At 71.7% G+C, this 57671-nt stretch carries 48 protein-coding genes and 2 tRNA genes (1 of these 50 running past the window's edge); 22 read left to right on the top strand and 28 right to left on the bottom strand.

Annotated elements, in window-relative coordinates; all coding sequences use genetic code 11:
- The first annotated feature begins 317 nt into the window (after positions 1-317).
- Genes argH through GA0070213_RS11745 form a run of 4 tightly spaced genes read left to right on the top strand, consistent with a single transcriptional unit; the run spans position 318 to position 4878 of the window.
- On the top strand, positions 318-1868 hold the full coding sequence (argH, locus tag GA0070213_RS11760; protein ID WP_175441302.1) for an argininosuccinate lyase: 1551 nt from the start codon (positions 318-320) through the stop codon (positions 1866-1868).
- Positions 1868-3049, top strand: coding sequence for an argininosuccinate synthase (locus tag GA0070213_RS11755; protein ID WP_091061902.1), 1182 nt, complete (start codon positions 1868-1870; stop codon positions 3047-3049). Before argH ends, GA0070213_RS11755 begins: the two co-directional genes overlap by 1 nt.
- Positions 3050-3069: 20 nt before the next feature.
- On the top strand, positions 3070-4017 hold the full coding sequence (locus tag GA0070213_RS11750; RefSeq protein ID WP_091061901.1) for a methionyl-tRNA formyltransferase: 948 nt from the start codon (positions 3070-3072) through the stop codon (positions 4015-4017).
- A gap of 15 nt (positions 4018-4032) precedes the next feature.
- Positions 4033-4878, top strand: a complete 846-nt coding sequence (locus GA0070213_RS11745; protein WP_091061899.1) for a DMT family transporter — start codon at positions 4033-4035, stop codon at positions 4876-4878.
- A gap of 51 nt (positions 4879-4929) precedes the next feature.
- Here the strand turns inward: GA0070213_RS11745 and argJ are convergent, their stop codons facing one another.
- From argJ to gyrB, 7 genes are all read right to left on the bottom strand, one after another.
- Positions 4930-6081 carry a bifunctional glutamate N-acetyltransferase/amino-acid acetyltransferase ArgJ gene (argJ, locus tag GA0070213_RS11740; protein WP_091061897.1) on the bottom strand — a complete coding sequence of 384 codons (1152 nt, stop codon included), beginning with the start codon at positions 6079-6081 and terminating at the stop codon, positions 4930-4932.
- Between the two features lie 88 nt (positions 6082-6169).
- Positions 6170-6245 (bottom strand) — tRNA-Ala (locus GA0070213_RS11735).
- Between the two features lie 31 nt (positions 6246-6276).
- Positions 6277-6405, bottom strand: a complete 129-nt coding sequence (locus tag GA0070213_RS31850) for a DLW-39 family protein (protein WP_013283222.1) — start codon at positions 6403-6405, stop codon at positions 6277-6279.
- A gap of 43 nt (positions 6406-6448) precedes the next feature.
- Positions 6449-6522: transfer RNA gene (locus GA0070213_RS11730), tRNA-Ile, on the bottom strand.
- A gap of 145 nt (positions 6523-6667) precedes the next feature.
- Entirely contained in the window at positions 6668-7591 is a 924-nt protein-coding gene (locus tag GA0070213_RS11725; protein WP_091061895.1) for a DUF3566 domain-containing protein, read from the bottom strand.
- A 3-nt stretch (positions 7592-7594) separates the two neighbouring features.
- Entirely contained in the window at positions 7595-10114 is a 2520-nt protein-coding gene (gene gyrA / locus GA0070213_RS11720; protein ID WP_091061894.1) for a DNA gyrase subunit A, read from the bottom strand.
- A 130-nt stretch (positions 10115-10244) separates the two neighbouring features.
- On the bottom strand, positions 10245-12191 hold the full coding sequence (gene gyrB / locus GA0070213_RS11715) for a DNA topoisomerase (ATP-hydrolyzing) subunit B (RefSeq protein ID WP_091061893.1): 1947 nt from the start codon (positions 12189-12191) through the stop codon (positions 10245-10247).
- A gap of 546 nt (positions 12192-12737) precedes the next feature.
- Here gyrB and GA0070213_RS11710 point away from each other — a divergent pair.
- The gene (locus tag GA0070213_RS11710) at positions 12738-13292 is read left to right on the top strand and encodes a hypothetical protein (RefSeq protein WP_091061892.1); all 555 of its coding nucleotides are present in this window, start codon (positions 12738-12740) and stop codon (positions 13290-13292) included.
- A 7-nt stretch (positions 13293-13299) separates the two neighbouring features.
- On the opposite strand, the gene GA0070213_RS11705 is transcribed toward GA0070213_RS11710, so the two are convergent.
- From GA0070213_RS11705 to dnaA, 5 genes are all read right to left on the bottom strand, one after another.
- On the bottom strand, positions 13300-13983 hold the full coding sequence (locus GA0070213_RS11705; protein ID WP_091061891.1) for a DciA family protein: 684 nt from the start codon (positions 13981-13983) through the stop codon (positions 13300-13302).
- Positions 13973-15106, bottom strand: coding sequence for a DNA replication/repair protein RecF (gene recF / locus GA0070213_RS11700; protein WP_091061890.1), 1134 nt, complete (start codon positions 15104-15106; stop codon positions 13973-13975). Before recF ends, GA0070213_RS11705 begins: the two co-directional genes overlap by 11 nt.
- 16 nt (positions 15107-15122) lie before the next feature.
- Positions 15123-15995: a phosphogluconate dehydrogenase (NAD(+)-dependent, decarboxylating) gene (gnd, locus tag GA0070213_RS11695; RefSeq protein ID WP_091061888.1), complete on the bottom strand. Its 873-nt coding sequence runs from the start codon at positions 15993-15995 to the stop codon at positions 15123-15125.
- Between the two features lie 41 nt (positions 15996-16036).
- Positions 16037-17170, bottom strand: a complete 1134-nt coding sequence (gene dnaN, locus GA0070213_RS11690) for a DNA polymerase III subunit beta (protein WP_091061886.1) — start codon at positions 17168-17170, stop codon at positions 16037-16039.
- A 795-nt stretch (positions 17171-17965) separates the two neighbouring features.
- The gene (gene dnaA, locus GA0070213_RS11685) at positions 17966-19789 is read right to left on the bottom strand and encodes a chromosomal replication initiator protein DnaA (protein WP_091061884.1); all 1824 of its coding nucleotides are present in this window, start codon (positions 19787-19789) and stop codon (positions 17966-17968) included.
- 552 nt (positions 19790-20341) lie between these two features.
- Here dnaA and rpmH point away from each other — a divergent pair.
- The 10 genes from rpmH (at position 20342) to GA0070213_RS11635 (ending at position 29296) form a co-directional block, all read left to right on the top strand.
- Positions 20342-20479: a 50S ribosomal protein L34 gene (gene rpmH, locus GA0070213_RS11680; RefSeq protein ID WP_091061882.1), complete on the top strand. Its 138-nt coding sequence runs from the start codon at positions 20342-20344 to the stop codon at positions 20477-20479.
- Positions 20480-20513: 34 nt separating this feature from the next.
- Positions 20514-20930: a ribonuclease P protein component gene (gene rnpA / locus GA0070213_RS11675; RefSeq protein ID WP_091061880.1), complete on the top strand. Its 417-nt coding sequence runs from the start codon at positions 20514-20516 to the stop codon at positions 20928-20930.
- 41 nt (positions 20931-20971) lie between these two features.
- Positions 20972-21211, top strand: a complete 240-nt coding sequence (gene yidD, locus GA0070213_RS11670; protein ID WP_217628610.1) for a membrane protein insertion efficiency factor YidD — start codon at positions 20972-20974, stop codon at positions 21209-21211.
- 3 nt (positions 21212-21214) lie between these two features.
- Positions 21215-22204 carry a membrane protein insertase YidC gene (gene yidC, locus GA0070213_RS11665; protein WP_091061875.1) on the top strand — a complete coding sequence of 330 codons (990 nt, stop codon included), beginning with the start codon at positions 21215-21217 and terminating at the stop codon, positions 22202-22204.
- Between the two features lie 214 nt (positions 22205-22418).
- The gene (locus GA0070213_RS11660; RefSeq protein WP_091061873.1) at positions 22419-22994 is read left to right on the top strand and encodes a Jag family protein; all 576 of its coding nucleotides are present in this window, start codon (positions 22419-22421) and stop codon (positions 22992-22994) included.
- A gap of 398 nt (positions 22995-23392) precedes the next feature.
- Positions 23393-24142: a 16S rRNA (guanine(527)-N(7))-methyltransferase RsmG gene (gene rsmG, locus GA0070213_RS11655; RefSeq protein WP_175441322.1), complete on the top strand. Its 750-nt coding sequence runs from the start codon at positions 23393-23395 to the stop codon at positions 24140-24142.
- 246 nt (positions 24143-24388) lie between these two features.
- On the top strand, positions 24389-25729 hold the full coding sequence (locus tag GA0070213_RS32530; RefSeq protein ID WP_091061869.1) for a ParA family protein: 1341 nt from the start codon (positions 24389-24391) through the stop codon (positions 25727-25729).
- 27 nt (positions 25730-25756) lie between these two features.
- Positions 25757-26794, top strand: coding sequence for a ParB/RepB/Spo0J family partition protein (locus tag GA0070213_RS11645; protein ID WP_091061867.1), 1038 nt, complete (start codon positions 25757-25759; stop codon positions 26792-26794).
- A 300-nt stretch (positions 26795-27094) separates the two neighbouring features.
- On the top strand, positions 27095-27367 hold the full coding sequence (locus GA0070213_RS11640) for a DUF397 domain-containing protein (protein WP_091062391.1): 273 nt from the start codon (positions 27095-27097) through the stop codon (positions 27365-27367).
- Between the two features lie 948 nt (positions 27368-28315).
- Complete coding sequence (locus tag GA0070213_RS11635) at positions 28316-29296, top strand: ICP22 family protein (protein ID WP_091061865.1); 981 nt, start codon at positions 28316-28318, stop codon at positions 29294-29296.
- A 1-nt stretch (position 29297) separates the two neighbouring features.
- Here GA0070213_RS11635 and GA0070213_RS11630 read toward each other — a convergent pair whose 3' ends face one another.
- Both GA0070213_RS11630 and GA0070213_RS11625 read right to left on the bottom strand, forming a co-directional pair.
- On the bottom strand, positions 29298-30299 hold the full coding sequence (locus GA0070213_RS11630; RefSeq protein ID WP_091061863.1) for a D-alanine--D-alanine ligase family protein: 1002 nt from the start codon (positions 30297-30299) through the stop codon (positions 29298-29300).
- Positions 30300-30306: 7 nt separating this feature from the next.
- Positions 30307-31620 (bottom strand): aminotransferase-like domain-containing protein, encoded by a 1314-nt coding sequence (locus tag GA0070213_RS11625; protein ID WP_091061861.1) that lies wholly within the window; start codon positions 31618-31620, stop codon positions 30307-30309.
- A 292-nt stretch (positions 31621-31912) separates the two neighbouring features.
- Here GA0070213_RS11625 and GA0070213_RS11620 point away from each other — a divergent pair, with 292 nt between their 5' ends.
- Positions 31913-32578 carry a GNAT family N-acetyltransferase gene (locus GA0070213_RS11620; RefSeq protein WP_091061860.1) on the top strand — a complete coding sequence of 222 codons (666 nt, stop codon included), beginning with the start codon at positions 31913-31915 and terminating at the stop codon, positions 32576-32578.
- Between the two features lie 8 nt (positions 32579-32586).
- Here the strand turns inward: GA0070213_RS11620 and GA0070213_RS11615 are convergent, their stop codons facing one another.
- The 7 genes from GA0070213_RS11615 to murJ all read right to left on the bottom strand — a co-directional run bounded on the left by GA0070213_RS11615 (position 32587) and on the right by murJ (position 40689).
- A complete protein-coding gene (locus tag GA0070213_RS11615) occupies positions 32587-33747 on the bottom strand; it encodes an N-acetylmuramoyl-L-alanine amidase (RefSeq protein ID WP_091061858.1) in 1161 nt (386 codons plus the stop codon).
- A 166-nt stretch (positions 33748-33913) separates the two neighbouring features.
- Positions 33914-34237, bottom strand: a complete 324-nt coding sequence (trxA, locus tag GA0070213_RS11610) for a thioredoxin (RefSeq protein ID WP_091061856.1) — start codon at positions 34235-34237, stop codon at positions 33914-33916.
- Positions 34238-34265: 28 nt separating this feature from the next.
- A complete protein-coding gene (gene trxB / locus GA0070213_RS11605; protein WP_091061854.1) occupies positions 34266-35219 on the bottom strand; it encodes a thioredoxin-disulfide reductase in 954 nt (317 codons plus the stop codon).
- A 143-nt stretch (positions 35220-35362) separates the two neighbouring features.
- Complete coding sequence (locus GA0070213_RS11600; protein ID WP_091061853.1) at positions 35363-36346, bottom strand: hypothetical protein; 984 nt, start codon at positions 36344-36346, stop codon at positions 35363-35365.
- A complete protein-coding gene (sigM, locus tag GA0070213_RS11595; protein ID WP_091062389.1) occupies positions 36343-37071 on the bottom strand; it encodes an RNA polymerase sigma factor SigM in 729 nt (242 codons plus the stop codon). The genes GA0070213_RS11600 and sigM overlap by 4 nt, the downstream gene beginning before the upstream one ends.
- A 43-nt stretch (positions 37072-37114) precedes the next feature.
- Positions 37115-38737, bottom strand: coding sequence for a protein kinase family protein (locus GA0070213_RS11590; RefSeq protein ID WP_091061851.1), 1623 nt, complete (start codon positions 38735-38737; stop codon positions 37115-37117).
- Positions 38738-39108: 371 nt separating this feature from the next.
- Positions 39109-40689, bottom strand: coding sequence for a murein biosynthesis integral membrane protein MurJ (gene murJ / locus GA0070213_RS11585; RefSeq protein ID WP_425412818.1), 1581 nt, complete (start codon positions 40687-40689; stop codon positions 39109-39111).
- Positions 40690-40990: 301 nt separating this feature from the next.
- Here murJ and GA0070213_RS11580 point away from each other — a divergent pair, with 301 nt between their 5' ends.
- Entirely contained in the window at positions 40991-42454 is a 1464-nt protein-coding gene (locus tag GA0070213_RS11580; protein WP_091061847.1) for a CCA tRNA nucleotidyltransferase, read from the top strand.
- Positions 42455-42639: 185 nt separating this feature from the next.
- Positions 42640-44679 carry a S8 family serine peptidase gene (locus tag GA0070213_RS11575; protein ID WP_091061845.1) on the top strand — a complete coding sequence of 680 codons (2040 nt, stop codon included), beginning with the start codon at positions 42640-42642 and terminating at the stop codon, positions 44677-44679.
- 63 nt (positions 44680-44742) lie between these two features.
- Here the strand turns inward: GA0070213_RS11575 and GA0070213_RS11570 are convergent, their stop codons facing one another.
- Genes GA0070213_RS11570 through GA0070213_RS11555 form a run of 4 tightly spaced genes read right to left on the bottom strand, consistent with a single transcriptional unit; the run spans position 44743 to position 48453 of the window.
- Entirely contained in the window at positions 44743-46248 is a 1506-nt protein-coding gene (locus tag GA0070213_RS11570; protein ID WP_091061843.1) for a flotillin family protein, read from the bottom strand.
- Between the two features lie 24 nt (positions 46249-46272).
- A complete protein-coding gene (locus tag GA0070213_RS11565) occupies positions 46273-46815 on the bottom strand; it encodes a hypothetical protein (protein WP_091061840.1) in 543 nt (180 codons plus the stop codon).
- A gap of 31 nt (positions 46816-46846) precedes the next feature.
- On the bottom strand, positions 46847-47947 hold the full coding sequence (locus GA0070213_RS11560; RefSeq protein WP_091061838.1) for a TolB-like translocation protein: 1101 nt from the start codon (positions 47945-47947) through the stop codon (positions 46847-46849).
- Positions 47944-48453, bottom strand: coding sequence for a SigE family RNA polymerase sigma factor (locus GA0070213_RS11555; protein ID WP_245716359.1), 510 nt, complete (start codon positions 48451-48453; stop codon positions 47944-47946). The genes GA0070213_RS11560 and GA0070213_RS11555 overlap by 4 nt, the downstream gene beginning before the upstream one ends.
- Before the next feature lie 67 nt (positions 48454-48520).
- Here GA0070213_RS11555 and GA0070213_RS11550 point away from each other — a divergent pair, with 67 nt between their 5' ends.
- Positions 48521-49000, top strand: a complete 480-nt coding sequence (locus tag GA0070213_RS11550) for a methylated-DNA--[protein]-cysteine S-methyltransferase (protein WP_091061834.1) — start codon at positions 48521-48523, stop codon at positions 48998-49000.
- A gap of 66 nt (positions 49001-49066) precedes the next feature.
- On the opposite strand, the gene GA0070213_RS11545 is transcribed toward GA0070213_RS11550, so the two are convergent.
- Together GA0070213_RS11545 and GA0070213_RS11540 are read right to left on the bottom strand one after the other, a co-directional pair.
- On the bottom strand, positions 49067-50146 hold the full coding sequence (locus GA0070213_RS11545; protein WP_091061832.1) for an inositol-3-phosphate synthase: 1080 nt from the start codon (positions 50144-50146) through the stop codon (positions 49067-49069).
- 23 nt (positions 50147-50169) lie between these two features.
- Positions 50170-50808, bottom strand: coding sequence for a PadR family transcriptional regulator (locus GA0070213_RS11540; RefSeq protein WP_091062388.1), 639 nt, complete (start codon positions 50806-50808; stop codon positions 50170-50172).
- Between the two features lie 176 nt (positions 50809-50984).
- Between GA0070213_RS11540 and GA0070213_RS11535 the strand changes: the two genes are divergently transcribed.
- The 3 genes from GA0070213_RS11535 (at position 50985) to GA0070213_RS11525 (ending at position 56127) form a co-directional block, all read left to right on the top strand.
- A complete protein-coding gene (locus tag GA0070213_RS11535; protein WP_091061830.1) occupies positions 50985-51431 on the top strand; it encodes a DUF5318 domain-containing protein in 447 nt (148 codons plus the stop codon).
- A 194-nt stretch (positions 51432-51625) separates the two neighbouring features.
- On the top strand, positions 51626-54445 hold the full coding sequence (locus GA0070213_RS11530) for a transglycosylase domain-containing protein (RefSeq protein ID WP_091061828.1): 2820 nt from the start codon (positions 51626-51628) through the stop codon (positions 54443-54445).
- A gap of 122 nt (positions 54446-54567) precedes the next feature.
- On the top strand, positions 54568-56127 hold the full coding sequence (locus tag GA0070213_RS11525) for a glycosyltransferase family 87 protein (RefSeq protein ID WP_091061826.1): 1560 nt from the start codon (positions 54568-54570) through the stop codon (positions 56125-56127).
- A gap of 58 nt (positions 56128-56185) precedes the next feature.
- Here GA0070213_RS11525 and GA0070213_RS11520 read toward each other — a convergent pair whose 3' ends face one another.
- Positions 56186-57671, bottom strand: the 3' portion of a protein-coding gene (locus GA0070213_RS11520) for a hypothetical protein (RefSeq protein WP_245716358.1). 815 nt of this gene lie beyond the right edge of the window; the window shows 1486 of its 2301 coding nt (coding positions 816-2301); the start codon falls outside the window, past its right edge — the gene reads right to left on this strand; the stop codon is at positions 56186-56188.

The raw sequence follows: 57671 nt of genomic DNA, 5'->3' as shown, positions 1-57671 counted from the left end.
AGGAGGCCGACCCTGACGTCGGCGGCGGAGGGCACAAGCGCGACACACGGGGTGTTGATGCGAAAGAACCTGCGCGGCAGTCGCGGCATGAACTCTGATCGACATCGGGCATCACCACTCCCGCATCCTCCCAGGATGTGGGAGCTCAACGATGTGCACCATTATTTCGTGGCTGTCTGACTTCCACCGAAAAGCCGCCGCTCTCCTTTTCCGGCTCCCTTCCGTGCGGAATCCGCACGGAATCGATGACGCCTGCGCAAAAACAATCCTCACTCGGTCCTGACCATGGCCGGAAACGGCCGGAGAGGCAACAGGAAATGACACAGAAGCTCTGGGGCGGTCGCTTCGCCGAGGACATCACCCCCGAGGTGCTGGACTACACCCTCACCGTCGACATCGACGTGCGGTTGGTCCCCCACGATCTCTGGCAGAACGTCGCCCACGTGCTGCTGCTCGCCCGGCAGGGCATCGTGCCCGAGGAGGCGGCACGATCCCTCGTGGAGACGCTGTCGAGCCTGGACCGGCAACACCACGACGGCACCCTCACGCTCCGGCCCGAGTACGAGGACGTGCACCTCAACATCGAACAGATGGTGATCGAGAAGCTCGGCCTGGACGTCGGCGGGCGGATGCACACCGCGCGGTCCCGCAACGACCAGGTCTCCACCGACGCGCGCATGTACCTGCGCGAGGTGCTGCTGGAGGCGGTGACCGCCAACCTCGACCTGATCGACCTGCTCGCCGCGATCGACGACGAGGACCTGGCCACCGTCCTGCCCGGCTACACCCACAGCCAGGCCGCGCAACCGGTCAGCGTGGCCTTCTGGCGCACCGCCCATGCCAGCGCCCTGCTGCGCGACGTACGGCGACTCCGGGACACCTTCGACCGGGTCAACGAGTCGCCGCTGGGCGCCTGTGCACTGGCCGGCACCTCGTTCGACCTCGCCCGGGACGCCGTGGCCCGACTGCTCGGCTTCGACCGGGTGCTCACCCACGCCCTCGACGCGACCAGCGCCCGCGACCACATGATCGAGGCGGCGGCCGCCTTCGCCCTCGGCGGCAACAACCTCTCCCGGATGGCCGAGGAGATCGTCATGTGGAGCGGCCACGAATATCGGCTCTGCGAGGTCGGTGACGCCTTCACCACCGGCAGCTCCATCATGCCGCAGAAGAAGAATCCGGTGGTCGCGGAGCTGGTGCGGGGCCGGGCCGGGCGGACCGCCGGGGTCCTGGTGCAGCTGCTCACCGCGGTCAAGGGCGTCACGCTCGGATACAGCTGCGACCTCCAGGAGGACAAACCCTTCCTCTGGCAGAGCATCGACACGTACCTGTCCGCTCTCCGCATCGTCGAGGCGCAGACCCGGACGCTGCGCTTCGACCCGCAGCGCGGCGAGGAGCTGTGCTGGGACAACTTCTCGACCGCCACCGAGCTGGCCAACCACCTGGTGTCCGACGTCGGGCTGTCGTTCCGCGAATCCCACCACGTGGCCGGCCGGGTGGTCGGCCAGCTGATCGGCCGGGGCGCCACCCTGCGCGACGTGGAGCTGGTGGCCCAGCTCGTCGCCGAGGAGGGGCACCCCGTGCCCGTCCCCGTACTGCGGGACCTTCTGGCGCCGAGGAACGCCGTCAACGGCTACACCAGCGCCGGCGGCACCTCCGCGGACAGCGTCCGTGGCGTCGCCGAGGAGATCCGGGAGGGCGCGGCCGGTCACCGCGCCTGGGCCGGCGCCCGTCGGGACGCGATCGCCGCCGCCCGGAGCGCGACCTTCCGCTGCGCCGCGGAGGTGGCGGCCGGCGCACCGCTGGACAAGGCGCTCGCCGCCACCCTCGACGGCGCCCTCGCCGCCCAGACCGACAGGGAGCAGTGATGAAGATCGTTCTGGCCTACTCCGGTGGCCTCGACACCTCGGTGGCACTGCACTGGCTGCGCGATCGGTACGACGCGGAGGTGATCGCCTTCTGCGCCGACATCGGCCAGTTGGAGTCCGTCCCCGACGTGCGGGACCGCGCCCTGCGCACCGGTGCCTCGGCGGTCCACGCCGAACCGCTGACCGACCGGTTCCTGGCCGACTTCGCGCTGCCCGCCCTCCAGGCGCACGCCCGGTACGAGAACAAGTACCTGTTGGCCGCCCCGCTGTCGCGGCCCCTGATCGCGCAGCGCATGGTCGAACTCGCCCACGAGGTGGGTGCCGACGCGGTCGCGCACGGCGCCACCGGCAAGGGCAACGACCAGGTCCGCTTCTTCACCAGCGTGACCGCGCTCGATCCGACGCTGAAGGTGCTGGCACCGGTCATCGACTGGGAACTCGGCAGCCGGGACGACGAGCTGGCGTACGCCGACAAGCACGGGATCCCCGTGCCGGTCGGCAAGGAGAAGCCGTACAGCATCGACACCAACGTCTGGGGCACCAGCATCGAGTGCGGGGAGCTCGACGACATCACGCTGCCGCCGCCCGTGGAGGCCTGGCAGCTGACCCGTGACCCCCGCGACGCGCCGGACGAGCCCGCCCGGGTCCGCATCGGGTTCGTCGAGGGTGTCCCGGTCAGCCTGGACGGTGTCGAGCTGCGGCTCGCGGACCTGGTCCGGCAGCTCAACGACCTGGCCGCGCCGCACGGTGTCGGCCGGATCGACATCACCGAGAGCCGCATCGTGGGCTTCAAGACCCGGGGCATCTACGAGGCACCCGCGGCGACCGTGCTGATGACCGCGCACGCCGAGTTGGAGTCGCTCGTGCTCGACCGGGAGACGCTGCACCAGAAGCAGGGCCTCGCGCTGCGCTACGCCGAGCTCGTCTACTACGGCTACTGGTTCAGCGACCTGCGCCGCGCGTTGGACGCCTTCGTCGCGACCCTGCAGCCGGCGGTGACCGGCGAGGTGGTCCTCGACCTCTACAAGGGCGGTTGCACCGTGGTCAGCCGCGAGTCGCCGCACTCCCGCTACAACCGGGGCCTGGCCACGTACGAAGCCGGGGACGAGTTCGACCACCGGGCGGGCGCCGCGTTCGCGTACGTGTGGTCGCTGCCCCTCACCGGTGGCCGGACGGCCTGACGACAGGAACGGAGAAGCACATGCGAGTGGTCTTCATGGGTTACCAGACCTGGGGACACCGGGTCCTGCAAGCGCTGCTGAACTCGCGGCACGAGGTCGTCCAGGTGATCACCCACCCGGAGAGCGACCACGCGTACGAGACCATCTGGAGCGACTCCGTCGCGGATCTCGCGACGGAACGACAACTGCCCCTCCTGGTCCGCAGGTACGCCAACGACGACGAGGTCGTCGAACGGATGGACGAGCTGGCTGCGGACATCATCGTCTCGTCCGACTGGCGCACCTGGCTGTCGTCCCGGGTCTACGGCCTGGCCCGACACGGCGCGATCAACATCCACGACGCCCTGCTGCCCCGGTACGGTGGTTTCGCCCCGCTGAACTGGGCGGTGCTGAACGGCGAGCGCGAGGTGGGGGTCACCGTCCACTTCATGAACGACGAGTTCGACCTCGGGGACATCGTGCTGCAGCAGCGCGTGCCGGTTCGCGAGAAGGACACCGTCACCGACCTGTTCGCGCGGACCATCGAGATCTTCCCCGAGATCACCCTGGCCGCCCTCGACCTCATCGAGGGTGGAACCACCACCTGGATCCGGCAGGATCCGAGCGAGGCGACCTTCTTCCACAAGCGGTCCGTCGAGGACAGTCGCATCAACTGGTACTGGCCGGCCGACCGGCTGGCCAACCTGGTACGCGCACAGAGCGATCCCTACCCGAACGCCTTCGCGTACCACGGCGACACGCGGCTACGGGTGACCTCCGCCTCGGTCTCGCGCAAGAGATACGGCGGTACGCCCGGCCGGATCTTCTGCCCCGAGGGTGAGGGAGTCGTGGTGGTCTGCGGGCCGGAGGCGCACAGCGGACGCGACCACGGCCTCGTGATCGAGCGGGTGCGCACCGAGGACGGGACGGAGGTCCCGGCACGCGCCTACTTCCGCACCATGGGGGGCTACCTGACCTCCCACCCCTGAAGGCGAGGGTAACCGTTGTTCAGCATTCTCCTGTCCCTGGCCTCGGCCACGGTGCTCGGGTCCGCCGACTTCGTCGGCGGTATCGCGACCAAACGCGCGGCCGCGGTCACGGTGGTGCTGTGGTCCAACGCCGCGGGGCTGCTCACCGCGGTCCTGTTCGTCGGGCTGGTCGGCGGTGCCGGCTTCGGCACCGGCGACCTGGTCTGGGGGGCGCTGGCGGGGCTGGCCGGCAGCGTCGGCGCCATGCTGCTCTACCACTCGCTGGCGCACGGGACGATGAGCGTGGTGGCGCCGACCACCGCGGCGATGGCCGCGATCCTGCCCGTGCTGGTCGGGGTGGGCACCGGCGAGACCGTGTCGACGACGGCGGCGGTCGGGCTGGCCTGCGGGATCGTGGCCATCCCGTGCGTGTCGGTGGCTCCGGCCGAGGAGGGTTCCCGCCGTCGGCCGGCTCTGCGCACCGTGGCCGGCGCCCTGGCGGCGGGCGCCGGCTTCGGGCTCTTCTTCGTGCTGCTGTCCCGCACCGGGGACACGTCGGGGCTGTGGCCGCTGGTGGCCGCCCGGTGCGCCTCGCTCGCCATGCTGGCGGTCCTCTGGCCGGTCGGCCGCTGGCCGGCCCGGCTGTCCCGACCGACCGCCGGACTCGCCCTGCTCTCCGGCGCGCTCGACATGTTCTCCAGCGTGCTCTACCTGGTGGCGGTCCGCGAGGGCTACCTCTCGGTGGCGGGCCTGCTGGCCTCGCTCTATCCGATCAGCACGCTGGTGCTGGCCCGGGTGGTGCTGCGCGAGCGGGCCACGCGCGTGCAGTGGGCGGGCGTCGGCCTGGCACTGGCCGGCATCTTCCTGCTGGCGGCGCGCTGACCGCAGCACGGTGCCGGGGTGGTTCCCACGGAGGGTGCCACCCCGGCCGCGTCAGGTGGTGTAGTCGGCGTTGATCCGGATGTATCCCTCGGTCAGGTCGCAGCCGTAGACGGTGAACGCGCCGGCGGCGATCCCCAGGTCCACCTCGATCACCACGTCGTCGCCGCGCAGGTGCTCCTGCAACCGCCGCAACGTCTCGTCCGTCGCCGGGGCGGGGAAGACCTCCAGGCCGCCGAAGCCGATCCGCACCCGGTCCGGCCGGATGTCGTCGTCCTCCTCGCACTTGCCCACCGCCATCGCCACCCGCCCCCAGTTCGGGTCGGCACCGTGCACGGCGGTCTTCACCAGCGGTGAGTTCACCACCGTCTTACCGACCCGCTTGGCCTGGTCGTCGTCGCGGGCACCGGTCACCCGGACCTCGATCAGCTTGCTGGCACCCTCGCCGTCGCGCGCCACCATCCGCACCAGGTCGAGGGCGCAGCTGTGCAGCGACTCCGCGAACCCGTCGAGGTCGACCGGCCCGGCGAGCCCGTTGGCGAAGACGGCCGCGGTGTCGCTCGTGGAGGTGTCGGTGTCGATGCTCACCGCGTTGAAGGTGCGGTCGATGACCGCGCGGAACACCCGGTCCAGGTCCGCCGGGGCGATCTCGGCGTCGGTGCAGAAGAAGGTCAACAGCGTGGCCATGTTGGGTTCGATCATGCCGACGCCCTTGGCGACTCCCACGACGGTGGCCGCGCCGCACCGCGAGCGCGACACCTTCGGGTGGGTGTCGGTCGTCATCATCGCCGCGGCGATCCGGTCGAAGTCCGCCGGCGGGAACGGCCCGCGCAGGCCGGCGAGGCGCGCCCGCACCCGGGGCATCGGGTACTGCCGTCCGATCACCCCGGTCGACGCGATCAACAGGTCGTCCGGATCCAACCCCGACGCCCGGGCGGTCATCGCCCGGACCTCGCGGGCGTTCGCCATGCCCTCGTCGCCGGTGGCGACGTTGGCGTTACGGGCGAGCACCACCACGCCACGGGCCGACGACGTACGCGCCGAGCGGCTGAGCGTCACGCTGGGACCGGCGAAGCGGGACCGGGTGAAGACCGCCGAGCTGACCGAGGGCACTTCCGAGATCAGCGCGGCGAAGTCGTCGCCCTCGTCCTTGAGCCCCGCGTTGCCGACGAACGCACGGAAACCCCGGGGGGCGATGGTGTCCACGTGATGACTCTCCCTGATCGACCACGAGCGGCATGAACATACCGCGGGTCACAGGAATATGCGGCCTGGTGTCCACTATGCGATCGGTTGGTGGAGCCCAGGGGACTCGAACCCCTAACCCCTGCCTTGCAAAGGCAGTGCTCTGCCAGTTGAGCTAGGGCCCCGTGCCGGGCGGAAACCGCCCGGGTGTCAGGCTCAGCGCAGGTCGGGCGCGGTGGTGGCCTCGTGCCACAGGGCACGCTCGTCGTTCGAGGCCTTGACCTTCTTGGCCACCACGGCGGCGACGCCGACGATGCCGGCAAGGATCAGGAGCTTCTTGAACATGGGCTTGACCCCTCGCGCTCGACTGGCGTCGGACGATGTGCGGTGGGGCTAGCTGGAATCGAACCAGCGACCTCAGAGTTATCAGCTCTGCGCTCTAACCGACTGAGCTATAGCCCCGCGTAGCGACGAGCAAGGTTAACCCATCGCCGCCAGCGCGCCCAAATCGGGGGGCCCGTGGCGGAAACACCTGCCGACATCACGAACCTACCCGGACGCGAGACGCCGGGGCGACCGCTTTACGCGGCGCCCCGGCGTCGTCGGATCAGTCCCGCTCGGCGAGCGTCAGCTCGATCCCGCCGACCAGGTCGGCGCAGACGTTGTAGACGAACGCGCTCAGCGTGGCCAGCGCGGTGAACAGCACGACGTTGACCAGGCCGATCAGCGCCGACGTCAGGATCACGCCCTTGGCCGTGACGCGGAAGCCCCCACCGCCGCCCTGGCCGCCGCCGGCGTTCACCAGGTCGGTCAGGCTGTCGTTGACGCTCTTGAACACACCCATCGCGTCGAGCGCGAGGTAGAGCACCGAGGTGGCGACCACCACCACGATGAAGAGCACCACGGAGACCGCGAACGCGAACTTCATCACGGACCAGGGGTCGATCCGCTTCAGGTTCAGCCGGGCCCGGCGCGGTCCGCGGGACGCGGCCGAGCTGACCGAGGTACGCGCGGCGCGTACCGCCTCACCCACCCGCGCCGCGCCGACGGCCGCCGCGCCGCCGATGCCCGGCGGCAGGCCGCCACCGTTGGCGGGGCGGCCCTGGGCGGCGCCGGGGCCGGCCGGGCGGGCGGCCTCGGGTGTCGCCTTCGGGGCGGTGCCCAGGCCGGCGCCGATGCGCGGCTGTGTGCCGGTCGTCCCGGTGGACGGGCGCGCGGACGCGGTCGCCTTGGTCGGCGGTGCGCTCGTGGCGGGCTTCGCCGCGACCGGAGCCGCCAGGCCGTCGGCCGAGGTCGGCGCGTCGATCTTGGTCTCGGTCGACTCACGGGACCCGGAGTCCTCGCCCGGCTTGTCGGGAGGCGGGGCCATGCCGGGGGCCCGGGTGAACTTCGGGGCAGGCGCGTCGGCGGGGACCGTGGCCCGGCCCACGGCCGCGCGGCCGGTAGCTGGTGTACCGCCCTGCGCGGCCTCCTCCTCGACCGGGGTGGCCGAGGTCCCCTTGTTCCCCGACTTCGCCTGTGTCTCCGTCATCAACTAGTCCTGTTCGTCAGGCTCGTCGGCATTGCGAGCAATCGCCACGATAGTCACGCCGTCCGGGAGGTCCATCAGCTTGACCCCCATTGTGTTCCGGTCACGCGTACGGCGTACAGGCTTCACCGGAGTCCGGATGACGCCGCCGTTGCTCGTGATGGCGAACAGCTCGTCCTCCGGATCGATCACGGCCGCGCCGACCAGACCACCGCGTCGCTCGGTGATCTTCGCAGTCAACACGCCCTTACCTCCCCGGCCCTGGACCGGGTATTCCTCGATCGGGGTGCGTTTCGCGTATCCCCCGTTCGTCGCGACCAGGACGTCCAGACCCTCCCGGACGACCTCGACGGCGAGCAACTCGTCCTCTCCGCTGAAGCGCATGCCGATCACCCCCGAGGTGGCCCGGCCCATCGGACGCAGCGCCTCGTCGGTGGCGTTGAAGCGGATCGCCTGCGCGTTCTTCGACACCAGCAACAGGTCGTCCTCCGGCGCCACCAGGACCGCACCGACCAGCTCGTCCTCATCGCGCAGGTTGACCGCGATGATGCCGCCGGAACGGTTGGAGTCGAACTCCTCAAGCCGCGTCTTCTTCACCAGGCCGTTCTTCGTGGCCAGTACCAGGTAGGGCGCCACCTGGTAGTTCGGAATTTCGATGATCTGCGCGATCTGCTCGTCCGGTTGGAACGCGAGCAGGTTGGCCACGTGCTGGCCCTTGGCCACCCTACTGGCCTCGGGAAGCTCGTACGCCTTCGCCCGGTAGACCCGACCCTTGTTCGTGAAGAACAGGATCCAGTCGTGGGTAGAGCATACGAAGAAGTGGCTCACGATGTCGTCCTGCCGGAGCGTCGCCCCGCTCACGCCCTTGCCGCCACGACGCTGCGACCGGTAGAGGTCGGCCTTCGTCCGCTTCGCGTACCCGGTGCGGGTGATCGTCACGACCACGTCCTCGCGGGCGATGAGGTCCTCCATCGAGACCTCGCCGTCGAACGGGATGATCTTGGTGCGCCGGTCGTCGCCCCACTTCGCGACGATCTCACCCAGCTCGTCGGAGACGATCTTCCGCTGCCGCTCCGGCTTGGCCAGGATGTCCTTGAGGTCGGCGATCTCCACCTCGAGCTTGGCCAGGTCGTCCAGGATCCGCTGCCGCTCCAGCGCGGCCAGCCGGCGCAGCTGCATGTCGAGGATCGCGGTCGCCTGGACCTCGTCGATCTCCAGCAGCCGGATCAGACCCTGCCGCGCGTCCTCCACCGTGGGCGAACGCCGGATCAGCGCGATGACCTCGTCGAGCGCGTCCAGGGCCTTGGACAGGCCGCGCAGGATGTGCGCCCGCTCCTCCGCCTTGCGCAGCCGGAACGCGGTCCGCCGGCGGATCACCTCGATCTGGTGCTCGACGTAGTAGCGGATGAACTGCGCCAGGTTGAGCGTGCGCGGCACCCCGTCGACGAGCGCCAGCATGTTGGCGCCGAACGTCTCCTGGAGCTGGGTGTGCTTGTAGAGGTTGTTCAGCACCACCTTGGCGACCGCGTCGCGCTTGAGCACGAGCACGATCCGCATGCCGGTACGCCCGGAGGACTCGTCCCGGATGTCGGCGATGCCGGCGAGCTTGCCCTCCTTGATCAGCTCGGCGATCCGCTCGGCGAGGTTGTCCGGGTTGACCTGGTAGGGCAGCTCGCTGACCACCAGCGCCGGCCGGCCCCGCTTGTCCTCCTCCACCTCGACCACCGCGCGCATCCGGATCGAGCCCCGCCCGGTCCGGTACGCGTCCTGGATGGCCTGCTGCCCGACGATCAGGCCGTAGGTCGGGAAGTCCGGACCCTTGACGATCTCCAGCAGGGCTTCGAGGGTGGTGGACTCGTCGGCCTCCGGGTGCTCCAGGCACCACTGCACCGCCGCGCCGATCTCGCGCAGGTTGTGCGGCGGAATCTTGGTGGCCATGCCGACCGCGATGCCCTCGGAGCCGTTGATCAGCAGGTTCGGGATCCGCGACGGCAGAATGGTGGGCTCCTTGGCCCGGCCGTCGTAGTTGTCCTGCAGGTCGACGGTGTCCTCGTCGATGTCCCGCAGCATCTCCATGGCCAGCGGGTCGAGCTTGCACTCGGTGTAGCGCATCGCGGCGGCCGGGTCGTTTCCGGGCGAGCCGAAGTTGCCGTTGCCGTCGACCAGCGGGTAGCGCAGCGACCACTGCTGCGCCATCCGGACCAGCGCGTCGTAGATGGCCGAGTCGCCGTGCGGGTGGAACTGGCCCATCACGTCGCCGACGACGCGGGAGCACTTCACGTACCCGCGGTCCGGCCGGTAGCCGGAGTCGAACATGGCGTAGAGGATCTTGCGGTGGACCGGCTTGAGCCCGTCCCGGACGTCCGGCAGGGCCCGCCCGACGATGACGCTCATCGCGTAGTCGAGGTACGAGCGCTGCATCTCGACCTCGAGGCCGACCGGCTCGATCCGGTCGTGCTGGACGACCGCGGCCAGTGTCTCCGGGGTCTCCGGCTCGTTCGGGGTGGACTCGGGAGTATCGGTCACTGTTAACCCTTATCAGACTCAGAGTCGTGATCTAGCTGTGGATAACGGCTGTGGAAAGCGGCCGGACTGTGGATAACTCTGTGGACCGCCGGGCCGGCCGGTGGATCGCCGGCCGGCCCGGGCGCGGCCGTCAGATGTCCAGGAACCGCACGTCCTTGGCGTTGCGCTGGATGAACGACCGACGGGCCTCGACGTCCTCACCCATCAGGACGCTGAACAGCTCGTCGGCGGTCGCGGCGTCGTCCAGCGTCACCTGGCGCAGCGTGCGGGTGGCCGGGTTCATCGTGGTCTCCCAGAGCTCGGGATAGTTCATCTCGCCGAGACCCTTGAACCGCTGGATGTCGTCCGGCCGGGCGTTGGCCTTCTTCTGCTGGCGCAGCGCGATGAGGCCGTCCCGCTCCCGGTCCGAGTACGCGTACTGGGCGTCGTCGCCCTTCTTGTTCCACTTGATCTTGTAGAGCGGCGGGGCGGCCAAGTAGACGTGCCCCAGCTCGACCAGCGGCCGCATGAAGCGGAACAGCAGGGTAAGCAGCAGCGTCTGGATGTGCTGGCCGTCCACGTCGGCGTCGGCCATCAGCACGATCTTGTGGTAGCGCAGCTTCTCGATGTCGAAGTCGTCGTGGATGCCGGTGCCGAGCGCGGTGATCAGCGCCTGCACCTCGTTGTTCTTCAACACCCGGTCGATCCGGGCCTTCTCCACGTTGAGGATCTTGCCGCGGATCGGCAGGATCGCCTGCACCCGCGGGTCGCGGCCCTGCTTGGCCGAGCCGCCGGCCGAGTCGCCCTCGACGATGAAGACCTCGGACTCGCGCGGGTCGGTGGACTGGCAGTCGGCCAGCTTGCCCGGCATCGAGCCGGACTCCAGCAGCGACTTGCGTCGGGCCAGCTTGCGCGCCTGCTGGGCGGCGATCCGGGCGCGGGCCGCCTGGGAAGCCTTGGTAATGATGATCTTCGCCTCGGCCGGGTTGCGGTCGAACCAGTCGACCAGCCGGTCGTTGCAGACCCGCTGGACGAAGCTCTTGACCGGGGTGTTGCCCAGCTTGGTCTTGGTCTGGCCCTCGAACTGCGGCTCGGTCAGCTTGACCGAGATGATCGCGGCCAGGCCCTCACGGATGTCCTCGCCGGAGAGCTTCTCGTCGCCCTTGAGCAGCTTCTTCTCCGTGCCGTAGCGGTTGACCACACTGGTCAACGCAGACCGGAAGCCCTCCTCGTGAGTGCCGCCCTCGTGGGTGTTGATGGTGTTGGCGAAGGTGTAGACCGACTCGCCGTAGGACTCGTTCCACTGCATGGCGATCTCGACCGCCATGCCCTCCTCCTCGGCGTCGAACTGGACCACCGTCTTGTGGATCGGGTTCTTCGAGGCGTTCAGGTGCCGGACGAAGTCGGCGATGCCGTCCTCGTAGAGGAAGGTCACCTCCCGCACCTTGCCCTCCTCGCCCTCCGGGACCCGCTCGTCGAGCAGATGGATCCGCAGGCCGCGGTTGAGGAAGGCCATCTCCTGGAGGCGCCGGTAGATGGTCTGGAAGTCGAACTCGACAGTTTCGAAGATGTCCGGGTCGGGCCAGAAGGAGACCGCGGAGCCGGTGCGGTCGGTCGACTCGCCCTTCTCCAGCGGGGTCGGCTTGGAGTAGGTGTACCGCTGCCGCCAGACGAAGCCGGCCTTGTGGATCTCCACGGCCATCCGGGTGGAGAGGGCGTTCACCACGGAAACGCCGACGCCGTGCAGACCACCGGAGACCGCGTACGACTTGCTGTCGAACTTGCCGCCGGCGTGCAGCACGGTCAGCGCGACCTCGACCCCCGGCTTCTTCAGCTTGGGGTGCAGGTCGACCGGGAAGCCTCGGCCGTTGTCGGTGACCCGGACGCCGCCGTCGGCCAGCAGCACCACGTCGATGGTGTCGCAGTAGCCGGCCATCGCCTCGTCCACCGCGTTGTCCACGACCTCCTGCACCAGGTGGTGCAGGCCGCGCTCGCCGGTGGAGCCGATGTACATACCGGGCCGCTTGCGGACCGCCTCGAGCCCCTCGAGGACGGTGATCGACTCTGCGCCGTACTCCTGCTTGTCCTGCGCTGCCACGCTCGGCCACTTTCTCGCACCGGCCGCGCGTGGGCGCGGGGCGCGGGTTCGGCGGACAGGACGCGACGTCGGCGTGCACGGGCCGCCCCCGGGATCACCAGGTCACGGATCGTGTGCGCCGGGCGCCGCGGTTGCCCGCGGATCGCGATCGGCTCGGACCCGATGCGGGACTATGATCAAGGGCCCTGGGGGCCCATGTCCGTCGCTCCGTGCCGGGTCTTTCGTCTCGCCTCCAATCTTACTGTGCGCAGCCGACCAAACCGCCACTCGGCACCCCCTTGGGGGCGGCTGAGAATGCCGTAGCCGGGCGAACCTCGCTGCCCGCGACTCCCCCTACACGCCAGCGACGCCGTGCCGCGCCACCGGCCCCCGTGAGCGGTGGACGTCCCCGGCCCATGATCGGCGGTCACCGTGGCCGGGGGTCGCGGTGGAACGCGACGTGCCGTACCTTTTGCGGCGCCGCCGTTGCGGTCTTGATCTTTCGCGCCCGGACCGGGGACCATCGGCGGAGATGGTCCGACAGACGCTTGGTGAGAGGTGACGCAGATGGGGCTGGACAACGTCGCGGTGCACTGGCCGCGTACCGGCCGCTTCTACGACCCGGTCGCGCCGGCCGAGTTCGTGGACTTCGGCGAGATCGTGGACGTGCCACGCATCTCCGCCCCGACCGCCGCGCTCGCCGAGCTGATCGCGAAGACCGGCACCGTGCGGGCGACCGCCTACACCGAGCTGGTCGACCTGATCCTCGGGCTGGAGAATGTGCTCTACGCCACGGAGAACGCGGCCGAGGACGAGGACCCGGTGATCGACCCGGACGGCTGCTCCTGGATCGCCGAGGGCGTGGAGAAGTTCGTCGCCCGGCACCGGCCCTACGGCGAGACGGTCACGTTCGAGTCGGTCAGCGAGGTGCTGCGCGCGCTGCTCGGTGACGGGCGGCTGGCCGAGCAGCAGCTCCGCTGGCTGGACACCCGGCTGGACAAGCTGCGCGACGACAGCGGCGACCCGCCGCAGTGGAACTTCACCTGCGCCGAGCTGAGCGTGCTGGCCGCGTTCTACCGGCGCTGCGCGGAACGCGGCTTCGCCGTCTACGCGGACGTGTGACGCCCGCTCAGCCGTAGGTGTCGCGCGGGCCGCGCCCGCGTACCCGTCGGGGGCCGCGCGACCACGACGGCGCGGCCGGGCCGTGGATGTGCAGCTTGCGCACCACGTTGTGGCCGACCTCGCTGGCGATCTGCTTGAGCAGCGAGCCGGCCAACAGCCGCAGCTGGGTGGCCCACGCCGTCGACCGGGCCTCCACGGTCAGCTCGCCGTTCTCCAGCTTCACCGGGCGGCTGTGCTGGGCGACGTCCGGGCCGACCACCTTCTCCCAGGCGCCGAAGACGGTCGCCTCGGCCGCCGGCTGCTGCCAGCCCCGCGCCTTGACCAGCCTGTCGAGCACCGCGCCGAGCGGCTGCGGGTCGCGCGGGTCCGGGCCCGGGCCGGAGTAGCCGCGCAGCCGCTTCTCGCCGTCGCCCCGGACCGCGCTGCGCCGCCGGCTGCCGGCCGCGGCCTGACGCTTGGCCTTCGCCGCGTCGAGCACCGCCCGGGCCAGCTCCGGCCCGGCCGAACCCTCCGGCGCCACGTCCGGCTCGCCGGCCGCGGGCTTTCCCGGGGTACGCGGCGCGGCCCGCTCGCCGCCCGCCGGCTTCCCGGGGGTACGCGGCGCGGGCTCGCCCCGTGCGGCGGCCGTCCCGCCGTCGCGTCCCGGCCCCAGCCGCGCCGGCGGGAGCCGCACCTCGTCGTCATCCGGCACGCCGTACCGTCCCCTCGCCGACCGTGTAGCGGGTGCCCCGCAGCGTCGCCGGCACGTCGTCGTCCACCGCGCAGGTCACCAGGAGCTGGCCGGCGCCACCGACCAGCTCGGCCAGGCGTTCCCGCCGACCGGCGTCCAGCTCGGCGAAGACGTCGTCCAGCACCAGCACCGGCTCGATCCCGTCGGCGCGCAGCAGGTCGTACCCGGCCAGCCGCAACGCCAGCGCGTACGACCAGGACTCGCCGTGGCTGGCGTACCCCTTGGCGGGCAGCGGACCGAGGGTGAGCGCCAGGTCGTCGCGGTGCGGGCCGACCAGCGTGGTGCCGCGTTCGATCTCGGCACTGCGGTTCGCGGTGAGCGCGGCGGCCAGCGCCTCCGCCAGCGCCGCCCGGTCGGTGGTCGACTCGGGCAGGTCGACCGAGGGCCGGTAGGTGATGCCGGCCGCGCCCCGACCGGCCGCCACCGCGTCGTACGCCTTCGCCACGTGCGGGGTGAGCGCGGCGACCAGCTCCAGCCGGCCGGCGAGCAGGTCGGCCCCGTGCTGCGCCAGGTGGGCGTCCCAGACCGCGAGGGTGGACAGGTCACCGCCGCGCGAGCCGCCGGTCTTGCGGGCGAGGTACGAGGTGCGCAGCAGCGCGTTGCGTTGCTTGACGACGCGCTCGTAGTCGGCGCGGACGCCGGCGTAGCGGGGTTGGCGGCTGACCAGCAGGTCGTCCAGGTAGCGGCGGCGTTCCGCCGGGTCGCCGCGGACGAGTTCCAGGTCCTCCGGCGCGAAGAGCACCAGCCGCAGCGCACCGAGCACGTCCCGGGCGCGGCGGGCCGGGGATCGGCCGAGCCGGGCCCGGTTGGCCTTGCCCGGGACGATCTCCAGCTCGACGAGCAGTTCCCGGCCCTCGTGCACCACGGCGCAGCGGATCACCGCCGAGGTGGCGCCCATCCGGACCAGCGGGGCGTCCGTGGCGACCCGGTGCGAATCCAGGGTCGCCACGTAGCCCAACGCCTCGACCAGGTTGGTCTTGCCGACGCCGTTGGCGCCGACCAGCACGTTCGGGCCGGGCTCCAGGTCGACGCCGACCCGCTCGTAGGAGCGGAAGTCGACGAGTTCGAGCCGGCGGACGTACACAGGTTGTGGATACCGGTCAGCGCTTGTGGACGGCGTGACCGCCGAACTGCTGACGCAGCGCGGCGACGGCCTTCAGGGCGGGTGATTCGTCCTGCCGGGAGGCGAACCGGGCGAACAGCGCGGCGGTGATCACGTTGAGCGGCACGGCGAGCCGGACCGCCTCGTCGACCGTCCACCGGCCCTCGCCGGTGTCCTCGGTGTAGTCGCTCAGCTCGGCCAGCTCCGGGTCCTCGTCGAGCGCCCGGTCGAGCAGGTCGAGCAACCAGGACTGGACGACCGTGCCCTTGCGCCAGGACTTGACCACACCGGGGACGTTCGTCACGAGTTCGGACGCCGAGAGAAGCTCGAAGCCCTCGGCGTAGGCGTGCATCAGGCCGTACTCGATGCCGTTGTGCACCATCTTGGCGTAGTGACCGGCACCGACCGGGCCGGCGTGCACGAAGCCGAACTCGCCCTCGGGCCGGAGCGCGTCGAAGATCGGCATGAGCCGGTCGACGTGCTGCTGAGCGCCACCGACCATCAGCCCGTAGCCGTTCTGCCGGCCCCAGACGCCACCGGAGACGCCGACGTCGACGTAGCCGATGCCGTGCTCGTTGAGCCGCTCGGCGCGCGGGGCGTCGTCGCTGAAGCGGGAGTTTCCGCCGTCGATGACGATGTCGCCCTCGCCGAGCACGCCGGCGAGCTCGTCAATGGTGGCGTCGGTGACGCCGGCGGGCACCATGACCCAGACCGCGCGGGGCGCGTCGAGCTTCTCGGCCAGCTCCGCGAGGCTCGCGGCGTCGCTGAGGTCCGGGTTGCGGTCGTAGCCGACCACCTCGTGCCCGGCGGCGCGCAGTCGTTCGCGCATGTTGCCGCCCATCCGGCCGAGTCCTACCAGGCCGAGCTGCATGTGCTGCTACCTCCGTACGTCAAGGGTGGTGCTGCCTGCGATCAGCGGGAGACGCGGATCGGCATGATGAGGTACCGGTACCCCGGAATGACCTCGCCATCCTCGCCGGCCGGAGAAAGGACCGCGGGCTTGAAGGCGTCGACGAAGCGCAGCAGGGCGAACTGGGCGCCCAGGTTGGTCAGGCCGTCGATCAGATACTGCGGGTTGAAGCCGATGGTGAGCGGGTCACCGCTGAAGGTGGCGTCCATGGCCTCGCTGGCCCGGGCCTCCTCGGTGCCGCCGGCCTCCACCACGAGGCCGTCGGAGCTGAAGCTGAGCAGCACCGGGGTGGTGCGCTCGGCGACCAGCGCCACCCGCTTGACCACCTCGATGAGGGTGGCGACCGCGACCCGGGCCTCGGCGTTGTGGTCGGCCGGGAACAGCGAACGCACCGGCGGGTAGTTGGCGCCGTCGAGCAGTCGGCTGGTGGTCCGGCGGGTGCCGCCGGAGAAGCCGATCATGCCCTCGCCGGCGCCACCGGAGGAGAGCGCCATGGTCACGTGGCCGCCGAGCGGGCCGAGCGCCTTGGCGGTGTCGTTGAGCGTGCGGGCCGGCACCAGCGCGTTGAGGCTGATCTCCGGGTCGTCCGGGTTCCACTCCATCTCCCGCAGCGCGAGACGGTAGCGGTCGGTGGCGAGCATGGCCATGGTGCTGCCGGACAGCTCGATCCGGACGCCGGTCATCATCGGCAGCGTCTCGTCGCGGCCGGCGGCCACGGCGACCTGGGCCACGGCGGCGGCGAAGGCGGCGGCGTCGACGGTGCCGGCGCTCTCCGGCATCTCCGGGAGGGTCGGGTAGTCCTCCACCGGCATGGTGGGCAGGGTGAACCGGGCGCTGCCGCAGACCAGCTCCAGGTGCGCGCCGACGGCGGCGATGTCCACCGGCTTCGCCGGCAGCGCCTTGGTGATCTCGGCGAGCAGCCGACCGGAGACCAGGGCCGCGCCGTCCGCGTCACCCTGCACCTCGACGGTCACCTGGCTGGAGACCTCGTAGTCGAAGCCGGAGACCTGGAGGTTGCCGTCGGTCACCCGGAGCATCACCCCGGCCAGCACCGGCACGGAGGGTCGGTTGGGCAGGCTCTTGGCGGTCCACGCGACCGCCTCGGCGAGCGCGTCGCGCTCCACTCGGAACTTCATCAATGCCTCCGCGTCGACGTCAGCGACAACTCTCTCATGCCGACCGCTGCCACCCGCCCCGCCCGACCGTGCGGGTACCCCTCGCACCTTAGGGCGCGAGGGCATCGGCTGTGCGCCCGACCCCGTTGCATCCAGGTGCCCGGGCGACTGCCGACGGCAGTGCTTCGGCCCGATCCACAGGAAGTCCAACGGTGATGATTGGTTTTTGTTGTTTAGAAGAGATAACTCATCGTCTTCATCGCACCTGTGCAAACTGTGGAGAACCCGCGTTCGCCCAGGTCAGACAGGTTATCCACCGGTGGTTTCGCTGTGGAGAACCAGGGGTACAACTCGTGCCCCGGTCCACAGCCGCCGTCGGCCGCCGGGTTTTCCACCGCTGTCCACCGGTTGTCCACCGGTTATCCACGGGGTTTCTCCCCAGTGCTGTGGACGGCGCGGACGACGTCGGTCACCGTCGTCCCCAGAACCTTCAACAGGCTGCCCACAGGCGGACCGTCGTCGGTGGACAACGCGGGCGTTGTCCCCAGGCGTCCACAGGCTCGTCCCCAGGACTTGTCCACAGTCTGTGGGTAACCGGCCAAGTGCAGACGGTGTTTATCCACCGCCTGTGACACAGGGGGTGTGGACAACGGGCACGAGTTGTGGACAAGCACGACACCGATCCTGCGCCCTGCACCGGGTCGAGGGTCAACCGAAGGCGTCCGCAGCCCGTCGCCGGCTCCGCCCGAGACGAAGAAACCCGGCCGGAGGCGTCCGGCCGGGCCTGTCGAGACGGGGTACGGGGAGACGAGCGTCTCAGGTGTTCTGCTTGATCCGGTTCGTCAGCTCGGCGATCTGGTTGTAGAGCGAGCGCCGTTCCGCCATCTGCTGACGGATCTTGCGGTCGGCGTGCATCACCGTGGTGTGGTCGCGACCGCCGAACGCCTGCCCGATCCGGGGCAGCGACAGGTCGGTCAGCTCACGGCACAGGTACATGGCCACCTGGCGGGCGTTGACCAGCACCCGGGACCGGGAGTGGCCGCGCAGGTCCTCCAGGCTCACCCCGAAGTACTCGGAGGTCGAGGCCATGATCTGGTCGGCGTTGATCTCCGGGCCGGCGCCGTCCGGCATGAAGTCCCGCAGCACCTCCTCGGCCAGCGACAGCTCGACCGAGGAACGGGTGAGGCTGGCGAACGCGGTGACCCGGATCAGCGCGCCCTCGAGTTCCCGGATCGAGTTCGACACCCGGGAGGCGATGAACTCCAGCACGTCCGGCGGGGCGTACATCCGCTCCTGCGCCGCCTTCTTCTGCAGGATCGCGATCCGGGTCTCCAGGTCCGGCGGCTGGATGTCGGCCAGCAGCCCCCACTCGAACCGGGTGCGCATCCGGTCCTCCAGCGTGGCGAGCTGGCGCGGCGACCGGTCGGAGGTGATCACGATCTGCTTGTTGGCGTTGTGCAGGGTGTTGAAGGTGTGGAAGAACTCCTCCTGGGTCCGCTCCCGGTTCTCCAGGAACTGGATGTCGTCGATCAGGAGGATGTCCACGTCCCGGTACCGGCGCTGGAACGCGCTGGTCTTGTCGTCGCGCAGCGAGTTGATGAAGTCGTTGGTGAACTCCTCGGTCGAGACGTACCGGACCGAGCGGGCGTTGCCCAGCGTGGTGGCGTAGTGCCCGATGGCGTGCAACAGGTGGGTCTTGCCCAACCCGGAGTGGCCGTAGATGAACAGCGGGTTGTACGCCTTGGCCGGCGACTCGGCCACCGCCACGCTCGCCGCGTGGGCGAAGCGGTTGGACGAGCCGATGACGAACGTCTCGAACATGTACTTCGGGTTGAGCCGGTTGCCGCCGCTCTCCGTGCCGCCGGGCAGTCGACGGTCGCCCTGGCCGCCGGGACGGTGGTGGTCGAGCCCGCCCCGACCGGGGCCGTTGTCCGTCGCGCCGTCGCGGGGCAGGCCACGCAGGGGCGGGGCGTCGACCGGGCCGGGCGCCTCCCGGTAGCGCGGCTCGTAGCCGCCGGCGGCGGGGGCGGGTTGCCCGGCGCCGGGGCGCTCGTCGAAGGCGCGACGCTCGGGGGCGGCGCGGAGCGGCTCGGTGAAGGCGGCCCCGAAGAGCGTGTCCTGACCGTCCCGGCCGGCCGGGATCAGGTGCGGCCGCCCGCCGTCGGTGTTCCGCTGTCGCGGGGCGGGCTCCTCCGCCCCGTGCTCCGGTCGCGGCTCGGCGGGGTACCCCGGTTCGGGCCGGGGGGCGGGGAACGCCGGCGGGGCCGGCGCCGGGCCGATCCGGTCGAACCCCGGCAGCAGGTCGGCCGGGCCGTTCGGCTCGGCCGACGGTTCCGGGTTGGCGCGGTAGACCGTGCCGGCCGGTCGGCCGGCCGGGTCCTCCGCGACGCGCACGGTGACGGCCACCTGGATGTCGCGGCCGAGCCGGCGGCTCAACGCCTCGGTGATGGCCGGGCGGAGCCGGGACTCGATCACGTCCCGGGTGAAGGCGTCCGGTACGGAGAGCAGTGCGGTGTCCTCGACGATCGCCCGCAGGCGGGTGAGGCGCAGGTACGCCCGTTGCTGGGCGGAGATGATCTCGTCGGCGAGTTCCTCGGTGGCCGCCGCCCACACCGCGGCAAGGTCTGTCGCTCCGGTCACGTCGTGCCACCCCCCTCGCCTGATCCTCACGCCCGCCCGGACGGCTGACCGGTCGTCATCCACAAGTTATCCACAGCCTGTGTGTACCGACCGATTGTGGCCGCCCACCGGACGCGGGTCGGACCTGCCCCCTGGATTCGTGGAGGCGCTGAAGCGGGTTCACCGTGCCGAACGATTCAACAGCTTGTCCGGTCTTGCCGGTCGGCGACAAACCCGGACCCCCGACGCCGACCGCAATCGCGCACGCTAACAGCGGGGACCCCACGCCATCAACCGTCGACACCCACCCGGCGTTGACGACATCAGTGAAATCGGCCCCTTCGGTCGCCGTTTCCGCGCAGGTCGGGGGCCGGAGTGTGAGGTTTGACGGTCATTGCGCCCCTGCGTAGGCTGGAGCGGATGCTCTCTCGCCCTCTGCTAGGGTGATAGATGCTCGCTGCCCGTGGCCTTGCCGGGGCAGCGTCGATCGGAGGTCACCGTCGAGGTGATCTGGACCAGCACAGGACCCCGGGCGATCCGCCGCGCGGGGCGTACCACAACGGAGAGCCTGACGTGAGCAAGCGCACCTACCAGCCGAACAACCGCCGGCGCGCGAAGACCCACGGCTTCCGGCTGCGCATGCGCACCCGTGCCGGCCGCGCCATCCTTTCGACCCGTCGCGCCAAGGGCCGCACCCGCCTGGCGGCCTGAGGCCGTCCGGTCCGGTACGGGAACGTGGGCAGTCGTGCTGGCCGCCGCACAGCGACTGCGGCGCAGTAGCGACTTCGCCGCAGCGGTTCGCGGTGGCCGTCGCGTCGGCCGCGGTGCCGTCGTGGTCCACCTGACGCTCCCGGAGCCGACCGGCGCCGATGCCGTGACACCCTCGCCGGAGCCGGCGCGGAGCAGAGGTGCGGAGAACTCCGCACCTCGCCGCGCCGGCTTCGTCGTGTCCAAGGCCGTCGGCGGCGCCGTGGTCCGCAACACGGTGCGCCGCCGGCTCCGGCACCTGGTCCGGGAGCGTCTGGCCGAGCTGCCCGCCGGCGCCACCCTGGTCGTACGCGCCCTGCCGCCGGCCGCCGACGCGACGTACGCGCGGCTCGGGGCCGATCTGGACGCCGCCCTGAGCGCCGCACGGGCCCCCCGGGGTCGGCGGTCGCGATGAGCGGCGGGACCGCGACTCCGTCGCCGACTACCGGTGCCCGCATGCTGCTGGCACCCATCATCGCGTACCGTCGGTGGATAAGTCCGGCGCTGCCGGCCCGCTGCCGGTTCTACCCGTCGTGCAGTGCCTACGCCGTGGAGGCGGTGTCCCGGCACGGTGCGTCGCGGGGGGCCTGGCTGACGGTCCGGCGGCTGTCGCGCTGCCACCCCTTTCACCCAGGTGGACACGACCCGGTGCCGGAGCCGGGCGGTCGCCGCCGTGCCGACGTGACTGGAGCCTGAGAATTGAGTCTCGACTGGATCTACTACGCGATCTCGTGGATCCTGCTGACCTGGCACTCGGCCTGGGACGCCATCGGGGTGCCGGTCGGCGCGGTCATCGGCACCAACTGGGCCTGGATCCTCGCCATCATCTTCCTGGTGGTGACGGTCCGGGTGATCCTCTTCCCGGTCTTCGTCAAGCAGATCAAGTCCCAGCGGGCCATGCAGGCGCTCCAGCCGAAGGTGAAGGAACTCCAGGAGAAGCACAAGGGTGACCGGGAGACTCTCCAGAAGGAGATGATGGAGCTCTACCGGAAGGAAAAGGCCAACCCGCTGATGGGCTGCCTTCCGATGTTCCTCCAGATCCCCGTCTTCCTGGGCCTGTTCCACACGCTCAAGCGACTCAACCCGGAGAACGGCGGCAAGACCCTCTACGGCTGGACGGTCGACCAGTTCAACAGCGCCTCCAGCGCGAAGCTCTTCACCGCCCCCATCTCCGGGCGGTTCGGCTCCACCGCTGCCGACCTGGCCCCGCTGGGTGCGAACACCGGCACGGTGAAGGTGATCGCCGGCGTCCTGGTGCTCATCATGATCGCCACCACCTACCTGACCAGCCGGCAGATGATCCTCAAGACCGGCTGGGCGGAGGACCCGCAGCAGCGCATGGTGCAGCGCCTGATGCTCTACGGCATCCCGGTCTCGCTGCTGGTCTCCGGCTCGATCTTCCCGATCGGTGTGATCATCTACTGGGTCACCAACAACCTCTTCACGCTCGGCCAGCAGCAGTGGGTGCTGCGGAAGTTCCCGCCGCTGGTGCCGCCGAAGAAGGCCACCACGACCACCGGCGGCAAGAGCCCGGTGCAGCCGGCCAAGACCGGCCTGCTCGGCCGCAAGACCGCCCAGCCCGTCGCCAAGGCGCCGGCCGCCGCGCCGAAGGTGGCCGGTCCGAAGCCGGGCGCCAAGCCGGTCAACCCGAAGAAGGCCGGCAACCGCCCCGCCAAGCGACAGGGCTAGAGCACCCGGGCCACCGCCGTGACCGGCGGTGGCCCGTCCGGTCCCGAGCTGCCCCGAGGAGTAGGCGCCGGGCCGGAACCGCCGCGCACCGCGCGGTCACGGGCGAGACTGGCCCGTACGGACGTGCCCGAGAGGCATCCGGCGAACCTCCCGCCGGCTCCCGGGAGACCAACGGACCTCGACGGTCCGGCCGAGCGAGTACGGAGATGAGACCGTGACCGACACCAGCATCCCCAGCGCCGACCAGTCCGTGGACGAGGAGAACTCGGCCTCCACCGAGACCGGTGAGGGCACCCCCGAGCCCCGGGAGAAGAAGGCCCCGGCCGACAGCGACCTGTTCCGGCAGAGCGAGATCGCCGCCGACTACGTCGAGGGTCTGCTGGACATCCTCGACTACGACGGCGACATCGACGAGTTGGTCTCCGGCGGTCGGCCGGTCGTCGAGGTGGTCGGCTCCCGCCTGCAGAACCTGGTCGGCCAGCGCGGCGCCACCCTGGAGGCGCTCCAGGAGCTCACCCGGCTGGCGGTGTTCCGGCAGACCGGGACGCCCAGCCGCCTGCTGCTCGACGTCGGCGGCTACCGGGCCGCCCGGCGCAAGGAACTGGCCGCGGTCGCCAAGAACGCGGTCGAGAAGGTCAAGGAGCACGGCGAGGCCGTGCGCCTGGAGCCGATGTCGGCCTTCGAGCGCAAGTGCGTACACGACGTGGTCAATGCGATGAGCGGCGTGGAGAGCGAGTCGGAGGGCGTCGAGCCGAACCGGCGCATCGTCGTCCGGCCGGTATCGGACTGAGGTCAGTGGCTTCCGACGACCCGACGGCGGACGCCGTGACCGGCCCGGGTGGCACGCCGCCCGGGCCGCCGGCTGTGCGCGCCGATCCGATCTTCTCCGACGAGGAGCACCCGGCCGATCCGGCGCACCCGACCGGGACCGTCGCCGACCCGGACTTCTCCGGTGAGTCGCCGGTGGACGCGCGCGAGGTCGAGCCGGCCGCTGCTCCGGTGACACCGGCCTTCTCCGGCGAGCCGTCGGCGGTCGCCGAACCCGTCGAGTCCGACGTGCCGGCCGGCGCGGCGGATCCGTTCTTCGCCGAGCCGGACGCCGTGGCCGAGCCGGCGTTCGCCGAGCCGGGGGCCGTCGCCGATCCGTCCGGGGTGGACGGTGGTGTTGCCGTGCCGGCGACCGGTGCCGTGCCTGATCCGGCCGACGCGTCCCTGCCGCCCGAACTGGCGGAGGCCGCCCGGTCGCTCTTCGGCGATCGGCTGGACCTCGCCGCCGCGTACGCCGAACTACTTGCCACCGAGGGCGTGGTCCGCGGCCTGATCGGGCCCCGCGAGACGCCCCGCCTCTGGGATCGGCACCTGCTCAACTGCGCCGTGGTGGCGGAGCGGATCCCGGAGGGGGCCAGCGTGATCGACGTCGGCTCCGGGGCGGGGCTGCCCGGGCTGGTCCTGGCGATCGCGCGACCCGATCTCTCCGTGACGCTTGTCGAGCCGCTCGCCCGACGGGTGTCCTTCCTGGTCGAGGCGATCCAACGCCTCGGCCTGACCAAGTCGGTACGGGTCTTCCGAGGGCGGGCCGAAGAAGCGGCGGCCGGGTCGAAGGACCGCGATCCGCTGAGCGCCGACATCGTCACGGCACGCGCGGTGGCGCCGCTGGACCGGCTCGCCACCTGGTGCCTTCCGCTGCTCGCGCCGGGGGGACGACTGCTCGCGCTCAAGGGCGCGTCCGCGGCGGAAGAGATCACCGCACACGCCGAGGCCGTCGGTCGGCTCGGCGGCGGGGAGCCCGCACTGCGCCAGTGCGGCATCGGGGTGATCGAGCCCGCCGCCACCGTGGTCGAGGTGGTCCGGGAGCGGGTGGTCAACCAACGCAAGCCGAAGGGCCCGAAGCGCTCACGCGGCGGTCGCCGGCGCGGCGGCCGGAACCGGGATCGCTGACCCGGTAAGGCTTCCGCGACCACCCGTCGGTCGTTGGACCGGGAGGGACGTGACCGGATCGATCACAACCCGACATGGACCCGCCGCGCCCGTCGGCCGTAGGCTGACCGCGCGTCGATAGTCTGGAACGGCGGCGCCGGGTGGCACCCGACCCCGACCGTTCCCGCCGGGCCGGTGACGCCGCGCGAAGTGCGGGGCCCGACTGACGGGTGCGGACCGACCATCCGGAGCGGGTAGGGATGACAGGTGCATGACGACGGCAGGTACGACGATCCTCGGCTGACCGGGGGCGACGGGCGATCACCCGACGATCCCGTTTCACGTGAAACCAGCTATCAGGAGTGGGCGGTGAACGATCCTCGTGACGCATCCCCGCACCCCGTCGATCCGACCTCGCGGCCGGATCCGTCGAGCGGCGCCGTCCGGCCGGTCTCATCCGCGCCGGCCAACGTGCCGCCGGTCCGCGACCCGCACGATCCGAGCGACGGCCCGGTGAACGCCCCGACTCCCCGGCCGGCCGCGGCCCGCGCGAACGTCGCGGTCTCCGCGCGCTTCGAGCCGCAGACCCCGGCCTCCGTCGTGCCGCACCAGCCCGGCGCGGCCATCGTCGAGACGACGACGCCACCGGCCGACACGCCACCGGCTACCGGGTACGCGGAAGAGACCGGTGCCGACCCGTACGTTTCACGTGAAACCCCGACGCGCGAAGAGGATGACCCACCGTTGGCTATGGAGGCGATGCGCGCCGTGCAGATCCTGAATCCCAGTGGCGAGGTCTCCATGCCCCGTCCCGACCGGACCCGGGTGATGTGCGTCGCCAACCAGAAGGGTGGCGTGGGCAAGACCACCACCACCGTGAACCTCGCGGTGGCGCTTGCGCTGCACGGCAACCGCGTGCTCGTGGTCGACCTCGACCCGCAGGGCAACGCCTCGACCGGGCTCAACGTGCCGCACCACACCGGGGTGCCGGACGTCTACGACTGCCTGATCGACAGCGTGCCGCTCGCCGAGGTCGCCCAGGCGGTCGAGGGCATCCCCAACCTGTGGTGTGTGCCGGCCACCATAGATCTGGCCGGCGCCGAGATCGAGCTGGTCTCGGTGGTCGCCCGCGAGTCCCGCCTGTCGCGCGCCATCGAGGCGTACCCGGGTCACTTCGACTACGTCTTCATCGACTGCCCGCCCTCGCTCGGCCTGCTGACCGTCAACGCGTTGGTCGCCGCGCAGGAGGTGCTCATCCCGATCCAGTGCGAGTACTACGCGCTGGAGGGTCTCAACCAGTTGATAAACAACATCAACCTGGTACGCCAGCACCTGAACCCGAAGCTCGAGGTCTCCACCATCCTGCTGACCATGTACGACCGGCGTACCCGGCTGGCCGACGCGGTGGAACAGGACGTCCGGAACCACTTCGGCGACAAGGTCCTCCAGGCCGTCATCCCCCGCAACGTGCGGGTCTCCGAGGCACCCAGCTACGGCCAGTCGGTGATGACCTACGATCCCGGATCGCGGGGCGCCACGAGTTACTTCGAGGCCGCCCAGGAGATCGCTGAGCGAGGGGTCAAGGAGCCGGTGAGCCGGAATGCGTAGTACGGAGAAGTCGCTGGGAGGCGTCGCATGAAGAACCGGCCCCGCGGCGGCCTGGGCCGAGGGCTCGGCGCCCTCATCCCCACCGGCCCTCCGCCGGACGCGGCGCCGGCCGGCGCCGAGACGGAGGCGGCACCGACGGCTCCCTCCCCGGCCCCGCCCGTTACCGGCGCGTCCGCCGTCGTGACCGGTCCGGTCGGCGGCGGCACGGTGCCGGTCGAGCCGGAGATCGAACTGAGCCCGGTGCCCGGTGCCCGCTTCGCCGAGATCTCGGTCGACGCCATCGTGCCGAACCCGAAGCAGCCCCGGCACGTCTTCGACGAGGAGGCGCTGGAGGAGCTGAAGACCTCGATCCAGGAGGTCGGCTTCCTCCAGCCGATCGTCGTCCGGCAACTCGACGGCGAGAAGTATGAACTCGTCATGGGTGAGCGGCGCTGGCGTGCCGCCCAGGCGGTCGGCCGGGAGAGCATCCCCGCCATCGTGCGGGACACCAAGGACGACGCGATGCTCCGGGACGCGCTCCTGGAGAACATCCACCGAGCCAACCTGAACCCGCTCGAAGAGGCGGCGGCCTACCAGCAGTTGCTGGAGGAGTTCGGCGCCACCCACGAGGAGTTGGCGCGCCGGATCGGACGTAGCCGTCCGCAGATCTCCAACACCATCCGGCTGATGAACCTCCCCGCGGTCGTGCAACGCCGCGTCGCCGCCGGGGTGCTCTCCGCCGGTCACGCCCGCGCGCTGCTGAGCCTCGACGACGCGGAGGCTCAGGAGAAGCTCGCCACGCGGATCGTCGCCGAGGGCATCTCCGTACGCGGCACCGAGGAACTGGTGGCTCTGGCGCTCGCTGACGGGCCGGCAAAGGCCCCTGCCGCGAAGCGTCGCACCAAGGCGCACGCGCCGGCGCTCTCCGATCTCGCCGACCGGCTCTCCGATCGGTTCGACACACGGGTGAAGGTCGACATCGGCCGGAGCAAGGGCAAGATCACGATCGAGTTCGCGACGGTCGACGACCTGGAGCGGATCGTCGGCATCATCGGGGTAAGCGAGGAGGAACAGCTCGGCGAGTGACCCCCAGGTTCTCTTCGGTCTCGGCCGCACCGCCATCGGGTGGTGCGGCCGACGTCGTTTCGGGGGGCGGGGTGCTCGACGGGCGATGGCATCTCTCCGAGCATCGCCGGGTTCCCGCGTCCTCGTCGTTTCACGTGAAACGGAGGCCGCGCGGACCAACAACCAATTCGGGCCCGACGGCTCGCGCCGAGCCGGGCCGACCGAGTCGGGAGAAACCGCCTCCAGTGACGACGGGACGCACGGTCCTTCGGCAAAGGCCCGCCGTCGTGACGATGTGACGCCGTAGCCACCGTGACCCCGATGCCGACCGACGCGTCGGCGCTCGGCCCTCAGCGGAAGCCGGACCGGGCGAGTGAGGTCGGTGAGGAACGAGGAGGCTCGTGCGCGGCCGGAAGCCGGGCCCGTAAGGCGACCCGCAGCGGCAACACCGACTGCATGGAGGTCGCCGACAACCTGCCGGGCGTAGTGCTGGTACGTGTCTCCAAGGATCACGAGGCCGGCACCCTCCGCGTCTCCCCGGCGTCGTGGCGCGCGTTCGTCGCCCTGGCCAAGCACCTCGGCCCCGCCGCCTGATCCACACCATCTCGCCGAGGTGGCGTCCGCCACTCCGCGGGTGGAACGCCATGTGTCGCAAGCCCGCTGTCACCCCCCTCGCCCGTCGAGTCCAACTCATCATGAAGTTGACTGCCGCCAACCTCATGATCGACGCCGGGAGGCGAGGCAAGGTCAGGAGGGCGGGCCGAGGGCGTCGTGCTCCTCGACGGTGCGGCGGGGGCCGGCGGCCGGGCTCGGGTGCCCGCGCACGGTGCAGCCGTGCTCGTGGCCGTGCCGTCGCGTGAGATCCCCCGTCGGGCAGCCCACGTCGGTGTCTGAGCCACTGGGACCGGTGACCCTGCCCCGGGGACCCCGACCGGAACTCCTGACGTCCAGGGGCGAATCTGCCGCCGTCGCGAGGTGCGGATCTTTCCCGGGGACGGGAAGGTCCGAGTCGCTGATCCGGATGACGCCGACTGGCGGCGGGTGCAGCACGTCGGCATCCGGGGGAGCTGAGAGCCTCCCGGCGAGCGCGACCGCCCACAGCTCCCCGCCGTCGAGCCTCGCTTGACGCGGGAGGAGTCAGGGCCAACCGGGGAAACACCCAGCCGCGGTTTCACGTGAAACGCCGCGTCCTCGCCCGGGCCTGTTTCACGTGAAACGAGGGCGTCGTCCGGTGCGGGGCGGATCGGCGACGGGCGGCAATCGGGATGTCTGAACCCAAGGCGAAAGCGGCGCCTCGTTCGTTGAGAAGAAGGGCGCGGTGAGCCCCGTCGAGCTACCAGAGTTATCCACAGCGGTTGTCCACAGGGTGGCACCGTTTCACGTGAAACGAGCGGCGAAAACCGTTGCTGAGCTGTGGATGACGCGCTGTGGTGGTGATCTCGGCACCCTGTGGACAACGCGGTGGACAACCCGTCGGTCGCGGTGGATCTGCGCCGGGCACGGGTAGGGACAGGCGTCGCCAACTCGGTTAGGGTCAGCGTCGTGCAGGACACCCCTCCCTCAGTCCCGGACTTCACCCAGTGGCCCTCCTTCCCGTTCGAGGGCGAGATCCGCGTCAAGCAACTCGACGATCCCGTACCGGTCGAGCCTCCCCGCCGGGGCGAGGCGGACCGGGAGTGCACCGCGTGCAACGCCCCCGACGAGGCGTACATCTGGGTCGGTGAGCGATGGCGGGTCCGCACCATGGACCGACCCACCGGGCTGCCCATGGTCCTGATCCTGGAGTCCCGCTCCCACCTCGACCTCGGCGACCTGCCGAACCTGCTCGCCGCCGAGCTGGGCGTGATGACCGTCCGCCTGGAGCGGGCCATCCGCTCGCTGGACGGCGTGGCTCGCGTGCACGTCAACCGGTGGGGCGACGGCTCCGCGCATCTGCACATGTGGTTCCTGGCCCGGCCGTACGGGCGGCTGCAACTGCGCGGCACGTTCCTGTCGTTGTGGGATTCGATCCTGCCGCCGATCTCCGAGGAGCAGTGGCGGGAGAACCTGGCCATGGTGGCCGCCTGGCTCGCCGAGTTCGGCGGCCGCCCCCTCGCCGAGCCGCCGCGTATCCGGTGGCAGGCGCCGTCGAGCCTCTCCTCGCCGTCACCGGCGAGCGCGACCGAGGAGCCGGAGGAGGAGGCACTGTCCGTGATCGAGGCCGCGGACGAGATCCCGGAGGCCGAGCCGACGGAGGGAGACGCGGACGGCGTCGAGCCGAGCCGCGCGGCCGCCGAGCCCGCCGGCCCGGACGCGGTCGACGCGGCCGGTGACTCCGGAGCCGCGGTCGACGGTAACGGCGGTCCCGGAGGCTACGGTGACGCCGACCCGACCGACGGCGGCCACGGGACCGGGTCGGACCATGACGACGGTCACGCCGGGGCCGGCGAGTCCAGGGCGGTGGGCGCGGGCGATGAGGCGGCGCGGCCCGCCGACGAGGAAGGCGCGACGTCGAACGGCGGGCGTGCGGGCGCCGCCGGCTGAGTCAGCTCGGCCGGCGGCGGGCGGCGGCCCGGCCGACCAGCGTGCCCAGCACGCGACCGAAGTCGAGCCCGGCCGCCTGGATGGCCAGCGGCAGCAGCGAGGTCTCGGTCATCCCGGGTGAGACGTTGACCTCCAGCACGTGCGGCCGGCCGTCCGCGTCGACGATCAGGTCGACCCGGGACACGTCGCGCAGACCGAGTGCGGTGTGCGCGGCGAGCGCCACCTCGGTCACCCGTGCGGTCGTCGCGGCGTCGAGCCGGGCCGGCGCGTGCCAGGTGGTGCGCCCGGCGGTGTAGCGGGCGGCGTAGTCGTAGACGCCGTTGCGGGGCACGATCTCGACCGGCGGTAGGGCCTGCGGGCCCTCGCCCAGGTCGAGCACGGAGACCGCCACGTCCATTCCGGGCACGTAGCGCTCCACCAGCGCCGTCTGGTCGTACGCGAAACAGCCGACCATCGCGGCCGGCAGCGACGCGGCCTCCCGGACCACGGCGGCGCCCAGGCCGGACCCGCCCTGCGCCGGCTTGACCATCAGCGGCAGCCCGAGTCGGTCGACGATCCGGTCCAGGACGGCGACCGCGCCCAACTCGGAGAACCGGTCGTGCGGCAGCGCCACCCAGTCGGGAGTGGGAATGCCCGCCTCGCGCAGCACGGCCTTGGCCGACGGCTTGTCCCAGGCGAGCCGGGAGGAACGGGCGTCGCAGCCGACGTAGGGCACGTCGCAGAGGTCGAGCACGCCGCGCAGCGAGCCGTCCTCGCCGGTGGCGCCGTGCAGGGCGATCACCACCGCGTCGGGCGGGTCGGCGGTCAGTGCGGGCAGCAGCGCGACGTCGGCGTCCCGCAGTTCCGCCTCGACGCCCACCGCGCGCAGCGCGTCGAGCACGCGGCGGCCGGACCGCAGCGAGACGTCCCGCTCGTAGGAGAGGCCACCGGCGAGCACCAGCACGTGCAGCTCGTCGGCGGAGGATCCGGTCACGGGTGTCGGTGCGGCAGGGCTGACGGCCATGCCGGCATCATGCCAAGTCGGGGCCGGGCGTGTCCGAGCCGCCCTGGCGGCGGCGCGGCCCGGTACCGCCGATCGCCCCGAACACCCGCCGCATGGCGATCTCCTGCTCCATCACCCCGGCGAGCCGGCGGACGCCCTCACGGATCCGCTCCGGCGGCGGGAAGGAGAAGTTGAGCCGCATGTTCCCGGTGCCCGTCCCGTCGGCGTAGAAGCCGGTGCCCGGCACGTACGCCACCCGGGCGGCGACGGCCCGCGGCATCATCGCCTTGGCGTCGAGCCCGTCCGGCAGGGTCGCCCAGACGAAGAGACCACCGGCGGGTGTGGTCCAGGTGGTGCCCTCGGGCATCAGGTCGGTCAGCGCGTCGAGCAGCGCGTCCCGGCGCTCGCGGTAGACCTCCCGGTAGATCTTGAGCTGCTCCCGCCAGGGCATGGTGGCGAGGTAGGTGGAGACGGCCGCCTGCGCGAATCCGCTCGGGCAGAGGATCTGCGCCTCGCTGGCGATGACCAGCTTGTCGCGGACCGCGTGCGGGGCGAGGATCCAGCCCACCCGGAGCCCGGGGGCGAAGGTCTTGGAGAACGTGCTCAGGTAGAAGACCCCGTCGCGCCGCCGGGCCCGCAGCGGCGCGGGCGCCTCGCCGGCGAAACCGAGCTGACCGTACGGGTCGTCCTCCACCACGAGCAGCCCGGCGCGTTCGCAGATGTCGAGCACCCGCTCCCGCCGCTCCTCGCTCAGCGTCACGCCGGCGGGGTTCTGGTAGGTCGGGATGGTGTAGAGGAACTTCACCCGCCGGCCGGCCCGCGCCAGGTCGGCGATGGCGATCTCCAGCGCCTCCGGGATGAGGCCCTCGTCGTCCATCGGCACGTGGGCCACCTGGGCCTGGGCGGCCTGGAACACCCCGAGCGCGCCGACGTACGTCGGGCCCTCGGCGAGCACCACGTCACCCGGGTCGAGGAAGAGGCGCGCCACCAGGTCGAGCGCCTGCTGGCCGCCGACGGTCACCACCACGTCCTCCGGGGAGGCGCCGCAGGACGCGTCGATCCCGGAGAGGGCCATCACCTCACAGATCCGCTCGCGCAGCTCGAGGGTGCCCTGGCCGATGCCGTACTGCAGGGTGGTGGTGCCGTGTTCGGCGCCGAGCCGGCCGAGCATCTCGCCGACCGCGTCGAGCGGCAGCGCGGCGATGTAGGGCGCACCCCCGGCGAGCGACACGACCTCCGGCCGGCTGGCCACCGCGAAGAGGGCCCGGATCTCGGAGGCGGTCATCCCCCGCACACGCCGGGCGTACCGGTCGGTGTAGTCGTCGAGCGTCGTGCCGGTCATGACATCACCTCGATCGGGTGTCGGCGGGGCTGCCGCCCGGTGTGGTACCCGCGATGCCGGCATCCAATGGCGGCGCGCGGCCGATTGGTCGATGGTAGTCCCTGGTGACCGGCGCGGAACCCGCCGTGTGGACACGTCCACATCCCGGACCGCCCGGTCCGCCGCCCGGGTGGGCGTTCGCGCGTCCACTCCCGCACCGGCGGGCAGGGGCGTACGATCGCTCGTCGGGAGCAGGAGGGCGGCGGGACACCGCGGTGGCCGACGCTCCGAGACTGTTTGGTGGGGTGCGCTCATGTCGCGACGTCTGGTCAGCCTGACCCTGGACACCCTGGAGGACCTCCCCCGATCCTGCCGGCGGTGCGTCTACTGGGAGCTGGATCCGGTCTCCGCCGAGCGGGCCTGTGCGGCCGGCGACCCGGGGCTGGAGAAGGAGGCATGGGTCTCCCAGACGCTGCTGGAGTGGGGTTCCTGCGGCAAGCTGGTCTACGTCGACGGGATGCCCGCCGGTTACGTCATGTACGCCCCGCCGGCGTACGTCCCGCGTTCGATGGCGTTTCCCACCTCGCCGGTCTCGGCGGACGCGGCGCTGCTGACGACCGCGCACGTGGTGCCCGCGTTCGCCGACGGCGGCCTGGGCCGGATGCTGGTGCAGGGCGTCGCCCGCGACCTCACCAAGCGGGGGATCAAGGCGATCGAGGCGTTCGGCGACGCCAAGTTCGGCGACGACGCGGACGACCCGAACCGGGCCTGCCTGGCCCCGGCCGACTTCTTCCTCTCGGTGGGCTTCAAGACGGTCCGCCCGCACCCCCGCTACCCCCGCCTGCGTCTGGAGTTGCGCACCGCGTTGAGCTGGAAGTCCGACGTCGAGTACGCGCTGGAGAAGCTGCTCGGCTCCATGAGCCCGGAGACGCTGCTGCGCCCGGTCCGCCCGGCCCCGGCCACCCGCTCGACGAGCTGACCCGCGAATCAGTCGACCACGGTGCCGGCGGCGACGATCGCCCGCAGTTCGCTCACGTCGATCGAGCCGGTCGGCACGTCCCGCTCGATCGGCAGGTACATCCGCTGCACCCCGGCCACGATCGCCTCGACCACCCGGTCCCGGAACCGGGGGTCGACCAGCCGGCCCCGGTCCAGGGGAGAGGTCAGGTAGCCCACCTCGACGCGGACCGCGGGCATCCGGGTGAGCCGGAGCAGGTCCCACGCCTTGGCGTGGGTGCGGCAGTCGCGTAGCCCGGTGCGGGCCACGATCTCCCGCTGCACCAACCCGGCCAGGCGCTCCCCGGTGGCCGAGGTGACCCCGTTGTCGGTGCCGTAGTGGTAGGTGGCGACCCCGTCGGCCTCCGGGTTGACGTGCCCGTCGGTGTGCAGGGAGATGAACACGTCCGCGCCGAGCGAGTTGGCGAGCTGGGCCCGGTCGGCGTCCGGCAGGCAGGTCAGCGGCGAGGGCCCTCGGGTCAGCTGCACCCGTACGCCGGCCGCCGCGAGTCGGCCCTCCAACCGGCTGGCCAGGTCGTGCACGAGGTCCGCCTCGCTCCAGCGCAGCGCACCGTCGGGCACCACCACGCCCGGGTCGGTGCCGCCGTGGCCCGGGTCGATCACCACGGTCCGGCCGACGAGCGTCGGCCCGGCCTGGCGGATGGCGTCGGACTCGCGCAGCCACTGCGGCCGCCCGCCGACCACCTTGCGGCCGAGGCGGCGCAGCGCGTTGACGGTGTGCGGGCCGCACGCGCCGTCCGGTGTCAGCCCCATCTCGCGTTGGAACTGGGCCACCGCGCGGGAGGTGCGGATGCCGTAGATGGCGTCGGCGCGGCCCACGTCGTATCCCATCTCGAGCAGGCGTTCCTGGAGTGAGCGCACGTCCTCGCCGGTCAGGGGCTCGGGAACGGCGTGGTAGAGGGCGCGGGCGCCGAACCGCCAACGGGCCGCGTCCAGCGCCCGCCAGGTCTCCGCGCCGACCCGTCCGTCGACGCTCAGGCCGCGGGACTGTTGGAAGGCGCGGACCGCGCGCTCCGTCTGGGTGTCGTAGTCGTCGGCGTGGCCGTCGGCGGGGAGGAGTTCCAGGCCGGCGAGGACGGTGCGGATCTCGGCCACCGCGGGGCCCCGGTCACCGGGTCGGATCGGACGCACGACGACCCCCTCTGCTCGGAAGCTGGTGGACCGGAACTCCGACGGACGCCTACGGAGCGTACCGTGGCCGGTCACCCACCGGGTTCGTGTTCGCGCAGGTCAGGAAAGCCGGAACCCCCGTCACCCGGGCGGGGTGACGGGGGTTCCGGCGGTGTCGGTTACGGCCTCAGAGCGCCGACTCGATGAGCTTGACCAGCTCGCCCTTCGGCTTGGCGCCGGCGATCGACTGCACCGGCTCGCCGTCCTTGAAGATGGTCAGCGTCGGCACGGACATCACCCGGTAGGTGCGCGCCGTCTCGGGGTTCTCGTCGATGTTGAGCTTGACGATGGTGACCTGGTCACTCATCTCGCCCGCGATCTCCTCCAGCAGCGGCGAGACCTTGCGGCACGGACCGCACCACTCCGCCCAGAAGTCGACCAGAACCGGCTTGTCGGACTTCAGCACGTCGCTCGCGAAGCTCGCGTCGGTGACCGCCTTGGTTGCTCCCACTATGAACCCCTCCTCCTGGTGAAAATTCTCAGCCCTGCAGGGTGGCGATGAAGCGCTCGGCGTCCAGCGCGGCCGCGCACCCGGTGCCGGCCGCCGTGATGGCCTGCCGGTAGGTGTGGTCCACCACGTCGCCGGCGGCGAACACGCCGGGCACGTTGGTGCGGGTGCTGGGCGCCTGCACCTTGACGTAGCCCTCGTCGTCGAGCTCCACCTGGTCGCGGAAGAGTTCGCTGCGCGGGTCGTGGCCGATCGCCACGAAGACGCCGGTGACGTCCAGCACCTTGCTCTCGCCGGTGTGCACGTTGCGCACCCGGACGCCGCTGACCTTGCCGTCGTCGCCGAGGACCTCCTCGACGGTGGTGTTCCACTCGACCTTGATCTTCTCGTTGCCGAGCGCGCGTTCCGCCATGATCTTGCTGGCCCGGAACGAGTCGCGGCGGTGGATGATCGTCACCGACTCGGCGAAACGGGTGAGGAAGCTCGCCTCCTCCATGGCCGAGTCGCCGCCGCCGACCACCACGATGTGCTGGTTGCGGAAGAAGAAGCCGTCACAGGTGGCGCAGGACGACACACCGTGGCCGAGGTATTCCTGCTCGCCCGGCACGCCGAGCGGGCGCCACGCCGAGCCGGTGGAGAGGATCACGGCCCGGGCCCGGTAGGCGGTCTCGCCGACCCACACGGTGCTCACCGCGTCGGAGCCGATCTCGCCGGTGTCCTTCAGCTCGACCCGGGTCACGTCGTCGGTGAGGAACTCGGCGCCGAACCGCTCGGCCTGCTTGCGCATGTTGTCCATCAGCTCGGGGCCGAGGATGCCGTCGGCGAAGCCGGGGAAGTTCTCCACCTCGGTGGTGGTCATCAGCGCGCCACCGGACTGCACGCCCTCGATCACCAGCGGCTTGAGGTTGGCGCGTGCGGCGTAGACCGCCGCGGTGTAACCGGCCGGCCCGGAGCCGATGATGATCAGGTTGCGGACCTCGTCCACTGCCGTCTCCCGATGTGTGTGTTCGTCACCGGCGCGCAGGGCCGGCGCCTGACTTGCAGAACGTCATCGTACGAAGCGGGGATTCCCGAGCCGGTCATCCGGTGGGTCACGTCACGTGGCGGGACAGCCCGGCGACCGCGGTTTCACCCTACCCGCGTGCGGAACCGGGTGTCCGCGCCGGACCCGGGTACGCCGCATTCCGGTCCGCTCACCCAGCCCCAGCGGCTGCCGCCGGCGTCGGAGAACGTGACCACCAGCGCCGGGGCGCCCTGGAACCGGGCGTAGTCGACCAGGTCGACGGTGAGTGGGGTGGCACCGTGCTCGGCGCCGATCGCGGTCAGGCAGGCGGCCAGCGCCTCGGGGCGGTCGAGCCGGTCCGTCCCCCCGGGCGCGCTCAGCCGCTTCTCCGTGGCGGCGGAGAACGGGCTCTCCCGGCCGTCCTTCGCCGCACCCGACGGTCCGGCCATGTCCGGCCGGGCGGGGGCCTTCGTGGCACCGCCCACACCCGGCGCGAAGCGTTCCGGGGTCCAGTCCGTGCCGCTGCGCACGGCCGGCCCGGTGGTGCGGTACGGCGCGCCGACGGCCGGCGCGGCCTCCCCGGCCGCCCGGTCGGCCGTGGTGTCGCCGTAGCCGCCCGGGTTCGTCAGCCAACTCACGCCGAGACCCGCCGCGGCGACCGAGGCCGCGGCCAGGGCCACCGGGCCGGCGACCCGGCCCCAGCGCCGGGACCGCCGTCCCGGGCCGCGGTGCCGTTCGGAGCGGGACGCCGGGCCGGGCGGACGGGTCGCCCGGGCGGGTTGCGCCGGCACGGTGGTCGTCGTCGCCTCGCGGCCGGGCGCGTCGGGCACGTGGTCGGCGACCGGCGCGGGACCGGCGCCGGCGAGCGCGGCGGTGATCCGGTCGGACACCGCCACCGGCATCTGCGGGGTGGGCTCCGCCGCCCAGGCGGCCAGGTCGGCGTGGACCAGGTCCGTCGCGCGGGCCAGTGTGTCGTACGCCTCGGCCCAGGCCGGGTCCTGCTCGACCAGCCGGGCCACGGTCGCCTGCTCGGGGGTGCCGTCCAGCGCCCCGCCGAGGTAGTCGGCGAGCAGGTCGTGGTCGACCTCGCTGAACTGGCGGGAACTCACGGCTCCTCCTGGCTGGCGTCCGGTCGGGCGTGCCCCGACGAGGATCCGACGCCCTCGGGCGGCCTGCGGTTCCCCGCCGTGACCCGGGGCACGTCCGTCGGGTCGTCCGAGCCGGTACGCAGGTGGCCGAGGACCACGGCGAGCCGGGCCCGACCGCGGGCGCACCGGCTCTTCACCGTGCCCTCGGCGACGCCGAGGATCCGGGCCACCTCGGCCACCGGATAGCCCTGGACGTCGACCAGGACGAGCGCCGCCCGCTGCTCCGCGGGCAGGGCCGCGAGCGCCTGCCGGACCACCAGCGCCGTGTCGTGGTCGCGGGCGGGCGCTGCCGGTTCCACCCCACCGGTGTGCCGACCGGGTTCCCCGTCGTCGTGCACCCCGTCCGGCAACGGGACGGTGGCGTGGGTCTGGCGTCGCCGCATCCGGTCCAGGCACGCGTTCACCACGATGCGGTGCAGCCAGGTGGTGACCGCCGAGTCGCCCCGGAAGCGGGCCGCGGCGCGGTGCGCCGACAACATCGCGTCCTGGAGCGCGTCGGCCGCGTCCTCGCGGTCGCCGATCGTCCGCAGGGCCACCGCCCAGAGCCGGTCGCGATGCCTGTGGAACAGCTCGGTGAAGGCGTCCCGGTCGCCCGCGACGTGGGCCCGGAGCAGCTCCAGGTCGGACTCGGCGGGCAGCCCGTCGCCGGTCGCCGGCCCGGAGGTACGCGCGCCGGGACCCGCCATCACCACGTCCGGGGGAGGTGGTGACGGGGGTACGGCGGACGGCTCACGAGCCCTGGACCGTGATCTCCTGAACCCCCAGCTTCCAGCCGCCGCTGTCCTTCTCCGGCAGCTCGGTGACCCAGAAGAGGAGGTATTGGTACTTCTTGGCGGGGTCGAACCCGTTGAAGATCATGTTGGTGCCGGAGTCACTGCTCTCGAACGGCTGCCCGATGACCGTGGGGTAGGCCGCGACGAGCTGCTTGTCCCCGGTGGAACTGGACGGGAAGTCACCGTTGGTGCCGGTGCGCAGCTCGGCGGCCGCGCCTGCGGACGACAGCGTGGCCTGCACCGACTTGACCGTGTGCGGGGCACCCAGGTCGATCCAGATGCCCATGCCGTCCTTGAGGCCGCCGAACTTGCCGTTGTTCCGGTAGGTCTGGGTCTCCCAGCCCTCCTCGGGGTTGCCGTCGATCACCTTCTCGGCGTCGCGCACCTCGGCGCGGTCCTTGCTCTTCGGATCGATGATCCGGACGTCCTGGACGACGAGCTGGCGGGCGGCGGCCGGCGCCTCGGGTTCGCTGCTGCCGCCCGTGGCCGGGGCGCTGTTGGACGGCTGGGACACCGGCTCCTTGCCGCCGTCGTCGCCGCCACCGAGCACGTTGATCCCGATGAACAGCCCGACCAGGGCCACCGCCAGCAGACCGGCGACGCCGAGCGCCACCTTGCGACCACCGGCCGCGGCCAGCGGCGACGGCTCCTCGCCGGGGTCGGCGGTGAAGCGCAGCGGCCCGGCCTGCTCCAGGAACTGCTCGTCGGCCGGGATGTCGAGCCGGCTCAACTCGGCGGACAGCACGTCCGACGAGGGCGGGGCGATCTCCGGGTCGAGCAGGTCCATGGTGAGGTCGTCGAGGTAGGCCGGCACCCCGGCGCGCACCTGGCGGGGCGCGGCGATGCCACCGGCGGAGTCCCGCACGGCGTCGGGCAGGGCCGCCCGACCGTGCCCGGCGGTGGCGCCGTGCAGCGGGGCCTCCCCGTGCGGCCAGTGCCCGGTCAGGGCGAAGTAGAGCACCCCGCCGACGGCCCGCAGGTCGTTCTCCTGGCTGTCCGCCCCGTCGGTGCGCGCGTCGGCCACCACCACCCGGCCGTCGTCGCTGATCATCACCGTGCCGGGGTGGATGTTGCCGTGCACCATGCCGGTGGCGTGCACCGCGGCCAGCGCGCTGGCGACGGCGTTGCCGATCGCGGTGGCGCGGGCCGGGTCCAGCGGACCGTCGGCGGTGACCATCTCGCGCAGCGACTGGCCGTCGACCCACTCGCGGACCACGTAGGCCCGGTCGTCCTCGTCGATGGCGTCGTAGACGCCGACCAGGTTGGGGTGGATTACCCGGCTCGCGGCGACCGCGGCCTGGAGCATCTCGGTGGCGGAGTCGCCACCCGGATAGCGGAGGACCACCGCGACGGGCCGGCGCAGCACCACGTCGACACCGCGCCAGACCAGCCGGCCGGCGCTGTCGTTGTTGATGTGCTCGACCAGCTCGTAGCGCTCGGCGAGGAGCTCACCGACGGTGGGAGCACCGAGGGTCACGACCGCCGGAGAGGTTTCCTCCGCTTCCTGACCCTCGCCGACCTGGGTCACCCGTCCTCCCTCGGTGATCGTGTCGATCGATGGACCCGTGTTGCTGGGCATGTGGTTTCCCGCTCTGGCTTCGGTGGAACCGGCACGGTCGACGTCGACGCCGGACGTACCCGTCGAGTGCGACCTTACCCGGGATGCCCGGTTCTCCGACATGTCATCTTCCCGCTGCGGCCGGTGGGAAGCCAGTCACCGCGGACACGCACCGCCAATCTAGAGGTTGACGGCAAGTGATCGGCGTAGGGGCGTACCGGTGTGGCGTGGCCCTGGTTTCCCCGCCCCGGCCTGGGCACCCTCAGCCTTACGGTTGGTTGTCCACAGGCCGAGAGGCCCACTGGACGGCGGAATCCCGAGTTATCCACAGCCGTATCCCCAGCCTGGTGATCCTCGTTCACCGTCGGTCACGACGGCTCGGCGTGGCGGGCTCAGCGCCCGAGCCGCCGCCGCACCATCCCCACCACCTCGGTGATCTCACCGATCCGCAGCAGCATGGCCAGGCCGAGGTACGTCCCGCCGATCGCCGCGCCGCCGATCACCAGCCGGACCGCCGCGGCCACCCAGCTCAGGCGCTCCGGGTCACCGGGGAGCACCGCGAGCACGAGCAGCCCGACGAGCGCGGCACCCAGCGCGGCCACCACCACCCGACCGAAGGTTCCCATGATCCGGCCCAGCCCGATCCGGCCCACCCGGGGCCGCAGCAGCATCGCCGAGATGATCGCCGCGGCCAGGTACGACACCGCGTTGCCGAGCATCATCCCGGCCGCCGCGAACGTGTTCGAGAAGATCAGGAAGAGGCCCACCTGGAGCAGCACCCGCAGGATCACCACCGGGATGTTGATCAGGGCGGGGGTGCGGGTGTCGGGCAGCGCGTAGAAGGCGAACGTGAAGAGCTGGCTGACCGCGAACGGCACCAGTCCGAGCGCCGCGACCAGCAGCACCGTCGAGGTGGCCACCGCGTTGTCGCCGGTGAAGGCGCCGTAGCGGAACACCAGCACGGAGATCGGCCCGGCCAGCACGGCGTAGCAGACCGCGATCGGGGCCAGCACCGCGGTGACCATCCGGGTGCCGCGGGACAGGTCGGCCGTGACGTCGGCGAACCGGCCCTCGGCGGCGGCCGCGCTCATCCGGGGCATCAGCGCCGTGATGATCGAGACCGCGATGATGCCGTGCGCCATCATCAGCAGCAGGAACACGTTGTTGTAGATCAGCAGGCCGGCGTTCTTGCCGTCCCCACCGGTGGCCCGCCCGAGCAGGTTGACCACCACGAAGAGGCCGAGCTGGTTGACCGCGACGTAGCAGAACATCCAGCCGCCGAGCTTCGCCAGCTCGCGCAGGCCCAGCTCGCGGAAGTCGAACCGGAGCTTCCAGCGGAAGCCGACCTTGCGCAGCGCCGGCAGCAGCCCCACCGCCTGTACCGCCACGCCGAGCAGGCTGCCCCCGCCGACCAGCAGGATCCGGTCCCACCCCACCTCGCCCGGGCGCAGCGCCTTGGCCCCGAACACCACGATGTAGAGGCCGAAGGTGCCGATCACCACCAGGTTGTTCAGGATCGGCGCCCACATCGGCGCGGCGAAGTGCCCCCGGGTGTTCAGCACCGCGGCGATGAGCGCGCTCAGCCCGGTGAAGAACAGCATCGGCAGCATGAGGAAGGACAGGCTCGTCACCAGGTCCGTGTACTTCTCGTCCTTGCCCCCGGCGGCGTAGATCGCGGTGAGGACCGGCGCCAGCAGGAGCGCGATGGCCACGGTCGCGGCCAACGCGAGCACCGCGAGGGTCAACAACCGCTGGGCGTACGCCTCGCCGCGATCCGGGTCGGTCTTGCGCCGCCGTACCAGCACCGGGATCAGCACGCTGGTGAGCACGCCACCGAGCAGGAATTCGTAGACCTGGTTCGGCAGGAACTGGGCGGTGGTGAAGGCGTCACCCACGGCGGTGCCGAGTGCGGCGCCGATCATCAGGTTGCGGATGAAGCCCGTACCCCGGCTGACCAGGCTGCCGATCGCCATCACCGCGCTGTTCGCCGCGGCGCTGGTCTCGGCGACGATCTCCTGCGGCGGCGCGACCGCCTCGGCACCGGGCTGGTTCAGCGGCTCCGCCGAGATGAAGACGGCGCCGTCGTCCGGCGGTAGGCCGCCGTCGTGCGCGTTCGCGCTGCGGTAGAGCCCGCCGCCGCTCATCTGCCAGCCTCCAGGGGTACGCCGGAACGGGCCCCGACGGCCCCGCACAACCGGAACCTTAGTCAACCTCGGCCGGTTACCCGCGCCCGGCGCGGTCGATCCACCCCCGGCCCGATAGGCTGGCGATCCCATGTCCGAAGCCTCCGCCTCCGCGTCCGCCGCCGAACGCCACGAGCTGACCGCCGCGCAGCGCAACGCCGTCGCCGAACTGCTCCGCGTCTCCCCGGTCGCCGACGAGCTGGGCCGGCGCTTTGCCCGGGCCGGTCACGAACTGCACCTGGTGGGCGGCTCCGTCCGGGACGCGCTGCTCGGCCGGCTCGGCAACGACCTCGACTTCTGCACCGACGCCCACCCGGACGAGACGGTGAAGGTCGTCCGCGGCTGGGCCGAGTCGATCTGGGAGACCGGGCGCGAGTTCGGCACCATCGCCTGCCAGCGCGACGGGCTCACCCTGGAGATCACCACCTTCCGGGCGGAGGTCTACGACCAGGTGAGCCGCAACCCGGTGGTGCAGTACGGCACCAGCCTGACCGAGGACCTGAAGCGCCGCGACTTCACCGTCAACGCGATGGCGGTGAGCCTCCCCGATCACCGGTTCACCGATCCGTACGGCGGCCTGGCCGACCTGGCCGCCAAGATCATCCGTACCCCCGGGACGCCGCAGGAGTCGTTCCGCGACGACCCGCTGCGGATGCTGCGCGCGGCCCGGTTCGCCGCCCAGCTCCGCTTCGCCGTCCACCCCGACGTCCGCGCCGCGATGACCCGGATGGCGTCCGACCTCGACCGGATCACCGCCGAGCGGATCCGGGACGAGTTCACCAAACTGCTCTGCGGCGCCGACCCGGTGACCGGGCTGCGCCTGCTCGTCGACACCGGCCTGGCCGAGCGCTTCCTGCCGGAGCTGACCGGCCTCAAGCTCACCATCGACGAGCACGCCCAGCACAAGGACGTCTACGAGCACACCCTCACCGTGGTCACCAACGCCATGTCGATGGAGTCCGACGGCTGCGACTTCGTGCTGCGGATGGCCGCCCTCATGCACGACGTCGGCAAGCCCGGCACCAAGGCGGTCGGCGGCGACGGCCGGGTCAGCTTCCACCACCACGAGGTGGTCGGCGCCCGGCTCACCAAGGCCCGGATGAAGGCGCTGCGCTATCCCAAGGACGTCACCTCCCAGGTGGTCAAGCTGGTCGGGCTGCACCTGCGCTTCTACGGCTACGGCCGGGGCGAGTGGACCGACTCGGCGGTGCGCCGGTACGTCACCGACGCCGGTGACCTGCTGTCCCGGCTGCACAAGCTGACCCGTTCCGACTGCACCACCCGCAACCGGCGCAAGGCGGCCCAGCTCGCGGCCGACTACGACGCCCTGGAGGAGCGGATCGCCCGGATCGCCGCCGAGGAGGACCTGGCCCGGGTCCGGCCGGACCTGGACGGCAACGCGATCATGGAGTTGCTCGGCGTGCCGCCCGGCCCGGTGGTCGGCCGCGCCTGGCAGCACCTCAAGGAGCTGCGGCTGGAACGCGGGCCGCTGGACCGCGACGAGGCCGAGGCGGAGCTGCTGCGCTGGGCGCGCGACGAGGGCATCGTCGGCTGATCTCCCGGTTCCGGCGAAAAACGACGACGATACGCCGGCGTGTCGACCGAACGGATGACGTGTTCCGGTCGATCTTTCCCGCATGATGTTGGTCATCACCAGCCCCCCGACCCGACGGGCGCGGCTGTCCTGATCGCATCCGCCCGTCCGCTCCGGACGGTCGTTGGAGACGGGGAGTCCATTCAGTGTCACGCCACGGCGCGCTGCGCCGCTCCGCGTTGGTGGGGCTCGCCCTCACCTCCGCCACCTCCATCCTCTGCGCCACCGTCGCCGGCCCGGCGCTGGCCGCGCCGGACGGCCCGAAGCGCGGCCCGGTCCGGGGCGCCGACACGCCCGGGGCGGTGCCCGGCCGCTACATCGTCGTCCTCAAGAACGGCAAGACCACCCCGGCCAAGGTGAAGTCCGCCGCGTCGGCCCTCGCCGGCGAGCACGGCGGTTCCGTCCGCCGGGTGTTCGGCAAGGCGCTGCACGGCTACTCCGCCAGCATGGACCGCCGGCAGGCCGAGCGGCTCGCCGCGGACCCGGACGTCGCGTACGTCCAGCAGGTTCAGCGCTACCAGGCCACCGGCACCCAGACCACCCCGCCCTGGGGCCTGGACCGGATCGACCAGACCAGGACGAAGGCCGACGGCCGCTACACCTACCCGGCGACCGGCGCCGGCGTCACCGCCTACGTCATCGACACCGGCATCGACATCGCCCACCAGGACTTCGGCGGGCGAGCAGTGAACGGCTACGACGCGGTCGAGCAGGACGACGTCGCGCAGGACTGCGACGGGCACGGCACCCACGTGGCCGGCACCGTCGGCGGCACGAAGTACGGCGTGGCGAAGGACGTCAAGCTCGTCGCCGTGCGGGTGCTCGACTGCAACGGCAGCGGCGACAGCGAGGGCGTGATCGCCGGCGTCGAGTGGGTGACCGCGCACGCCACCGGGCCGTCCGTGGCCAACATGAGCCTCGGCGACGACAAGACCGACCAGGCGCTCAACGACGCGATCACCCGCTCCATCAACTCCGGCATCACGTACGCGGTCGCGGCCGGAAACAGCTGGACCGACGCCTGCGGCTTCTCACCGGCGAACGTGTCGGCCGCCATCACGGTCGGCGCGACCGACCGGCTGGACATGCGGACCTGGTTCTCCAACTTCGGCCGCTGCCTGGACACCTACGCGCCGGGCGCCGGCATCGTGTCGGCGAAGGCCGGCACCGCCTCCGGCACCGAGTCGATGAGCGGCACGTCGATGGCCTCCCCGCACGTCGCGGGCGCCGCCGCGCTGCTGCTGGAGGCGCACCCGGACTGGACGCCGCAGCAGGTGCGCGACTCGATCGTGGACACCAGCGTCGCCGGCGCGGTGCACGACACCATGGGCTCGGTCGACCGGCTGCTGCACGTCGGCAACGCCGTGGTCGCCCGCGAGTCCTACGGCCTGAAGGCCCGGAGCAACGGCCGCTACGTGACGGCGGAGAGCAGCGGCAGCAAGCCGCTGGTCGCGCGCGGCACCGAGGCCGGCGCCTGGGAGCGGTACGACGTGGTGGACGCCGGCAGCGGCCTCTACGGGCTGCGCGCGAAGGCGAACAACAAGTTCGTCAGCGCGGACGGTGGCGGCAGCAAGCCGCTGCTCGCCCGCGCCGCCTCGATCGGCGCCTGGGAGAAGTTCCAGATCGTCACCAACACCGACGGCACCGTCAGCCTGAAGGCGGTGGTCAACGGCAAGTACGTCACCGCCTCGAACACCACCACCGCGCTGATCGCCAGCAAGACCTCCATCGGCACCGCGGAGAAGTTCGACTTCGACGCCGCCGCCCCGGTCGTCGGCATCAAGGCGGTGGCCAACGGCAAGTACGTGGCCGCGGAGAACAGCGGCACGCTGCCGCTGATCGCCCGGTCCACGACGGTCGGCGCGTGGGAGAAGTACGAGGTCGTCAGCGTCGGCGACGGCTACTTCACGTTGCGTGCGCTGGTCAACAAGAAGTTCGTCACCGCGGAGAGCGGCGGCAGCAAGCCGCTGATCGCCCGGGCCACGTCGCCCGGCGCCTGGGAGGTCTTCGACTTCCTCGACTACAACGCCGACGGCTCGGTCTACCTGCGGGCGAACGCCAACGGCAAGGCGGTCACCGCCGGCAGCACCGGTGGCAGCAGGCTCATCGCCAGCCGCGTGATCAACCTGAACAGCGCGACGCTGGGCCTGGGCAACGGCGAGAAGTTCGTCTTCGCCGTGCTCTGACCGGCACCACACGCGACGGCGCCCGCCGGCTCCCCGAGGGGAACCGGCGGGCGCCGTCGTTCGTCACGGGTTGACGGTGCTGCCGTCCACCGTGCTCTTGCCGTTGGTGTGCGCGCTGCCCAGCCGGGCCAGCAGCCCGGCCAGGTCGATGCCGGTCAGGTCGCTGCCGAGCTGAAGGCCCTGGGCGACGTTCCCGGCCACCGACTTGGTCAGCGACGAGGCGCCGTCGGTGGAGATGACGGTCATCTTGTCGATCGCGCCGATCGGGGCGCTGGCCGCGCCGACCACCTCGGGCAGCACCTTGACCAGCAGGTCCAGCACCGCGGCCTCGCCGTACGCGGCGAACGCCTCGGCCTTGCGGGCCATCGCGTCGGCCTCCGCCTGCCCCTTGGCCAGGATGGCCGCGGCCTCGGCCTGGCCCTCCCGCTCGACCGCCTCGGCGATCGCGGAGCGCCGGCGCTGCTCGGCCTCACCCTCCTTGGCGCCTTCGATCGCGTTCGCCTCGGCCAGCGCGGCCCGGCGGGCCCGCTCACCCTCACCGGTGAGCCGGGACTGCTCGGCCACGGCCTGGGCGGCGGCGATGGTGGCCTGCCGTTCGGCGTCGGCGCGCAGCACCGCCGCGTTGCGGGCCGCCTCGGCCTCCTGCTCCACCTTGTACCGCTGGGCGTCGGCCGGCTTGCGCACCTCGGTGTCGAGCTGGCGCTGCTTCAGCTCGGCGTTGCGCTCGGCCACCTTCTGCTGCTCGGAGAGGATCGCCTGGTCCCGCTCGGCCTGGGCGAGCGGACCGGCCGCTGCCGACTTCGCCTTCGCCGCGTCGATCTCGGCCTGGATGCCGGCCTGCTTGAGCGACAGGTTCCGGTTCGCCTCCGCGATCGCCTCCTCGGCGAGCAGCCGCTCCTGCTCGGCGGCCTGCCGGGCCCGGGCCTCGGCGATGGCCGCGTCCTTGAGCACCCGGGCGGCCTCGGGCCGGCCCAGGTCGGCCAGGTACGACCCCTCGGCCAGGATGTCCTGGAGCTGGAACGTGTCCAGCACCAGGCCCTGGTTGGTCATCGAGTGCTCGGCCTCCTCGGCCACCGCGCTGGCGAACGCGGCCCGGTCCCGGATGACCTCCTCGACGGTGAGCCGGCCGACGATCGAGCGCAGCGCGCCGGCCAGCACCTCCCGGGTGAAGTTGTCGATCTCGTCCTGCTGGTGCAGGAAGCGCTGGGCGGCGGCCCGGATCGCGTCCTCGGTGCCACCGACCTTGACGATCGCGACGCCGTGCAGGTCGGCGCGGATGCCCTGCTTGCTCACCGCGCCCCGGATGCCGACGTCGATGCGCCGGCTCGACAGGTCGAGGGACTGGAGCTTCTGCACCACCGGCAGCACGAAGACCGAGGCGCCGAGCACGACCTTCTGCCCGGACATGTCGGTGGATCGGATGCCGTCGGCGGTCTGGGTGGTCCGGCCCTTACGGCCGGTGACGATGAACGCCTCGTTCGGCCCGGCGACCTTGATCCGGGAGAGCACGAAGAACACGAGCAGGACGGCGAGGAGGACCGCGCCGCCGATGGCGACGAGCAGGGGCATGGGGGTTCCCGTCTGTTGAGGGATTCAGTAGGTCTCGACGTGCACGCTGGTCTCGCTGAGCGCTTCGACCACGAAGATCCGGGCGCCGATGGCGATGGGCTGGTCGGCCCGGGCGTTGAGCTTGACCGGCTGGCCGGCGAGGCGTACCCGGACCTCGCCGTAGCCGCCGATCGGGATCGGGGTCACCACCAGGCCGATCGCGCCGGTCAGGTGGTCACGGGTGGGGGTGGCGTCGGTGCGCATGTTGCGGGCCGCGCGACTCAGTCGGGTCGCCAGCCAGCCGGTGGGCACGGCGGCGAGTACGCCGCCGGCCGCCGCCGCCGCGATCATCCCGGGGGTACGCCCCCCGAGCAGCTCGTTGACGATCGCGGCGCCGAACCCGAACGCTCCGGTGAACCCGGCGACCGCCTCCAGCGACACCGGCCCGTCGACGTCCGGGTGGCCGAGGTGCAGCACTCCCGAACCGAGCAGGGCGAGCGTCAGCACTCCGACACCGGCTCCACCGATGATCAGGAAGATGAGCGTCCCCGTGGCCACGACCTGCACAGTATCGACATCGCGCAACATCCACTGTCTGCAGCGAACCCTCAGCGACCGCTCAGCCCGGCGCGATGGTCACCTCGGCGAGGCGGAACTGCTCCGGCAGCGGCTGGCGGACCAACTCCCGGCCGGTGGTGTCGGCGTACACGAACTCGTGCGAGCCGTTCGGCCGCCGGTAGAGCAGCCGATCGGGGCCGGCCCAGACGGCGTCGGCAGCGGGCAGCGCGTTGACCACCCGGCCGGTCGCCGCGTCCACCAGCAGCGGCTCCCGCTGCCCCTGGACGACCACCAGTTTCCCGTCCGGCGACCAGGCCCACGGCCCGGCCGGGTCGCCGGGCAACGGCTCGAAGCGGGTGGGCCGGCCGGTGTCGGCGGAGAAGAACTGCACGCCCCGGCGCGGGTGCCGGGCCGACTCGGACCGGGGACGGCCCGGGTCGGTCTGCTGGAGCAGCACCTCCCGTCCGTCCCGGCTCCAGAGGAAGAAGCAGTGGTCGGTGCAGAGGAACTCGTCGGTGTCGACGGCGTGGGTGCGGCTGGCGCCCTTCGCGTTCAGCACGACGAAGCCGAAGTGGTCGACCCGCTGGCTGGTGAACACCAGGCGTCGGCCGTCCGGCGACCAGTTCGGTGCGCCGAGCGCACGACCCGGCTCGTACCAACGCGTCGTCCCGCGCGCCAGGTCGACGAGCCCGACCTGGCGGGGTCGGTCGTCGTCCCAGACCGCGACCAGTGACCCGGTCGGGGCGGGGAGGACCGCGTCGTAGCGCCCGTTGACGAGGTAACGGCCGCGTGCCCGGTCGAGCAGGTAGGACTTCCCGTTCGACTTCGCGATCTCGTTCAGGCTGGTGACCACCCAGCCGCCCGGCAGCGTCAACGGGCCGTTAGACCAGTTCGCGCCCGGTGCCGACCGGATCACCGGCGACGGGACGGCGGTGACCGGCGGCGCGGTGGGCGGCGGCGCGGCGCGGGGGCGCAGCAGCACGATCGGCAGGGTCACCGCGACCACGGCGGCCAGCACGGTGGCGGTCGCGGCGACCCGCCGGCGGCGGCGCAGCCGTCGGCCGTGCCCGAGCGCCCGCCACGCCAGGTCCGGCGCGGGCACCGCGTCGTCGGCCAGGTCGCGTACGGCCGTGCGGAGCGTCTCGTCCAGCGACGTGCTCATCGGGTCACCTCCGCCGGGGTGGTCAACTCGTCGAGCGCCGGCACGAGTTGCCGGAGCCGGGCCAGCGCCTTGGCGCTCTGGCTGGCCACGGTGCCCGGCCGGCAGCCGAGCATCGCGGCGGTCTGCTCGACGCTCAGGTCCTCCAGGTAGCGCAGCGTCAGCACGGCCCGCTGGCGGGGCGGCAGCGCGCGCAGCGCGTCGCGCAACAGCAGCCGCAGGTCGCTGTCGTCCCCGGCCGCCGGTCGTTCCGGGAGGTCGGCCACCGGGACCTCCGCGCGCCGCGCCCGCCGCCGCCAGCCGGAGACCTGGTCGTGGTAGAGGATCCGTTTCACGTACGGCTCCGCGTCGCCGCGGATCCGGGGCCACCGGGCGTACGCCTTGGCCAGCGCGTTCTGCAGCAGGTCCTCCGCCGCGTGCTGGTTGCCGGCGAGCGCGTACGCGACCCGCAGCAGGGCCGCTCCGCGCTCGTTGACGAACGCGGTGAACTCCCGGTCGACCTCGGCCACCGTCCACCTCCGTCTCTCAGACGCCCGGTGTGCGGGAAACTTTGCCCGCCGCGCGAGAATGGCTGCCATGCGCTGGACAGTGCTCGACTCGCCGATCGGGGAGTTCTCCGTCGGCACGGACGCCGACGCCGTGCGTGGCGCGCACTTCGGCCGGGTGGCCTCGGCCGACGAGGAGCCCGGCGACGACCTGGCCCGGCAGGCCGTGGCGGAGCTGCGGGCCTACTTCGCCGGCGAGCTGACCGAGTTCGGCGTGCCGGTGTCGGCGCCCCGCGGCTCGGAGTTCGAACGCGCGGTCTGGCGGGAGATGACAGGCATCCCCTACGGCGAGACGACCACCTACGGCGAGGTGGCCCGGGCGCTCGGCGAACCGGGCGCGGCCCGGGCGGTGGGGGTGGCCTGCAACCGCAACCCGGTGCCGGTGATCGTGCCCTGCCACCGGATCGTCGGGGCGGGCGGCAAGCTGGTCGGCTTCGGCGGCGGGCTGCCGCGCAAGGTGACCCTGCTGGAGTTGGAGGCGGCGGTGGCGCTGCGCCGCGCCTGGTCCTGACGTACCGAAAGGGGAAGGCCGGGTCCGTGCGGACCCGGCCTTCCCCTCGTCATGCTGCTCGGCGCGTCAGCGCTCGACCTCGCCGGCGATGAACGCCTCGACGGCGGCGTGCGCGTCGTGGTCGGCGTACTGCTCCGGCGGGGACTTCATGAAGTACGAGGAGGCGGAGAGAATCGGGCCACCGATCTTCCGGTCCAGCGCGATCTTCGCGGCCCGGACGGCGTCGATGATGACACCGGCCGAGTTCGGCGAGTCCCACACCTCGAGCTTCAGCTCCGCGTTGAGCGGGGTGTCACCGAAGGAGCGGCCCTCCAGGCGGATGTACGCCCACTTGCGGTCGTCCAGCCACGGCACGTGGTCGGACGGGCCGATGTGCACGTCGCTCTTGCTCATCTCGTGCGGGATCTGCGAGGTCACCGACTGGGTCTTCGAGATCTTCTTGGAGACCAGGCGGTTGCGCTCCAGCATGTTCATGAAGTCCATGTTGCCGCCGAAGTTGAGCTGGTACGTGCGCAGCAGCTCGACCCCGCGGTCCTCGAAGAGCTTCGCCAGCGCGCGGTGCACGATGGTGGCGCCGACCTGGCTCTTGATGTCGTCACCCACGATCGGCAGACCGGCGTCGGTGAACTTCTGCGCCCACTCCGGGTCGGAGGCGATGAAGACCGGCAGGGCGTTGACGAACGCGCAGCCGGCGTCGATCGCGGCCTGGGCGTAGAACTTGTCGGCCTGCTCGGAGCCCACCGGCAGGTAGGAGACGACCACGTCGACCTGCGCGTCGCGCAGCGCCTGGGCCACGTCGACCGGCTTGGCGTCCGACTCCTCGACGATCTCGCGGTAGTACTGGCCCAGACCGTCGAAGGTCGGGCCGCGCTGCACGGTCACGCCGGTCGGCGGGACGTCGCACAGCTTGATCGTGTTGTTCTCGCTGGCGACGATCGCCTCCGCGAGGTCCATGCCCACCTTCTTGGCGTCCACGTCGAACGCCGCGACGAACGTCACGTCCGAGACGTGGTAGTCGCCGAAGGTGACGTGCATGAGACCCGGGACGCGGTCGTTCGGGTCGGCGTCCCGGTAGTACTCCACGCCCTGTACCAGGGACGAGGCGCAGTTACCCACACCGACGATGGCGACGCGGACGGAGCCCATAGCGTCTGCCTCCTTCTTCTTCATCACGGCCGCTCTGTCCTGGACGTTCCAGGCGTGGGCGGGCTGTCGTTGTCTCCTCGGCCCGTGGCCGTCCCGGTGTCCGGGGCGGCCGGGGCCCGGCCGGAGCGCTCGTTGGCGATGAGCTCCTCCAGCCAGCGGACCTCGCGCTCGCAGGCGTCGAGCCCGTGGCGCTGCAGTTCCAGGGTGTACGCGTCGAGGCGCTCGGCCGCCCGGCCGAGCACGTCACGAAGACCCTCGCGACGCTCCTCGATCTTGCGACGACGACCTTCCAGGATCCGGAGCCGGGTGGCCTGGTCGGTCCGGGCGAAGAACGCGAAGTGCACGCCGAAGCCCGTGTCGTCGTACGTCTCGGGTCCAGCCTGCGCTATCAGCTGGGCGAAGCGTTCCTTGCCCTCCGCGGTAATGGTGTAGACCACCCGACCGCGTCGGCTGGTCAGCGCGGGAACCTCCTCGGCGGTCGCGGGTGTCTCGGCGGCTTCGGTGATCCATCCCGCCGCCTGCAGCCGGCGCAGGGTCGGGTAGAGCGAGCCGTAGCTGATCGCCGCCCGGATGGCGCCGAGCTTGGCGGTCAACTCCTTGCGCAGCTCGTAACCGTGCATCGGAGCCTCCTGCAGGAGGCCCAGGATGGCGAACTCGAGCACGGGCGCCATCCCTTCTTTCCCCCTGCACGGAGGGCTAACCGCCGCGATGTATCGGGCCGATACATCGCACGTTAGCGGACGGGGGTGGCCAGGGCAAACCCCGGATTACGCGACGCGGTCGTCACTGATCGTGACCATGGTCGCCTCGGTTCGCCGGAGCGCGTACCCTTTGCCGCATGCGTACGCAGCGCCAGGTGGTCGACTACTCGCTCCAGAAGCGAGCGGTGCTGCGTGAGCTCCTCGCCGGTCGGATCGGCACGTACGACGTCTGCGACGCCTCGCCGTACCTGAAGAACGCCGCCCACTTCCACGGCGAGCCGACCGATCATCGCTGCCCGATCTGCCGTAGCGAGAACCTGATCCACGTCCACTACATTTACGGTGACGAACTCAAGCAGTCGGCGGGCCAGGCGCGTACCCGGGCGGAGTTGCCCGTCCTGGCCATGACGTTGCGTGAGTTTCAGGTGTTCGTGGTGGAGGTCTGCCCCGGCTGCGACTGGAACCATCTCGTCGAGCAGTTCCTGCTCGGCCGGGACGGTCTCGCGGGCGAGGCGGCGGACGCGACCGGGGTGGCCGTGGCCGACGGCTCCACCCCCCGGCGAAGGCGAGAGGCGCAACGGTGAACACGGCTGTCCCGATCGTCGCCGGCCCGATGTCCGGGCGGCACGAGCGACAGCCGTTAAGCGTGATTGGTCCGAATAGCTCGGATTTGACGGGCGTGCGCCGGCCGGGCCGGCAGGTAGCGTCCCGTGTTTCAGCTCACGGCAACCCGGTGGCGACGCCCCCGCGTCCCACCGCGACCGGCAGGGTGTGAGGAATGAACTACGGCGATTCCAGTTCTTCGCGTGGGCGGGCCCAGATCCCGGGCCCGAACGGCGACCCCGGCTCCGAGCGGAGCCCGCGCGGGAACGGCTGGTCCGGCGCCCCGGAGGGTGGCGCCTCGGCGCGCGCCTCGGTCACGCCACGCGGTGCCGGCGGCCGAGCCCCGGTCAGCGGCGTGCCACCGGCGCCCCGCGGCGCCGCGGGCGCGGCACCGGTCGGCCGCGCCGGCGCGGGCCGGGCCTCGGTGCCCGTCTCACCGGCACCCGGCGTCTCCGGGCGCGCGGGCGCCGGTCGGGCGTCGGTCCCGGTCTCCCCGGCCGGCCCGGCCGGACGCGCCTCGGTGGGCGCGGCGGGCGTGGGCGGGGCCGGGCGGGCGAGCGTCGGCGCGGCGCCGGTCGGCGGCCGTGCCGCGGTGGCCCGGGCCAACGTGCCCGGCTTCAGCGGCGGTGGCCCCGGTGGCCCCGGTGGCCCGGGCGTGCCGCTCGGCCCGGCGCGGGGCGGTCGCGGTGACGACCCGGCCCGGTCGAAGAAGCGCCGCCGGCTCAACATGCTGATCGCCGGCTTCGCCGTGTTCATCATGCTCGCCGGCATCGGCGTGGTGAGCTTCACCTGGTACTCGCAGAAGGTGCTGCTGCCGGAGGACACCATCCCGCCGCTGTCCACCACCATCTACGACCGGACCGGCAAGACGCCCATCGCGCGGATCGGCGACCAGAACCGGCAGTTGGTCACCATCCAGCAGATCCCGGTGTGGGTCCAGCACGCGGTCGCCGCTGCGGAGGACCGGAACTTCTACCGCCACTCCGGCGTGGACTACAAGGGCATCGCCCGGGCCGCCTGGAACAACGTCAGCGGTGGCGACAAGCAGGGCGCCTCGACCATCACCCAGCAGTACGCCCGCAACGCGTTCGACAACCTGAACCAGGACACGTACGGCCGCAAGGTGAAGGAGGCGATCCTCGCCTCCAAGCTGAACGACAAGTACGACAAAAGCGTCATCATGCAGCACTACCTGAACGTGATCTACTTCGGGCGCGGCGCGTACGGCATCCAGGCGGCCGCGCGGACGTACTTCGGCAAGGACGTCGCCAAGCTGACCGTGGCCGAGGGCGCGGTGCTGGCCGCGCTGATCAAGCAGCCCGAGCCGAGCGCGACGCACCAGGGCTACGACCCGGCGATCAACCCGCAGGCCGCGCTGGACCGGTGGAACTACGTCATCAACGGCATGATCACCGAGAAGTGGCTCGACGCCCCGAACACGCCGCCGCACCCCACCGAATATCCGAAGGCTCTCAAGCCGTCCAAGAACAGCGCCGGTGGCTTCGGCATCGACACGCCGTACGGCAACGTCGTCAACTACGTCTCGCAGGAACTGCGCGAGATGAAGCTCTGCACCGACAACGAGGCCGAGGCGACCGACGCCAGACCGCTCTGCGCCAAGGCGTTGAGCCGCGGCGGCTACCGGATCAGCACCACCATCGACGCCAAGGTCCAGAGCGCCGCGGTGGCGGCCGCCCAGCGGGCCAAGAAGGGTTCCGAGCTGGCCGGCCAGCCGGGCAACCTGATGGCGGCGCTGGTGTCGATCGATCCCAGTAACGGCGAGGTGCGCGCCTACTACGGTGGCGACAACGGCACCGGCACCGACTACGCCGGCAAGAACGTCGACAACGGCGTGGTCAGCGGTGGTCACTCGCCCGGGTCGAGCTTCAAGATCTACACGCTGGCGGCGGCGCTCGACGAGGGCATCTCCCTCAAGTCCCGGTGGAAGGGCAAGTCCTTCAAGCCGGACAAGATGGAGTTCACGGTCAGCAACGCGGGTGTCGACGCCAGTTGCGGCAACTCCTGCACGCTCGAGCAGTCGACGCTCAAGTCGCTCAACGTGCCGTTCTACTACATCACCGAGAAGATCGGCCCGGACAAGGTGCTCGACATGGCCAAGAAGGCCGGCGTCAGCACCATGTGGCGGACCGACACCAACCCCGCCAAGGCGTACGACCTGGCCAAGTACGACGCGAAGGACCTCGCGCCCGACCCGTTCTTCCACGTGATCGGCTACGGCCAGTACCCGATCACGGTGCTCGACCACGCCAACGGTGTGGCCACGTTCGCCAACGAGGGCTGGTACAACAAGGCGCACTTCATCCGGAAGGTCGAGAAGCAGAACCCCGCGACCGGTAAGTGGGACGTGCTGAAGACCGTGAAGACCACCCCGGAGCAGCGCATCAAGAAGGACGTCGTCGCCGACGTCACCTCGGTGCTGGAGGAATACCCGGGCCAGGTGAACCGGCGGCTCGACGACGGCCGGAAGGCCGCGGAGAAGACCGGCACCTGGGAGTTGAACGCGAAGACGCTCGACAACGGTGACGCCTGGATGATCGGCTACACGCCACAGCTCGCCACCGCGGTCTGGGTCGGCAACAAGGACGCCCGCAAGGCGATCAAGGACAAGGACGGCAACAAGATCAGCGGTGCCAAGATGCCCGGCGCCATCTTCCAGCGCTTCATGAACGACGCGTTGAAGGACGAGCCGAAGAAGGACTTCCCGCCGGCCGCGAACATCGGCAAGGACGACGTCGGCAACGGCGACATGCCGGCCGCGCCGCCGCCGACCCCCGGCGGCCCCGCCTGCGACCCGCTGGGCCTGTTCTGCCCCGACGGCAACCAGGGCGGTGGCAACCAGGGCCCCGGTAACCCCGGCGGCGGCAACCCGGGCGGTGGTGGCGACCAGGGCGGTGGTCTCCCCGGCTTCCCCGGGGGCGGCGGCCGAGGCGGTGGCGTGCTGCCCAGCACCCCACCGACCAGACAGACGAACTGACGCGTAGCCCCTGACGGCGGCGGCCGGACCCGAGCGGTCCGGCCGCCGCCGCGTTTCGCGGACCGGAATTTCTCCGCGCGCGGCGGGACGGACACCCCCGGCGTACGGCAGGATGCCTCTCCATGAGCACCCAGTCGACCGCAGGCATCGATGAGCCCGGTGCGTCCGGGGAGTCGCCCCGACCCGGAGCGACCGCCGACCACCCGTCCCGCTCGGACTGGTTCGTGCGGGGCACGTCCGGCCTGATCGGCGGGCCGCTCGGTGACCACGCCACCGCCCTCGACCGGCCGGCCGGTCGCGAGGGCCGGTTCTGGACCGCGGCGCGGATCGTGCTGGCCCTGGTCTGCCTCACGCTCGCCCTGCACTGGGTGCAGAAGTCGCCCTGCCAGGACGGCGCCTGGCAGAACAACGTCCAGTACACCCGGATGTGCTACACCGACGTGCTGGCGCTCTACTACGCCGAGGGGCTCAACGAGGGCAAGGTCCCCTACGCCGACCACCCGGTGGAATACCCGGTGCTGACCGGCTACTTCATGGGCGCGCTCGGCCTGCCGGTGCACGCCCTCGGCGTCGACAACCCCGGCGTCAACCAGGGGCAGTGGTTCTACAACCTGAACGCGCTGGTGCTCGGCGCGCTCGCGGTCGCCACCGTCGCGGTCATCCTCAGCCTGCGCCGCCGACGACCCTGGGACGCGGCCCTGTTCGCGCTCTCCCCGGCGCTGGTGCTCACCGCCACCGTCAACTGGGACCTGCTCGCCGTCGGCCTGGCCGCGTTCGGGCTGCTGGCGTGGGCGCGCGCCAGACCCGACCGGTACGGCATGTTGCTGCCCGGGCTGGCCGGTGTGCTGCTCGGGCTCGGCGGCGCGGCGAAGATGTGGCCGCTGTTCCTGCTCGGTCCGATCCTGGTGCTCACGTTGCGGGCCGGCCGGTTGCTGGCCGGGCTCGTCACCACGGCCACCGCGCTGGTGACGCTGGTCGCGGTCAACCTGCCGGTGGCGATCCCCTACCGGGAGAGCTGGGGGCGGTTCTTCGACCTGAACACCACCCGACCCATCGACTGGGGCACGCTCTGGTACATCGGCCGCTACCTGGACGGTCGGATCAGCCCGTCCGCCCCCGGCGAACTCGGCCCGTTCGAGTGGCTCAACGCCAACATCTCCACCCTCAACTGGGTGTCGTACCTGCTCTTCGGGCTGGCCTGCCTCGGCGTGGCCGCGCTCGCGATGCTCGCCCCGCGCCGGCCCCGGCTGGCCCAGGTCGCCTTCCTGATCGTCGCCGCCTTCCTGATCTTCAGCAAGGTCTGGTCGCAGCAGTTCGTGCTCTGGCTGCTGCCGCTCGCGGTGCTCGCCCGGCCGCGTTGGGGCGCGTTCCTGGCCTGGCAGTTCGCCGAGGTCTGCTACTTCGCCGCCTTCTACGGCGAACTGCTCGGCACCGCCACCTCCCGGCCGGTCTTCCCCGAGGGCGTCTTCGTGCTGGCATCCACCCTGCGCCTGGTCACCGTGGCGGTGCTCTGCGGCTTCGTCATCCGGGACATCCTGCGACCGGAGCGCGACGCGGTGCGGCAGACCTACGCCGACGACCCGGACGGCGGGCTGCTCGACGGGGCCCCCGACGCGCCCTGGCACCAACGTTGGCGCTCCGGTGCCGCCGCCGACCGCCCGGTCGAACCGGTGCCGGCCTGACCGGGCCGGCAGCGGCGGGGCGGTGCGCCGGCCGGGCCGCGAGGCGGCCCGGCCGGCCTCACAGCCGGTAGACGACCGCCTCGCCGACCTGCTCCCGGGTCACGCCCAGCCCTTCCACCGGCCGGTCGAGCATCCCCTCCCACGGGGTGCCGCCGAGCTGGTCCCGGAGCACCACCACGTTGCGGACCCCGATCCGCCGGAGGTAGTCGATGCTGGCGTAGTCCGGGAAACTGACCGTGGCCTCACGGACCTGGGCCTGGGAGTTCGGGGTGAAGCCGCTGCCGCCGTTGACCATCGGCTGGAACCTGTCGGTCGACCAGAGCATCACCGGCTGGTCGAGGTTCTGGCTGCTGGGCAGCACCAGCATCGGGCCGTCGACGGTGCGCATCGCCGCCGGCTGCCGCGGCACCACCGGGTGCGGCGTGACGTTCAACCCCTCGGCCAGCACCAGCAGCAGCGGCACCAGCGTGGCCAGCCGCAGCCACGGGCCCGGCCACGGCGGGACCCGTTCGGCGGCCAGCTCACGCACCCGCATGCAGAACGCGGTGACCGCGCCGGCCGCGAGCAGGCCGAGCAGCAGCGTGGTCCAGAGCATCATCCGGCCCGGCGTCCGCAGCCCGTTCCAGCCCGGCAGGTAATCGAAGAGCGGCACGTAGGTGAACCGGCCGTCGAGGAACCGGGTGCCCATCGCCAGCGCCATCGTCACCAGCACACCGGCGAGCAGGAAGAGCCGGTGGCGGACCCGCCAGACCGAGAAGAACAAGCCGCCGGCGGCCAGCGCGTAGAGCGCGAAGCCCGGCAGCAACGTCATCTCCGGATGCCACGGCAGCACCGCCCGGGCCCCCTCGTGCAGCCCGCCCCAGACCCGGGACTCGGCCGGCGCGGTGAAGAAGCCGCTGGCCGGCGGCGAGTAGAGCTGGATCTCGGCGAGTGAGCGCGCCGCGTTCGGGTGCAGCTCGGCGACCTTGAAGAACGGAATCGCCAGCAACCCGCCGACCGCGGCGAAGACGAGCGCGCCGACCAGGTCGGCCAGGAACAGCCGCCGGCCGAACGGACGCTTCACCCGCCGACGGCGGACGAACCACAGCACCACCGCGACCAGCCCGACGCCGGCCAACAGGTAGGCGAACGGCAACCCGATGCCGAAGCCGAGGGTGAGCTGCCAGGCGGCTACCAGCCAACCGGCCAGCGCCCAGCCCGCGTGCCGGCGACGCGGGCGGTAGCCGTGGCGCAGCGACCAGCCGTGCCCGCGGGCCAGCATGGCCAGCGCCAGCGGGATGCCGCCGTTGGAGATGATGTGCAGGTGCCCGGCCTGGGCCAGCAACCACGGCGCGTACGCGAAGCTCGCGCCGGCCACCGCGCCGCCGATCCGGCCCGCGCCGAGCTGCCGGGCCAGCGCGTACGCCCCGAACGCGGCGAGCGCGTGGGCGAGCACGAACATGATGTTGTAGCGCAGCACGGCCTGCTCCGGGCCGACCCCGATCAGGCCGGCCGGGGCGTAGCCGAGCAGGGTGTCGGAGAAGGCGAAGCTCCAGTTCTCCGGG

The sequence above is a fragment of the Micromonospora humi genome (genome assembly GCF_900090105.1).
Lineage (GTDB): Bacteria > Actinomycetota > Actinomycetes > Mycobacteriales > Micromonosporaceae > Micromonospora > Micromonospora humi.
The sequence above is the reverse complement of the archived record's forward strand: the minus strand, read 5'-3'. Positions and strand labels throughout refer to the sequence as shown.

What these genes read in the sequence shown, in the direction of transcription:
- argH (WP_175441302.1), top strand. Translation starts at nt 318, where the DNA reads ATGACACAGAAGCTCTGGGGCGGTCGCTTCGCCGAGGACATCACCCCC.
- GA0070213_RS11755 (WP_091061902.1), top strand. Translation starts at nt 1,868, where the DNA reads ATGAAGATCGTTCTGGCCTACTCCGGTGGCCTCGACACCTCGGTGGCA.
- GA0070213_RS11750 (WP_091061901.1), top strand. Translation starts at nt 3,070, where the DNA reads ATGCGAGTGGTCTTCATGGGTTACCAGACCTGGGGACACCGGGTCCTG.
- GA0070213_RS31850 (WP_013283222.1), bottom strand. Translation starts at nt 6,405, where the DNA reads ATGTTCAAGAAGCTCCTGATCCTTGCCGGCATCGTCGGCGTCGCCGCC.
- GA0070213_RS11725 (WP_091061895.1), bottom strand. Translation starts at nt 7,591, where the DNA reads ATGACGGAGACACAGGCGAAGTCGGGGAACAAGGGGACCTCGGCCACC.
- GA0070213_RS11710 (WP_091061892.1), top strand. Translation starts at nt 12,738, where the DNA reads ATGGGGCTGGACAACGTCGCGGTGCACTGGCCGCGTACCGGCCGCTTC.
- gnd (WP_091061888.1), bottom strand. Translation starts at nt 15,995, where the DNA reads ATGCAGCTCGGCCTGGTAGGACTCGGCCGGATGGGCGGCAACATGCGC.
- dnaN (WP_091061886.1), bottom strand. Translation starts at nt 17,170, where the DNA reads ATGAAGTTCCGAGTGGAGCGCGACGCGCTCGCCGAGGCGGTCGCGTGG.
- yidD (WP_217628610.1), top strand. Translation starts at nt 20,972, where the DNA reads ATGCTGCTGGCACCCATCATCGCGTACCGTCGGTGGATAAGTCCGGCG.
- GA0070213_RS11645 (WP_091061867.1), top strand. Translation starts at nt 25,757, where the DNA reads ATGAAGAACCGGCCCCGCGGCGGCCTGGGCCGAGGGCTCGGCGCCCTC.
- GA0070213_RS11640 (WP_091062391.1), top strand. Translation starts at nt 27,095, where the DNA reads ATGCCGACCGACGCGTCGGCGCTCGGCCCTCAGCGGAAGCCGGACCGG.
- GA0070213_RS11630 (WP_091061863.1), bottom strand. Translation starts at nt 30,299, where the DNA reads ATGGCCGTCAGCCCTGCCGCACCGACACCCGTGACCGGATCCTCCGCC.
- GA0070213_RS11625 (WP_091061861.1), bottom strand. Translation starts at nt 31,620, where the DNA reads ATGACCGGCACGACGCTCGACGACTACACCGACCGGTACGCCCGGCGT.
- GA0070213_RS11620 (WP_091061860.1), top strand. Translation starts at nt 31,913, where the DNA reads ATGTCGCGACGTCTGGTCAGCCTGACCCTGGACACCCTGGAGGACCTC.
- sigM (WP_091062389.1), bottom strand. Translation starts at nt 37,071, where the DNA reads ATGGCGGGTCCCGGCGCGCGTACCTCCGGGCCGGCGACCGGCGACGGG.
- GA0070213_RS11590 (WP_091061851.1), bottom strand. Translation starts at nt 38,737, where the DNA reads ATGCCCAGCAACACGGGTCCATCGATCGACACGATCACCGAGGGAGGA.
- murJ (WP_425412818.1), bottom strand. Translation starts at nt 40,689, where the DNA reads ATGGCGATCGGCAGCCTGGTCAGCCGGGGTACGGGCTTCATCCGCAAC.
- GA0070213_RS11580 (WP_091061847.1), top strand. Translation starts at nt 40,991, where the DNA reads ATGTCCGAAGCCTCCGCCTCCGCGTCCGCCGCCGAACGCCACGAGCTG.
- GA0070213_RS11570 (WP_091061843.1), bottom strand. Translation starts at nt 46,248, where the DNA reads ATGCCCCTGCTCGTCGCCATCGGCGGCGCGGTCCTCCTCGCCGTCCTG.
- GA0070213_RS11565 (WP_091061840.1), bottom strand. Translation starts at nt 46,815, where the DNA reads ATGTTGCGCGATGTCGATACTGTGCAGGTCGTGGCCACGGGGACGCTC.
- GA0070213_RS11560 (WP_091061838.1), bottom strand. Translation starts at nt 47,947, where the DNA reads ATGAGCACGTCGCTGGACGAGACGCTCCGCACGGCCGTACGCGACCTG.
- GA0070213_RS11550 (WP_091061834.1), top strand. Translation starts at nt 48,521, where the DNA reads ATGCGCTGGACAGTGCTCGACTCGCCGATCGGGGAGTTCTCCGTCGGC.
- GA0070213_RS11545 (WP_091061832.1), bottom strand. Translation starts at nt 50,146, where the DNA reads ATGGGCTCCGTCCGCGTCGCCATCGTCGGTGTGGGTAACTGCGCCTCG.
- GA0070213_RS11535 (WP_091061830.1), top strand. Translation starts at nt 50,985, where the DNA reads ATGCGTACGCAGCGCCAGGTGGTCGACTACTCGCTCCAGAAGCGAGCG.
- GA0070213_RS11530 (WP_091061828.1), top strand. Translation starts at nt 51,626, where the DNA reads ATGAACTACGGCGATTCCAGTTCTTCGCGTGGGCGGGCCCAGATCCCG.
- GA0070213_RS11525 (WP_091061826.1), top strand. Translation starts at nt 54,568, where the DNA reads ATGAGCACCCAGTCGACCGCAGGCATCGATGAGCCCGGTGCGTCCGGG.